This window comes from Aeromonas intestinalis (assembly GCF_054052485.1).
In genome coordinates, this window is record NZ_JBSTYK010000009.1 from 112,793 (window position 1) to 167,707 (window position 54,915).

Sequence of the window (54,915 nt, forward strand, 5' to 3'; positions counted from 1 at the left end):
GCTTGGCAGTGGCTGGGTGCAACAGCTGCGCGGCCTGGATGATGGGCCGGCCCAGGTGTTCATGCACCCCGCGTCACAAGGGGGAGTGGGGCTTATCATGCCCTACAGCAAGGATTTCTGCGCCGGTTGTAACCGGCTGCGGGTCTCCTCAGTCGGCAAGCTGCACCTGTGCCTGTTTGGTGACAACGGGGTGGAGCTGCGGGATCTGCTGCAGGCCGATGATCAGCAAGAGGCATTGCAACGACGGATCCGCGAGGCCCTGGTCGGCAAGGCTGCCAGCCATCGGCTGCACGAGGGCAATGCCGGCATCACCCCCCATCTTGCCTCCATCGGCGGCTGACAGGTTCATCGCCCGTTCAAAATAGCCACTGATTAATAAGCAATCCTCACATAGGGGTAATTTGGTTTGCCCCTCTGCTGCTTTATTGCGCCAAGGTTTTGATCCAGCGCAAGATTCCCCCCTGTTTATCTCCCAGGTGGTATATCCCTCGACTTGTCAGGGTCGCAATATACACCCAATCTTATAATCGGTATTGAAAATGCCTGTCACGCATCTCTCCAGGGAAGAGGAAGCCTTATGCCGGATGGGGTAGATCTGTCACGTCGCAGCCTGTTTCGAGGCAAGCTGAGTGCCCGCACGCCAGACGTACAACTGCCCTGGTCCATTCCCTGGCCCGACTTCGTGGCCGACTGCACTCGTTGCGGTGACTGTCTGGCGGCCTGCCCCGAGCAGATCCTGGTAAACGGAGACGGCGGCTTTCCGATCGTGGATTTCCAGCTGGGGGAGTGCACCTTCTGTACCGAGTGTGTTTCCGCCTGCAAGCAGCCCCTGTTTCGTCCAACCACCGAGGTGGCCTGGGACTATGTGGCCCATATCGAATCCGGTTGTTTGGCTTTGGGCCAGGTGTACTGCCAGCGTTGTCAGGACAGCTGTGAAGCGCGGGCCATCGGTTTTTCTCCCCGCTTGGGACAGGTGCCGACCCCGGTGATCAACAACGATTTGTGCAACGGCTGCGGCGCCTGTGTAGCGGATTGTCCTGTTGGAAGCATAAAAATCAGCATGCCAAGTGGTGAAGTGTCACTTGGGTAGTGTATACGGATGCTATTTTAGTGGCATGACAGCGATGCCGGTGCCACTCATCCAGCACAGACGAACAAGAGAGTAGGGAAGCAGTATGAGCCGAGAAGAGTTTCACGTATCCAGCCTGGTCGTGCTGACACAGCCTTCCCAGCGCCATCAACTCGCCCAGCAGATTGCTACCCTGAATGGGGCCGAGATCCACGCCGTCAGCGACGAGGGCAAGTTGGTGGTCACGCTGGAAGGGATCAGCCAACGTCCTATCATGGATGCTATCGATGCCATTCAGGCCATGCCGGGGGTGCTCTCCGCCGCCCTCATCTACCACCAGTTTGATGAACTCGACCAGCAAGGCGAGGAGTAAGGCAGCAGGGGCGGCCGTCATGGTCGGCCCCGATGCGAACTAGCAAGGAAGTCATGTCAACAGGCTGTGCCAACGGGTTCATCAGGATGGCAGCCATTGACGTGAGACAGGCGATGCCGGGTGTGTTGTTCACCGCCCCGAGCCACTAACAGATCGATACACTCGACAACTTACGCGATAAGCGATGTGAGGATATGCCATGAAGCTGAGTCGACGCGACTTTATGAAGGCCAATGCGGTGGCGGCAGCCGCTGCGGTGGCCGGTGTCAGTGCCCCCACTATGGCGGCGAACCTGATCACCAGCACCGACAAGACCGCCATCACCTGGGACAAGGCCCCCTGCCGTTTCTGCGGGACCGGCTGCTCCGTGCTGGTCGGCTCCCAGGGAGGCCGCGTCGTGGCGACCCAGGGTGATCCCGATGCCCCGGTCAACCGTGGCCTCAACTGCATCAAGGGCTACTTCCTGTCGAAGATCATGTACGGCCAGGACCGTCTGACCCAGCCCATGCTGCGCATGACCAACGGCAAGTTCGACAAGAACGGCAACTTCGCCCCCATCAGCTGGGATCAGGCGTTCGACATCATGGCGGAGAAGTTCAAGGCCACCCTGAAAGAGAAGGGCCCGACCGCGGTCGGCATGTTCGGCTCCGGCCAGTGGACCGTCTGGGAAGGCTATGCCGCCGCCAAGCTGATGAAGGCAGGCCTGCGCACCAACAACCTGGATCCCAACGCCCGTCACTGCATGGCCTCCGCCGTGGTCGGCTTCATGCGTACCTTCGGCATGGATGAACCCATGGGCTGCTACGACGACATCGAGCAGGCCGACGCCTTCGTGCTCTGGGGTTCCAACATGGCCGAGATGCACCCCATCCTCTGGTCGCGCATCTCGGATCGTCGTCTGTCCCACCAGGACGTGCAGGTGCACGTGCTCTCCACCTTCGAGCACCGCAGCTTCGAACTCGCGGACAACGGCATGGTGTTCACGCCCCAGACCGACTTGGCGATCCTCAACTACATCGCCAACTACATCATCCAGAACGACAAGGTGAACTGGGAGTTCGTCAACAAGCACACCCAGTTCCGCAAAGGGGTGACCGACATCGGTTACGGCCTGCGTCCCACCAACCCGCTGCAGCAAAAAGCCAAGAATCCGGACAGCGGCGACTCCACCCCCATGAACTTCGACGATTTCGCGAAATTCGTGGCGGATTACGACGTCGACTCCGTGGCCAAGCTCTCCGGTGTCTCCAAGGACAAACTCGAGAAACTGGCCCAGCTCTATGCCGATCCCAGCAAGAAGGTGGTCTCCTACTGGACCATGGGCTTCAACCAGCACACCCGTGGCGTCTGGGCCAACAACCTCTGCTACAACATCCACCTGCTGACCGGCAAGATCTCCACCCCGGGCAGCGGCCCCTTCTCCCTGACCGGTCAGCCCTCCGCCTGTGGCACCGCCCGGGAAGTGGGCACCTTCGCCCACCGTCTGCCTGCCGACATGGTGGTGACCGATCCCAAGCACCGCGCCACCGCCGAGAAGATCTGGAAGCTGCCGGAAGGCACCATCCCGGACAAGGTGGGCTATCACGCCGTGCTGCAAAACCGCATGCTCAAAGACGGCAAGCTCAACGCCTACTGGGTGATGTGCAACAACAACATGCAGGCCGGCCCCAACATGAACGAGGAGGGGCTGCCCGGTTATCGCAACCCGGCCAACTTCATCGTGGTGTCCGATCCGTACCCGACCGTGACGGCGCAAGCCGCCGACCTCATCCTGCCCACCGCCATGTGGGTGGAGAAAGAGGGGGCCTACGGCAATGCCGAGCGTCGCACCCAGTTCTGGCACCAGCAGGTCAAGGCACCGGAAGGGGCCAAGTCCGACCTGTGGCAGCTGATGGAGTTCTCCAAGCGCTTCACCGTGGAAGAGGTGTGGCCGGCTGAGCTCATCGCCAAGATGCCGGAAGTAAAGGGCAAGACCCTCTACGAGGTGCTCTACAAGAACGGCCAGGTCGATCAGTTCCCGAAAGAGCAGAGCAAGGGTGTCCTGAACGACGAGGCTGAGCACTTTGGTTTCTACGTCCAGAAAGGGCTGTTCGAGGAGTACGCGAGCTTCGGCCGTGGTCACGGTCACGATCTGGCTCCGTTCGATCAGTACCATGAGGCACGCGGTCTGCGCTGGCCCGTGGTGGACGGCAAGGAGACCCTGTGGCGCTACCGCGAAGGGTTCGACCCTTATGTGAAAGCGGGTGAAGGCGTGCGCTTCTACGGCAAGCCGGACGGCAAGGCGGTGATCTTCGCGCTGCCCTACGAACCGGCCGCCGAGGCTCCGGACAGCGAATATGACATGTGGCTCTCCACCGGCCGGGTGCTGGAGCACTGGCACACCGGTACCATGACTCGCCGCGTGCCCGAGCTATATCGCGCCTTCCCGGATGCGGTGCTGTTCATGCACCCGGAAGATGCCAAGGCCCGTGGGGTGCGCCGTGGGGAAGAGGTGATCGTCTCCTCCCGTCGTGGCGAGGTGAAGACCCGCGTCGAGACCCGTGGTCGCAACAAGCCGCCAAAAGGCCTGGTGTTCATGCCCTTCTTCGATGCGAGCCAACTGGTCAACAAGCTGACGCTGGACGCCACGGATCCCCTCTCCAAAGAGACGGATTACAAGAAGTGCGCCGTCAAGGTCGTGAAGGCCTGAGGCGGTTAGGGGATGAGCCGCAGCCGCCGCCAGTTTCTGGCTGACTTTGCCAAGGGGGCCTGCTCAGTGGGCCTGCTTGGGGCCGGGCTTGGCACGGTTGCGCGCCAGCAGGCGCAAGCCGTGCCAGCCCAGGCGCTGCGCCCCCCGGCGGCGCTGGCCGAAGCGGATTTCCTTGGTGCCTGCGTGCGCTGCGGGCTCTGCGTCGAGGCCTGTCCCTATGACACCTTGAAGCTCGCCAGACTGCTGACCCCGGTTACCACGGGCACTCCCTACTTCGAGGCCCGCAGCGTTCCCTGCGAGATGTGTGAAGACATCCCCTGTGTGGTGGCTTGCCCGAGCGGGGCACTGGATCAGGGGATGACCAGCATCGATCAGGCGCGGATGGGGGTGGCGGTGCTCATCGATCACGAGACCTGCCTCAACTTCCTGGGGCTGCGCTGCGACGTCTGCTACCGGGTCTGTCCCCTGATTGATGAGGCCATCACCCTCGAGCTGCAACACAACCCCCGTACCGGCAAGCACGCCATGTTCCTGCCGACCGTGCACAGCGATCTGTGTACCGGCTGTGGCAAGTGCGAGCATGCTTGCGTGCTGGAGGAGGCGGCCATCAAGGTGGTGCCTCGCGGTCTTGCCAAGGGGGAGCTGGGTCATCACTACCGGCTCGGCTGGGAAGAGAAGCAAAAGGCCGGCAAGTCCCTCATCGGTGAGCGACTCACCCTGCCGACCCGCAAACCGGAGGGGCTATGAGTCGTTATCCGGGAGCCGAGGCCAGGGCGAAGCTGGGCTGGTGGCGGTCGCACCGCTTCCTGCTGCTGCGCAGGGTGAGCCAGCTCAGCGTGCTCGGTCTGTTCCTGCTGGGTCCGCTGGCGGGTGTCTGGATCCTCAAGGGGAACCTCTCCAGCTCATTGTTGCTGGAGACGGTGCCGCTCACGGATCCTCTCACCTTGCTGCAAACGGTCGCTGCGGGCCACTGGCCCATGGCAACCCTGTGGCTCGGGGCCGCCCTGGTGCTGGTGGCTTACTGGCTGGTCGGGGGGCGTGTCTTCTGCTCCTGGGTCTGTCCGGTGAACCTCATCACGGATGCGGCCGCCTGGGTTCGGGCCCGGCTCGGCCTCAAGGGCAACGGCCAGTTCAACCGCAACACCCGCTACTGGCTGCTGGCCATGGTGCTGGTGGTGCCCGCCATCGCAGGCGTGCTGGTGTGGGAGCTGGTCAACCCGGTGTCGCTGGCTCTGCGCGGTCTGCTGTTTGGCATGGGGGCGGGTTGGGGGCTGCTGCTGGCGCTCTTTCTGTTCGATCTGTTTGTGGTGGAGCGGGGCTGGTGTGGTCATCTCTGCCCGGTGGGGGCCTTCTACGCCCTGGTGAACCGGGTCGGGTTTATCAAGATTTCAGCCAAAGGGCGTGAGCGTTGCAGCAACTGCATGGATTGTTATGCGGTCTGCCCGGAACGCCCCATACTGCGCGGTCCGGTTCACGGCGCCAGACGCGGTCATGGGCCCTTGATTGTGGCTCAGGAGTGTACAAATTGTGGCCGTTGCATCGATGTCTGCGCGGAACAAGTTTTTGAAATCACTGTAGGTTTTGCCGTCAAGGCAGAGACAATGTCGGAGAACACATAATGAAAAAGCTGATTGGAGCAATGCTGGCCTGCCTGATGGCGGGTTCCTTGATGGCGGCCGTGCCTGAGATCACCAACAGCACGGGGGGGATCAAATCGGAACGGGGCAGTACGGATCTGGCGTCAGAGGCCGAAGCCGCCCCCCTCAAGAACTTCCGCAAGGATGGGGATACCTATGATCGCCAGTATATGCATCAACCGCCACTGATCCCCCACGATATCCGCAACTATGAAGTGGATAACAAGGTCAACAAGTGCCTGGCCTGCCACAGCTTCAAGAATGCCAGCGCCATGAAGGCCCCCAAGATCAGCCCCACGCACTTCGAGACTCGCGATGGCCTGACCCTGGGTGAAGTCTCCCCCCGTCGTTACTTCTGCCTGCAGTGCCACGTGCCGCAAGCGGATGCCAAGCCGCTGGTGGGGAATACCTTCAAGCCGGTCGAAGCCCTGAACTGAGGAGTTCATCGATGAAATTACCTGGTTTTGTGCAGCGACTGTGGGTCACCTTCAAATCTCCCTCCAAGGCGGCCCTCTGGGTGCTGCTGCTGATGGGATTCTTCGGGGGCGTCATCTTCTGGGGTGGTTTCAACACCGCCATGGAAGCGTCCAACACCGAGAAGTTCTGTACCGGCTGTCACGAGATGAAAGACAACGTCTTCATGGAGTACCGTGACACCATCCACTATGCAAACCGCTCAGGGGTGCGCGCGAGCTGCCCGGATTGCCACGTACCCCACGAATGGACCTACAAGATCATTCGCAAGGTGCAGGCCTCCAAGGAGCTGTGGGGCATGCTGACCGGCAAGGTGGATACTCGCGAGAAGTTCGAGGCCCATCGCCGCGAGATGGCGGAGCGGGAGTGGCAACGGATGAAGGACACGGATTCGCGGGAGTGCCGCAACTGCCACAACTTCGAGTACATGGACTTCTCCTTGCAGGGGCGTCGTGCCGCCCAGATGCACTCCACCAACCTGGCGAGCGGGGCCAACACCTGCGTCGACTGTCACAAGGGGATTGCTCACCAGCTGCCTGACATGAAGGGCGTGCCTGGATTCTAAGCCCGTGACCATGGGGCCGGACCCGGCCCCATGGTCTTTGCTTGATCTAATTCATCCCCGTCAACCCGACTTCTTTGTTAGAATCCGCCCTCGGTAACGCTGCCAGCCCGCCTGTGGCCGGTTTTGCCCGCCGGGTGGTGGCCGATTTTCTCTTCTCCCGTGTTACAGGACTCGCTCCATGGCACCTAAAAGCAACGAATTCATTCCCCTCAAGATCGCCGTCCTGACGGTCTCCGACAGCCGCAGTGCCGCCGACGACAGCTCCGGCGACTACCTGGTCTCGGCCCTGACCGAGGCGGGCCACCAACTGGCCGACAGAGCCCTGTGCGCCGACAATCTGTTTCGCATTCGCGCCCAGGTCAGCGACTGGATCGCCGACGAAGGGGTACAGGTGGTCCTGGTCAACGGCGGCACCGGCTTCAACGAGCAGAACCGGGTACCCGAGGCGGTAGGGGTGTTGTTCGAGCGCAAGGTACAGGGCTTTGGCGAGCTGTTCCGCCAGCTCTCCTTTGCCGAGATCAAAGGCTCAGCCATGCAGAGCCGGGCTCTGGCCGGGCTCGCCAATCGCACCCTGATCTGCTGCCTGCCGGGTTCCACCGGCGCCTGCCGACTCGGCTGGGAGCAGCTCATCCGGGATCAGCTTGATGCCCGTACTCGACCGTGCAACTTCGTGACCCATCTGTGATCCCGAGAGTTGCCCCGGATCATCCATCTTATTTCTTGATAGGGGGCTAGATGAACCTGACCCATCTCAACCAGAGCGGTGAGGCCCACATGGTGGACGTCACCGACAAACAGGTGACCGAGCGGGAAGCCCGCGCCGAGGCGTATGTCACCATGGCCCCCGCGACCCTGGCCCTGATCCTCGGTGGTCAGCACCACAAGGGTGACGTGTTCGCCAGCGCTCGCATCGCCGGCATCATGGCGGCCAAGAAGACCGCCGATCTCATCCCCCTCTGCCACCCTCTGGCCCTCACCAAGGTGGAGGTAGAGATAGAACCCCAGCCCGCGCACAATAGGGTGCATATTCGCACCCTCTGCAAGCTCTCCGGCAAGACAGGGGTGGAGATGGAAGCCCTGACGGCCGCTTCGATCGCGGCGCTGACCATCTACGACATGTGCAAGGCGGTGCAAAAGGACATGGTGATCGAGCAGCTCAGACTGGTGGAGAAACGCGGCGGCAAGTCCGGCCACTTCCAGGCCCCGGCCGTGGGCGGTGAACAAGCGCGAGGGGGGGAGCAGGCATGATCAAGGTACTGTTTTTTGCCCAGGTGCGGGAGCTGGTGAGTTGTGACGAGCTGAGTCTGCCTCCTGACTACGACACCGCCGAGGCGCTGCGCGCCGCCCTGTGTGAGCGGGGGGACAAGTGGGCCCTGGCGCTGGAGGCGGGCAAGCTGCTGGTGGCGGTAAACCAGACCCTGGTGCCGTTGGAGACGCCCCTGACCGATGGGGATGAGGTGGCCTTCTTCCCGCCGGTGACCGGAGGCTGATCATGCGCGAGGCAACCACAGTGGATCGCATTCTGGTGCAGCGGGCCGATTTTTCGCTGGCTGAGGAGTACGAGCGACTCGCCACCCGCCACGATACCGGCGCCATCGTCACCTTCGTGGGCAAGGTGCGGGACTTCAATCAGGGGGAGGAGGTGAAAGGGCTGGCCCTCGAGCACTATCCCGGCATGACGGAGAAGGCGCTGGCAGGGATCGTTGCACAGGCGCGAGCCCGCTGGCCGCTGCAGGAGTGCACCCTGATCCATCGCATCGGCGAACTGCTGCTCGGCGATCAAATCGTGCTGGTGGCGGTGAGCAGTGCCCACCGCGAGGCGGCCTTCGAGGCCTGCCATTTCATCATGGACTTTCTGAAAACCCGGGCGCCGTTCTGGAAAAAAGAGCTGACGGCGGCAGGGCAACAACGCTGGGTGGAAGCCAAGGAGAGCGATGACGCTGCCGCGGCCCGCTGGCAACAAGGGGAATGAGTCCGTCAGGGCTTCCCATGACAGAGCCGCCAACAGGCTCAGGCTTAGACAGGAGTAAGGGAATGAAAAAGCTGTTATCCGTGGTGTTGCTGAGTGCTTGCGCCAGCGCCGTGCAGGCCGACGAGGTCAAGGTGGCCGTGGCGGCCAACTTCAAGGGCACCATAGAGCGCATTGGCAAGGATTTCACCGCCAAGACCGGCCATACCGTCACCATCAGCTCGGCGGCCACGGGCGTGCTCTACACCCAGATCACCCACGGCGCCCCCTTCGATCTCTTCCTCTCCGCCGATGTGAAGACCCCTGAGAAGCTGGAACAAGAGGGCAAGGGCAGCGAGCGCTTTACCTACGCCATCGGCCAGCTGGGTCTGTGGAAGAAGGGCGGTCCGGCTCCTGACGAGGCCACCCTGCGCAACTGGAAGGGCAACCTCGCCATCGCCAACCCGAAAACCGCCCCCTATGGCACCGCCGCCATGGCGACCCTCGCGCACCTCAAGATCGATCCCAAGCAGTATCGGGTGCTGACCGGCAACAACATCAGCCAGACCTGGCAGTTCGTGGATACCGGCAACGCCGAGATGGGCTTCGTGGCCTGGGCCAACCTGGTGGAAGCGGGCAAGACCGGTGAAGCTTGGGCCGTGCCGGGGATTTATTACCCCGCCATCGAGCAACAAGCACTGGTACTGAAAAAGGGTGAGGCCGTGGATGCCCTGGTTGCCTGGCTCAAGGGCCCGGGCCAGACGCAGATCAAGGCCGCGGGCTATGCCCTGCCGCAATGACGGCAAGGCACTGACCCCCTGATGACTGGCCGGCCCTGCGCCGGCCAGTTTGTTGAATCAAGGAGGAGAATCATGAACATGCGCATCCCGAGCGGGAGGTGGCGATGAGTGACGGTGATCTGCTGGCGGTCTGGCTCACCCTGAAGCTGGCGGCCAGTACCACGGGCATACTCTTGCTGCTGTCGCCGCCGCTGGCTTGGTGGCTGTCTCGCAGTCAACACAGACTCAGGCCCGTGGTGGAGGCTCTGGTGGCGTTACCTCTGGTGCTGCCACCCACCGTGCTCGGTTTCTACCTGCTGCTCGCCTTCTCCCCCGAATACGGCATCGGCAGCTGGTGGCGAGAGACCTTCGGCACCCCCCTCGCGTTCAGTTTCCTCGGCCTGCTGCTGGCCTCCATCATCTACTCGCTGCCTTTCGTGGTCCAACCCCTCACCTCCGCCTTCGTCAACATGGGTAACAAGGAGCTGGAGGCGGCGGCCACCCTGGGGCTCGGGCCCGTCGAGCGCTTCTTCCAGATCATCTTGCCGATGACGCTGCCAAGCTTCGTGATGGCGGCGGCGCTCGGCTTTGCCCACACCCTGGGGGAGTTTGGGGTGGTGTTGATGATAGGGGGCAACATTCCCGGGGAGACCCAGGTGCTCTCTATCGCCCTGTTCGATCACGTGGAGACCATGGATTATCAGCATGCCCACATCCTGGCGGGCGGCCTGATGGGCTTCTCTCTCATCATGTTGGTACTGGTCTATGGCGTGTTGCAACGCCGGCAACGGAGGCTGTTCGGATGACGCTGGATATCAGGGCAAGACGCCACTTCGGCGGATTCACACTCGATTGCGATCTCAAGCTCCCGCTGGGGGGCATACTCGGCCTCTTTGGCCCCTCCGGCTGTGGCAAGAGCACCCTGCTGCGGGTGCTGGCAGGCCTTGACCGAGAGGTCGGTGACCGCCTCTGCTGGCAGGGGCGGGAGCTGGCGGAGACGCTGCCCGAGGCGCGCCGCATCGGCCTGGTGTTTCAGGATTCGCGCCTGTTCCCGCACATGACGGTGCTGGCCAATCTGCAACTGGCCGCCAAGAAGGGCAAGGGACGCTGGCAGCCGGCCCCCTTGGCGACGCGACTCGGCTTTGCCGAGCTGCTGGACCAACCCGCCCACGGCCTCTCCGGCGGTCAGCGCCAGCGGGTGGCCCTCGGCCGGGCCCTGCTGGCGGAGCCGGACTTGCTGCTGCTCGATGAGCCCTTCTCGGCACTGGACAGGCGCAGCCGCATCCATCAGGCCCACGTGCTCAAGGAGTTGCAGCGGGAGAGCGGCATCCCGATGATCTTCGTCAGCCACGCCATGGAGGAGGTCAGCCTGCTCTGCGACCAGCTGGTGCTGCTGGCCGACGGCAAAGTGGAGGCCCAGGGGCGGCCGAGCGATATCTTCGCCCGTACCGATCTCTCGCTCGCCAGCCGGGACGACGCCGGTGTCATGCTGGCGGCGACCCTGGACAGCTACGATCAACGGGAGCAGATGGCGAGCCTGCGCCTCGGTGAGCAGTTGCTGATGGTCACCATGGAGCATGCCCCCGACGAGCCCGGCCCCTTGCAGATCAAGGTGGCGGGGCGGGATGTGGTGATTGCCACCGCTCCCATCACCGACTCCAGCCTCTCCAACTGCCTGGAGACCCGGCTGCTCAACGCCCACGAGGTACGGCCGGGGCAAACCCTGTTGCAGTTGGCGCTGGGGCAGCAGATACTGCTGGCCCGGATCACCAGCCGCTCCGCCAAGCGGCTCGCCCTCGCGCCGGATCAGCGCCTCTATGCCTACATCAAGGCGGTGAGTCTGGTGGGGGAAGGCTGAGGAGCTGTGCTCAGCCCTCGTGAGTGAGCGGGGGAACCGATGGGATTGAGAGCCGGCATGGGCCGGGAGGGAGAGGCGAAGTGCGTCGTAATCAGGTAATGAAATCCCACGGGCTGGCCCTGCGCAGTGCGGGGGAGGGCCCCTTGCTGGTGCTGCTGCACGGACTCGGCTCCTCCAGCCTCGATTGGCAGGCCCAGCTCGAGCACTTCGCTGATCACTACCGGGTGGTGGCGCTCGACCTGCGCGGTCACGGGCAGAGCCTGCAGGAGGGGCCCTTCGACGTGCTGACCCTGACCCGGGATGTGGCGCGCTGGCTCGATGAGCAGCCAGAGCCCGCCTGGGTGGTGGGCTTGTCGCTCGGGGCCATGGTGGCGCTGGAACTGGCCCTGCAACTACCGGAGAAGGTACGCGGTCTGGTGCTGGTCAACGGCTTCAGTGAATTCTTGCTGGAGACCCCGCAGGAGCAGGCGCGCTTTGCCCTGCGCCTGAAATGGCTGCGCTGGTTTGGCCTGCGCCCGCTCGCTTGGTGGCTCGGGCGCGAACTCTTCCCGGGCCCCGAGCTCGCCCAGGTACGCCACGCCTTCCGGCAGCGTTTCGTGCGCAGCAACAAGAAGAAGACCTATCGGGCGCTGCTGGGGGACTTGCCCGGCTGGTCGGCCCGCTCCCGCCTCGGCCGGATAGAACAGCCGGTCGCCATCATCTCCACCACCCAGGACTATCTGCCGCTCGCCAAACGGGTGGAACAATTCGCTGCCCTGCCCAACGCCAGCATCCATACCCCGCCGGGCCATCACGCCTGGCCAGCGGAAGATCCCGCCGGATTCAATCATTTGCTTCACCGGATTTTAGAAACTCATTAAACTTGTCGCCCCTTAGCCTTATTCACCGTGTATGTATTGGTCCGATCGCCTTGCCAAGGGCATAGGGCAAGGCAATCGGACCCATTTGCTCTCTCAACAGGTATTTCCTCATGTCTGAAATAATAAAAATGGCCATCGATGATGGCTCAACCAATGTCAAGGTGAGCTGGATCGAGAACAAGGTGCTCAAGACCATCATCTCTCCCAACTCCTTTCGCAAAGACTGGAAGAGTGCGGCGTTGCGCAAGGACAAGAAGATCTACAACTACGAGATAGGCAATACCAAGTACACCTATGACGCCACCTCGGACAAATCCCTGGCAACCACCCATGTGGAATACCAGTACGACGATCTGAACCTGCTCTCCGTGCATCATGCCCTGCTGCAGACCGGGGTCACTCCCTGCGATGTGGCCATTACCGTCACCCTGCCCATCACCGAGTTCTACAACCCGGACGATTGCCAGCGCAACGAAGAGAAGATCGAGAAGAAGCGCCGCAATCTGATGCGGGCCATCTCCCTGAACAAGGGGGAGCTGTTCAACATCGTCAGTGTCGAGGTCATGCCGGAGAGCCTGCCTGCTGCTCTCTCCCGTCTGGTGGGATCCGGTTGCAACGAGTTCACCAAGACGCTGGTGATCGATTGTGGCGGCACCACCCTGGACATGGGGATCATCGTCGGCGAGTTCGACGATGTCTCCGATGTCTACGGTAACAACGAGATCGGCGTCTCCATGGTAACTGACGCCACCCGCAAGGCCTTGGCGGCGGCGGACAGCGACTCCAGCTACCTGGTGGCGAACGAGTTCATCAAGCGTCGTCACGACATGAGCTTCGTGCGGGATGTGGTGAACGATGAGAGCCAGATCCCGCGCATCCTCGAGAAGATGCAGAACAAGATCGACGAGCTGGGCTCCCAGGTGGCCCACGAGGCGAAGAAGTTTGCCAAGAACCCGAACCGGGTCTACCTGGTCGGTGGTGGTGCCTCCCTCATCCATGAAGCGATCAAGAGCGCCTACCCGACCCTGGGCGAGCGGGTCGAGCTGCTGGAAGATGCCCAGTCCGCCCTGGCCCGGGAGATCTGCCTCTACACCACGGAAGAGGACGAAGTTTACCGGGAAGCGGCCGTGATGGCCGAGGTGGCGGATGAGTAGTCAACTCAAGCGCATGACCTTCTCCATCTACATGGATCCGGGTGCGCTGGAGTCTGACCGCTATGCGGCCGGTGTACTGCAGAGCTGGTACCAGCGTGCCCGCAAGATCCAGGATGGGGTCGAGGAGTTCGATTTCTCCAAGAGCCGCTTCCACAAGGACATCTACCTCTCCGGTATGTTCATGTACGTGCTGGCTCCCAGCCTGTGCAAGGCGGTGGCCAATGCCTTCGGTCCCGAGCAGGTGAGTCTGGCCACCCTGCGCCATGTCTTCGCCAGCTGCGGCTTCGATCTGGGGCAGGGGAGTGACGCGCCTGTCCTGACTGACACCATGATCGATCAGATCGCGGCCAGGTTGGTACCCCAGTTGGGGTCCGGCAACACGGCTGAGATGATTGAGGAGCTGGTGCAGCGGCTGGGCCAGTCCCAGGCGATGACGGCCCCGGATCAGCTGGTGGACGAGATAGTTAGCCGTCTCGGCGAGCAGCAACCCACGGATCTTTGGGATGAGCTGCGCCAGGGGCTGCCGGGGGTAGTGGATCATGATCAACTGGCAGATGCTATAGCCGGTAAGTTGCCGTCCGCTGGGGCAGAGACGGATCTGGCACCGCTGCAGAGCAGCCTGGCGTTGCTCTCTCGCCAGCTGGAGGAACAATCCAAGCTTATCCGCGAGCAGCACCGTCTGATCCAGCGACTGGCGAGCCAGCGGGGCCGTCAGAGTGGTGGGGATGAATCGGGTGCCGAGCCGCTTATCGAGGATCTCTCGAGCCAGGTGGCCAGCATGAAGAAGGTCAAGGCGAAGGGGATTTTCTGATCCCGTTGAGTGCCTAGTGCAGTAAAAAAGCCGAACCCGGGGGTTCGGCTTTTTTGTGACAACGGCTCAGACTTGGAGTTTTGCCTCAAGCCATCAGGGCTGACCACAGACCGGGCAGTCGGGTCGTTTGGGCAGCTTCAGCTCCCGAAAGCCACCGCCGAGCCCGTCGATCATCAACAGGCGGCCGCCGTAGTTCTTGCCCATGCCGGTCAGCAGCTTGATGGCTTCCAGCGCCTGCAGGCTGCCGACTACTCCCACCATGGGGGCCAGCACACCGGCCTCGACGCAGGTCAGTGGCTGCTCGCCGAACAGGGAGCTCAGGCAGGCGTAGCAGGGTTCACCTTCCTGCCAGGTGAAGCTGCACAGCTGCCCCTCCAGCCGGATGGCGGCGCCGGAGACCAGCGGCACACCATGTTGTCTCGCCTTCTGGTTGAGCAGATTGCGAATGGCCACGTTGTCGGTGCAATCGAGCACCAGCTGATGACTCGGCAACAGGGTATCGAGCTGTGCCTCGTCCGCGAGGGCGGCGTGTGTTTCGACGGTGAGCAAGGGGTTGAGGCCGCGCAGCGTCTCGGCCGCCGAGTCCACCTTGTACTGACCGATGCGCGCGTCGCTGTGCAGCACCTGGCGCTGCAGGTTGGAGAGCTCCACCTTGTCGAAATCCACCAGGGTCAGCTGGCCGACCCCGGCCACCGCCAGATACTGGGCGGCGGCGCAGCCAAGGCCCCCGGCCCCTATCACCAGCACCCTGGCCTGCTTGAGCGCCTCCTGCCCCTCGAAGTCGAAGGATTTGAGGATGATCTGGCGGTTGTAGCGCAGAAGCTCCGCGTCCGAGAGGATCTCGCTCACAGCAGCAGCCCTGCGAAAGGTTCGACGGTGACCGTCTCCCCTGCCGCCACCTTGCCCCGTTCCTGCTCGAGGACGATGTAGCAGTTCGCCTTGGAGAGGGAGCTGAACACCCCCGAATCCTGGGAGCCGGTGCTGCGAACCTCGAGGCCGTTCGGGCCTGCGCTCAATATGCCGCGCTGGAAGTCCATCCGCCCCGGCGCCTTCTTGAGTGGCTCGTTCGCGATGGCACTGAGACGCAGCGCGGGGGAGAGCGTCTGGCCGGCGAGCCTGGCGAGCGCCGGACGCACCAGCTGATCGAAGGTGACCATGGCGGAGACGGGGTTGCCCGGCAGGCCGAAGAACCAGGCGTGGGGCAGCTTGCCGAAGGCGAACGGTTTGCCCGGCTTGATGGCGAGCTTCCAGAAGCCTATCTCGCCTAGCTCTTCCAGCAGCTGCTTGGTGAAGTCCGCCTCGCCGACCGAGACGCCGCCGGTGGTGATGAGGGCGTCGGCTTCCCGATCGGCCTGGAGGAAGGCGGCCCGCAGGGCGGCGGGATCGTCCGGGATGATGCCAAGATCCAGGCACTCACAGCCCAGGCGCGCCAGCATGGCCTTGACCCCGTAGCGGTTGGAGTCGTAGATGTCGCCATGCTCAAGGGGAGTGCCCACCGGTTTGAGCTCATCCCCGGTGCTGAAGATGGCGACCCTGAGGGGACGATGGACCGTCACGGTCGCGATGCCAAGCGATGCCAGCAGCGGCAGCTCGCGGGGGCTCAGGCGCAGGCCCTTCGCCAGCACTGGCGAGCCTTCGGCCATGTCCTCGCCCCGGCGGCGAATGTTCTGGCCGAGCCTGGGCTGGCTGACAAAGCGCACCAGCTCGCCCAGGGCCTCGGTCTCCTCCTGCATGACGACCGCCTCGGTGCCGGCGGGAACGGGGGCCCCGGTCATGATGCGAACGCAGTGGCCGGCGGGCCATTCTCCCTCATAGGGCTGGCCGGCGAAGGCCTTGCCTGCCACCTTGAGCGGGGTGCCAGCGGCGAGATCGGCCAGGCGCACGGCATAGCCGTCCATGGCGGAGTTGTCGAAAGGAGGCACCGAGAGGGGGGAGGCGATATCCTCGGCCAGGATCCGGTCCAGCGCCTGGGGCAGCGGCAATTGCTCGGTGTCGCAGCAGCAGGCCAGTTGGTCCAGCATCCCTTGCAGGGCGTCGCTTAGGGGGAGGAGTGTGCCGGTATCGAATCCCATCATCATGACCTCTTTATTGTGGTGAGGGCGGATTATCCCAAAAAAGTGACCGCTTGGGCAGGCTGGTGTGGGTGGGTGACGATATTGATGGCCGGACACCCCATACGGGCAGGGTGGCACGGGAGTAAAACACGACGGATTGACATAAAGTCAGGTACCGGGCTTGAGTTAGTTCGAATTATGACAATAATCGCCCTGTAAGATTGCGCCACAGTAGAATGCCGCCACAACAGATGGCGACCATCACAGTCCCTGAGCGTGGGAGAGTACGAGAATGACGAATATGAGTCAGGAAGCCCTGTTGGTCAGGGCAGCGCTCGAGGCCGAGGGTCTCGAGACACCACTAGTGGCCAATGCACTGGACAACCAGCAGAAGCGAGAGAAGATCGAAGGCCACATGCGCGCCATCATGGAGACGCTGGGGCTGGATCTGGCGGATGACAGCCTGGCGGAGACGCCGCACCGCATCGCCAAGATGTACGTGAACGAGATCTTCTCCGGCCTCGACTATGCCACCTTCCCCAAGGTGACGGTGATCGAGAACAAGATGAAGGTGGACGAGATGATCATGGTGCGGGACATCAGTCTCACCAGCACCTGCGAGCACCACTTCGTCACCATCGACGGGCTGGCCCACGTGGCCTATATCCCCCGTGGCAAGGTGATCGGGCTGTCGAAGATCAACCGTATCGTCCAGTTCTTCGCTCGTCGTCCCCAGGTGCAGGAGCGCCTCACCCAGCAGATCCTGCTGGCGCTGCAGACCCTGCTCGGCACCCGCGACGTGGCCATCAGCATCCGGGCGACCCACTACTGCGTGAAGGCGCGCGGGGTGATGGACTCCACTTCCTATACCACCACCACCTCCCTCGGTGGGGTATTCAAGACCCAGCCGGACACCCGTGCCGAGTTTCTGGGCGGGCTGAAAGGCTGAGTGGCCAACGGCATGCCCCCGGGCATGCCTCCTCTTTGCTCCTCTTCGCTATTTTCTGCTGATTTTTAACCAAAAAACACCTAAAGCCATGACCCTGTCGGGTCGATATAGCTCTTCATACCGATGGATGGTCGGTGCGGCGCAGACGATGCTCTTGCGATGATCACCCGTATCGACCGGGATCTGCACGTTCGGACCCCTTGGCGCCGCCTCCCTCAAGGCGGCGCACTTGCATGACTGCAATGGATGGCAGCTATCGTGTTTCGTGCCAGGAGGGCACAACTCAGGCGGATGCCAGTAATTCACCCATTGCAGGACAAACCATGAATCCCAGTACCATGACGATCGGCAAGAAACTAACCGCAGGTTTTGCGGTGCTCGGCCTGATGATGGCCTTTATCGGCGGCTTCTCGCTGCTGCAGTTTGGCAATATGAACCGGGCCGCCACCGGTTTCACCGACAGCATTCTGCCTGCCGTGGTGCGTACCAGCGCCCTGGGGGAGACCATCAATGATCTGCGCCGTTATGAACTGGATGTGTTCCTGGTGGCGGATGACCCCCAGCAGAAGGCCCATTACCGCGATGCCAGCGAGCAGAGTCTGCGGGACGTGGAGCGGCAGGTGGCTGCCCATGATGTGACCATCTGGGCGGAGGACGTGGAAGAGCGTCGCACCTTCGACATCGTCAAGGCGGACTGGAGCAAGTACGTGGCGATGCATCAGCGCCTCAAGCAGATGCAGGATAACGGCCAGATGGCGGAGGCCCAGCGCATCTTCATGAGCGAGGGGATCGCCCTCTACAACAGCCTGGCCAAGTCGGTGTCCACACTCATTCAGATCAACCATGGCTACTCCGTCAACTCCCGCGCCGAGGTGGTCGGGGCCTTCGACAGCGCCAGGTTCAGCATCATCATCGCCCTGGTACTGGGCCTTGGCCTGGTCACCGTGCTCTCCGTGGTACTGACTCGCCAGATCCGGGATCCCCTGGTAATGCTGGCCCGCCAGGCCCAGCGCATCGCCAGCGGCGATCTCGGCAAGGGTGAGCTGCAGGAGTGGATCCGCGGCAATCGCTTCAAGCGCGACGAGCTGGGTCAGCTCGGCGGCGCCATCGATCGCATGCAGGGCGCCCTGGCTGACCTCGTGAGCGAGATAGCGGGCTCGGTGAGCCAGCTCAGCAGCGCGGTGGAGGAGGTGAGCGCCATCTCCGAGCAGTCTGCCAAGGGCATGGCCAGCCAGCAGAATGAAGTCTCCCAGGTGGCGACCGCCATGAACGAGATGCAATCCACCGTGCACGAGGTGGCTCGCAACACCACGGATGCCATGAGCGCCGCCAAGGCCGCCTCCCACACCTCGAATGAGGGGCATCAGGTGGTGGGCCGCGCCATCGGCAGCATAGAGCAGGTTTCCTTGCAGATTGAGCAGGCCGGGAGCGTGGTGCAGCAGCTGGAGCAGGACAGCACCAACATCAGCATGGTGCTGGATGTCATTCGCGGCATCGCCGAGCAGACCAACCTGCTGGCGCTCAATGCCGCCATCGAAGCGGCTCGCGCCGGTGAGCAGGGCCGCGGTTTCGCGGTCGTCGCCGACGAGGTGCGCTCCCTGGCCCAGCGTACCCAGAACTCCACCGCCGAGATCAGCAAGATGATCGAGGTGTTGCAGGAGCGCACCGCCGAGGCGGGCAACGCCATGCAGCTGAGCCGTCAGCAGATGCAAAACAGCGTCGGGTTGGCGCGGGAAGCGGGCAACAGCATCGACAGCATCAATGGCGCCGTCACCCAGATCACCGACATGAATACCCTGATCGCTACCGCGACCGAGGAGCAGAATGCGGTGACCGAGGAGCTCAACCGCAGCATAGTGAACATTCACAGTGCCGCAGACGAGAACGCCCTGGGGGCCCAGCAGACCGCCCAGGCCTGCATCGAGCTGAGCAAGCTAGCCAATACGCTGCACCATATGACCCAGCGCTTCACGCTCTAGGCCCTTCAGGGTTATGCCGGATAACAAGAGGCCCCGCCGGTTGGCGGGGCCTCTTTGTCTGTGGCTACGCCTTCATGGCGTGGATCAATCTGCTGTAAAGCTCGGATTTCACCTTGTTTTCTCTCTGCTCATCGCATGCCTTGCCACATCTCATTTGGCACCAATCACAAAACGGTGATTAATTTCGCTGTGGTGAGTTCACGCAACCCCTCTCTCCCCGTATGATGCCTGCTTTTTTGGCCCTGGAGACGCTCCTTCGTCATGTTTCGTTCGATCAAATATCAAGTCATGTTCTTCGCCGGTTGCATCTTGCTGGCGACCGTCCTGAGTGTCGTGGGGTATGGCTACCTCTCCCTGTCCGGCATGCAGGAGAAGATCCAGCGGGAGAGCCATGACAGCGCCCGCCAGCAGTCGGGACAGTGGTTGCAGACTCTGGCGGACGGTCAGGCGAGCGAGGTGGCGCGCTCCTTCGAGCTGGCACTGGATGCGGCCGAAACCCTGGCGGCCCTGCTGGCGGGCAATGTGCATCAACACAAACCCCTGGATCGGGAGGCGGTGACCGCCCTGCTCAAGGATATCGGCGATCGCAACCCGGACTTCCTCAGCATCTACAGCGGCTGGGAGGCTAACCGCTTCGATGGTCTGGACGAGCTCTATCAGGGAGGCAGCGCGCACAGTCAGGCCAGCGGCAACTTCGCCCCCTACTGGAGCCGTGGCGCTGCGGGCTTTGCCCTCAAGCCCCTCGGCGATTTCTACAGCAAGACGCCGAGCGCCACCGGGATCCGTGCCTCCGAATGGTACCTCTGCCCCCAGGAGAGCAAGGCGAGCTGCGCGGTGGATCCGTCCGTCTATCAGGTCAACGGTCAGCCGACCCTGCTGACCTCCTTCGTGGTACCCGTACTGGACGGAGGCAACTATCTCGGCATGGTGGGGGTCGACTACTCCCTGAACTACCTGCAACGCCTCGCCGACAGCATCGGCCAGCGGGTGTTCGACGGTCAGGGGCGGGTGCGCATCATCAGCCCCATGGGGATCATTGCCGCCGACTCCGGTGACGGCGCGCATGTGGGAGAGCGGTTGCAGGATGCAGGACTGCTGTCGCAGCTGCAGCGGGCAGAAGGGGGTATGGAGGAGAGCGACGAGGGGCTGAGAGTGTTTGCTCCCATCCGTCTTAACAAGGTGAGACAGGCCTGGGGCATTGCCATCGAGGTGCCCAATAGCGCCCTCTATGCCCAGTACGATCTGCTGGCCCAGGCCAGGGCCAGCGAGTTTAATCGCGGGATCTGGACTCAGTTGCTGGTGGGCATGCTGGTGGCGGGGGCGGGCCTGGTGGGCCTCGCGCTGGCGGCGGGTTCCATTTCCCGGCCGGTGCAGCAGACGGCCCGCATGGTGACGCGCCTCTCCAGTGCAGGTGGGGATCTGACCCAGCGTCTGGATCAGCAGCGGCGGGATGAGACCGGGGCTCTGGCCAAGGGGATCAACCAGTTTGTCGCTACCGTGCAGGGCATAGTGAGCGATACCGCTACCAGCGTGCACGAGTTGCAGCGGGCGGCGGTGACCTCGGCCCGCCAGGCTCAGCAGGGGTTGGCCAGCAGCCAGCAACAACTGGAGCAGGTGGAGCTGGTGGCCACGGCGGTGCATCAGATGTCCTCGACGGCAGACTCGGTTGCCAGCAGCGCCCAGATCACGGCGCAGGCGGTGGACGAGACCCGCCATGCGGTGCACCAGGGGCAGCAGGTGGTGAGCGCCTCCGCCAACGGCATTCGGCAGCTCAGCCGTCAGGTGAGCGAGGTGTCGGAAAAGATCACTGCCCTGCAGCAGCAAGGGCTGCAGATAGGCAGCATCCTGGATGTGATCCGGACCATCTCGGAGCAGACCAATCTGCTGGCCCTCAATGCGGCCATCGAAGCGGCCCGGGCCGGTGAGCACGGACGCGGTTTTGCGGTGGTGGCGGACGAGGTACGGGCGCTGGCCTCCAAGACCCAGGCCTCGACCCGGGAGATCCAGCAGATGATAGACAGGCTGCGGGACACTACAGGGGAGGCGGTGGAGACCATGGCCGAAGGGCGAAGCCTGAGCCGGCTGGCGCTCAATGATGCCGAGCAGGCGGTGAAGGAACTCACGACCATAGTGCAGGCGGCCGATCGCATCGGCGACATGGCGACCCAGATAGCCAGCGCCGCCGAGCAGCAGTCCAAGGTGAGCGAGGAGATCAACCACAACGTCAGCAACATCCACGAGGCGGCCAGTGCCTCGACCCGGGTCGCCCGGGAGCTGGATGCCCAGAGTCAGCAGATGCACGGCCTGACCGAGGCGGTGATGAGCAAACTGGGGCGTTTCCACTACTGATGTGCCCTTGCCTTCCATAAACAGACCCCGCCAATTGGCGGGGTCTGTTTGTTTGGGGAGGTGGATGCTCAACCCAGTCCCACTGTCTTGCCATCGATCTTGCCATGGCGGTGGTCAGGGACAGGCGGCTGGAACCTAGCTCAGCCCTATGATTTCACCGTCGTCATCGATGTCGATATGCCGGTAGGCAGGCAGGCTGCCAAGTCCCGGCATGGTCATGATGGGACCTGCGAGGGCGTAGACAAAACCGGCCCCTGCGCACAGGCGCACCTCCTCGATGGGCACCTCGAAATCCGTGGGCACGCCTTTGAGGGCGGGGTCGTGGCTGAGCGACAGCGGCGTCTTGGCCATGCAGACCGGCAGATGATCCCAGCCTGCCTTGGAGAGGGCCGCGAGCTGGCCCTTGGCCTTGTCAGAAAGGATGACGCCACGGCCGCCATAGCCGCACTCCACCAGGGTGGCGAGCTTGGCCTCCAGGCTCATGGTATCGGGATAGAGCAGTTGCACCTCGCTCGGCTGTGCGCAGGCGGTCATCACGGCCCTGGCGAGATCTGACGCGCCTACGCCGCCCCGGGTGAAGGCTTCCGACAGGGCCACGCCGCAGGCGCCCGCCTGGCGCGCCTCCTCTTCCAGCAGAGCCAGCTCGGCCGGACTGTCACTTGGGAAGCGGTTGATGGCGACTACCACGGGCACCCCGTAGCGGCGGGCATTCTGGATATGCCAGGCGAGGTTGGCACAGCCCTGGCGCAGGGTCGGCAGATCTTCATCCTGCAGGCTGGCCGGCAGAGGCTGGCCCGGGCGGATGTCGAGCAGGCCGCTGTTGGCCTTGAGGCTGCGCACCGTGGCGACCAGCACCACGCAGGAGGGGGTGATGCCGGACTGGCGATGCTTGATGTTGAAGAACTTCTCCAGTCCCATGTCGGAGCCAAAGCCCGCCTCCGTCACCACGTAGTCGGTGAGCGCCAGCGCCACGCGATCGGCGATGACCGAGGAGTTGCCGTGGGCGATGTTGGCGAAGGGACCGGCGTGCACCAGCACCGGGGTCTGCTCCGTGGTCTGCATCAGGGTGGGCTGCAGGGCCTCCTTGAGCAGCACCGTCATGGCCCCTGCCACTTCCAGTTGCTCGGCGGTGATGGGCTGGCCGCGCAGATCCAGGGCGAGCTGGATGCGGCCGATGCGCCCACGGAGATCCTTGAGATCGCTGGCGAGCGCCAATATGGCCATCAGTTCGGAGGCGGCGGTAATGACGAAGCGATCGGGGCGCTCCACCCCATCGGCCGGGCCACCCTGGCCTATGGTCAGGTGGCGAAGGGCCCTGTCATTCATGTCCAGGGTGCGGGGCCAGAGGATGTTGGCAGGGTCGATATCGAGGCGGGCCAGTCCGGTTCTGGGGGTGAACGCATCCCCCAGTTTCTGCTCGTGGAACAGGCGGGCATCCAGGGCGGCGGCGGCCAGGTTATGGGCGGCGACGAGGGCGTGGAAGTCCCCGGTCAGGTGCAGGTTCATCTCCTCCATGGGCACCACCTGGGCATGACCGCCACCGGCGGCCCCTCCCTTGACGCCGAACACGGGCCCGAGGCTCGGCTGGCGTATGGTGGCCACGCTGGACTGGCCGATGTGATTGAGGCCCATGGAGAGACCGAGGGTGGTCACCGTCTTGCCCTCCCCGAGGGGGGTGGGGGTGATGGCGCTCACCAGCACCAGCTTGCCTTGCCGTTTGGGGGGCTCTTTGAGCAGGGCCAGGCTGAGTTTGGCCTTGTGGTGACCCTGGGGGTTGACCAGATGTGGCGGGATGGCGAGACGCCGGGTCAGTTCGTCGATGTGCAGGCGGGGGGACTGGCGGGAGATCTCGATATCGCTTAGCATCAGCACCTCGTTGGCATGTCGGGTCAAAGATGCGGCGAAGTCTAGAGGAATCAACAAGGTTATCCAATGAGTAATAACATTTTATCCGGTAGTCGTGAGCGACATCTAACCCCCATACTGCTGGATCTCAACGCCCTCTATCATCCCCCCAAGCAGCCGCTCACCGCCCTTGGCATCGTCAGCGCCTTCATCCCGCTGTTCGGCTACGGCTGGCAGGCGATGACCCAGGATCCCGAGACGCACTTTCGCCACGAGCTCGGCAAGCGCATCAACAAGCACAAGACCGATGAGGCCAATCTCACCCTGACGCTGCAACTGGCGGGCATGCTGGACTGCCACTGCCTGCATATCAGCCTGCCTTATGTCCTGGGTGACGATCAGTTTGCCGCCTTGCAGCGCCGCCTGCCGCGCTGGCAGCTTCGTCTGAACGAGCAACTGCTGGTGGCCGAGCTGCCCCTGCCCGCGGACGAGCAACCGACGACGCCGGCCTGATCCCTGCTTACTCCACTCTGTCCCAGTAGTGGGGGGCGAGGTAGCGTTCCTGCACGAACTCGATGAAGCAGCGCACCTTGGCGGAGACGAAGCGGCGGTGAGGGTAGAGGGCATAGAGGCCTATCTGCCCCTTGTCCCACTCGGGCAGGAGTGACACCAGCTCCCCCGAGCGCAGCGCGTCCCCGACGATGAAGGTGGGCTGCCAGATGATCCCCATGTGATTGCAGGCGGCCCGGGTCAACACCACCCCGTTGTTGGCGCGAAGGGGCCCTTGCGGGCGCACGCTGGTCTGCACCCCATCCCGTTTGAACACCCAGTCCGGCTGGGTCAGGGTGTAGATGAGGCAGTCGTGCTGCTTGAGATCCTCGGGGGTCTTGGGGGTGCCGTGCTTGGCCAGATAGGCCGGGCTGGCACACACCTCCAGCTTCATCATGGCGAGCGGCTTGGCCACCAGGGAGGAGTCCGACAGGTTGCCGATGCGCAGCGCCAGATCGAACCCTTCTTCCACCAGTGCCACCCGCCGATCGCTGTACTCAATTTCCAGCTTCAGTTCGGGGAAGCGTTCATGGAAGAGCGGCAGGGTAGGGGAGAGGTGCAGGTAGCCAAAGTCCATGGGTACCGATAGCTTGAGGGTGCCCTGGGGCTGCTGGTTGTTGTGGGTGAGCTGGCTGTGGGTCTCTTCCAGCTCCGCCAGCAGGGCCAGCGAGCGCTGGTAGTAGAACTGGCCCGCTTCGGTCGGGTTGACCTGGCGGGTGGTGCGGGACAGCAGCCGGGTGGAGAGTGACTCCTCGAGCTGCTGCATCAGTTTGGAGGTCATGGCCACCGAGATGCCGAGCTGGTGGGCGGCCTTGGTAAAACTCTGACACTCCACCACCTTGATGAAGGTGCGCATGGCGGCTATCTGATCCATATTCCACTCTCGGTTGATAATTATTTTAATAAATCGGTGATTATCCATTCCTGTTCGGAGGTTAGCATGTCGGGTATCAATGTGAACCCCTAATTGAAGGAACGACTGGAATGAAAATGACCAAGGCCCTGCTGGCTTCCTGCCTGTTTATGACAGCTCCCCTGATGGCGGCCGATTACGATGTGGATGCGGCGCACACCACTGTCCAGTTCAAGGTGGGCCATCTGGGCTTCTCCGATCTGGTTGGCCGTTTCAACACCTTCAGCGGCACCTTCAGCATGGACGAGGCCAATCCGGCTGCGGCCAAGGCGAGCTTCGAGATCGATGCCGCCAGCGTGGACTCCAACCATGAAGCCCGTGACAAGCACCTGCGCAGCCCGGACTTCCTGGACGTGAAGCAGTACCCCAAGATGACCTTCGTCAGCTCCGGCTATGAAGGCACCAAGGACAAGGGCGTGCTCAAGGGCACCCTGACCCTGCACGGGGTCAGCAAAGAGGTGGCCTTCGATCTGGTCCATGTCGGTGAAGGCAAAGACCCTTGGGGCGGCTACCGCAGCGGCTTCAACGCCACCACCACCATCAAGCGCAGCGACTTTGGCGTGAACTACATGCTGCCCGGCATTCCTGACGAGATGGGCATCAACCTGTTCGTCGAAGGCGTGCGCAAGTAATGGGCGCAGCACTCCTGTTGCAAACCCTGGCGGCTCCCTTGGGGGCCGCTTTGCTATCCTGGCGCTGGCCACGGCTCGGCTACTTCTGGGGTGCCCTGGCCATCTGGCTGGTGGGTTGTCTGCTGGGTGGCGCCTACGGCTTGCCGGTCAAGGCGTGGCAATGGCTGCCCCTGACCTTGCTGGTGCCCGCCATCGCGGCTGAGGTTGCGGACAAGCGGGTCGCCCTGCTGCTGTTTGCGGCCCTGGGAGCCCTGGTGTGGTGGCAAGGGCTGGCGACGGTGATCGCCAGCGAGCCGCGCATCTGGCTGGCGCTGTTGCCTGCCATCGCCTGGTTTGGCTGGACGCAGCTGCGTGCCGACAGCCAGGAGGGGCTCGGCTTTGCGCTCGGCTTCGTCTGGCTGGCGCTGGTCATCGGTATCGATGGCAGCCTGCTTATCGCCCAGCTTGCGGGAGCCCTGGCGGCCTTCGCCGGTTTTCGTGCCCTGCTTGGGGTCTTCGCCGGCCTGAACAACGCCCCGGCGGTGCTGGCTCTGGCGCTTGCCTTCGTGCAGATGCTGGCCTGGCAATACGTGGAAGTGCCGCTGGTGGCTCTGTTGCCGGTCTGGCTGCTGCCGCTGCTGGAGTGGGCCCTGCGCGGCAAGCCCTGGCCAGTCCGTTGGGGTCTGCTGATCCTGGTGGCGGGAGTTGGCGCTGGGTTGAGTCTGTGGTGGGTCTGGCCCGAGGCATCACTTTATTGATTTTCGCATGAAAAACAGGCTATTACCCCTTAATTTGCATGAGAGCTCATAGTCTGCATAGATAATGATTGAGCCCCATAGTGGTTTCGGATAAAAAGGATTTTCAATTATCTGGACACACACAGAACCCGGCCTGGCCGGGTTCTGTTTGCCTGCATGCTTGCGGCACACTAAGGAGGCCACAGTTGCGCAGTCAAGGATCTGAGCATCTGTTTTTTCGCCATTTCATCGAGCAGCCGCGCCTCGAGGATCTCTGTATCCTGCTGGTGACGCACCTCTTGCCCGATCGCCCCCATTTCATTCAGGTGCTGGACCGGGTCGGGCGGGTCGGTGCCATCTTGCCCAAACCCAAGTCAGTGCATGGAGCAACCCTGAACTGGGCTCAGCAACACTACCCCGTCTTGCCCCTCAATCGCCACTGGACCTCGGATCCTGGCGAGGTGATCACCCAGATAGCCCCCCTGGTGCAGCCCCATGAGCGGCTCGTCATCCTGGATATCGGCGGCTACTTCGCCAGAACCCAGTCCAGCCTGGCCGAGCACTTCGGCGATCGTTTCATCGGGGTGGTGGAAATGACCGAAAACGGCCATCAGCGCTACGAGCAGGAGCCCCTGGCCGCCCCCGTGGTGTCGGTGGCCCGCAGTCCCTTGAAGCAGGCGGAGGATATCCAGATCGGCCTGAGCGTGGTCTATTCCGCCGAATCCCTGGCCCGTACCTTGAGGCGCACCTTCAACGTCTGCCAGGCCGCGTTGTTCGGTTATGGCAAGGTGGGGCGCAGCATCGCCCGCGAGTTGCGTTGCCGCAACCTGCACCTGGAGCTGGTGGAGACCGATGCCCTGCGCCAGGTGGAGGCGCTCTCCCACGGCTTCAAGCTGGTGAACAAGGCCGAGGCCCTCAGCCGGGCCGAGCTGGTGATCTGCTCCACCGGCAATGGCTCGCTGGACATCGAGGATCTGCTGGCCCTGCGCCCCGGCGCCATGCTGGCCTCGGTCACCTCGGCGGACGACGAATTCGCCTTCTGCCTCTCCCGGCTCTCCTGGCCGAGTGCCGAGGTGTGCCCTCATGTGCTGGCCCTGACCCGTCCGGATGGCAGCACCATCTTCCTGCTCAACCGGGGGGAGGCGGTCAACTTTGTCCATGGCGCCGTGATCGGCGAATATGTCTATCTGGTGTTGGCGGAGATCATCGAAGGGGTGCATCAGCTGGCGCGCCAGATGCCGCCGCCCGGCCTGTTCGAGCTGCCCCAGAGCACCATGAACACCATCGCCTGCCACTGGTTGGCAGATTTTCACGGAGTGACCCAATGACAGAACCCTCAAGCCCCCTCCTCAAGCCCCGCATCGAGATCCGCTACTGCACCCTCTGCCGCTGGATGCTGCGGGCCGCCTGGCTGGCCCAGGAGCTGCTCTCCACCTTCGACAGCGACCTCGGCGAGGTGGCACTGGTACCGGCCAGCAAGGGGGAATTCAAGATCCTGGTCAATGGCGTGCAGGTGTGGGACAGGGTGGTGGACGAGGGTTTCCCCGAGGCCAAGGAGATCAAGCAGCGAGTGCGGGACATCATCGCCCCCGAACGCGACCTCGGCCATGCGGATCGCAAACCGGCTACCGAGTGAACGGCGGTAAAAGGGTAAACAAAAGGGAGGCCATGCCTCCCTTTTTTATGTTGGCAGTCACTTCGGCTGCAGGGTTTATGATTTGTAGTGTTCTCAACTGCTGCCCGACGCTTGTTCGATATAGCGTGCCCGCTTGTGGGCCTTGATGCGGCTCACATCCACCCACACCAGGCCGTCGATGCAGTGGTTGAAGGCCGGGTCGGTGCCAAAATCCATGAACTGGACGCCTCCCGGCTCGCACAGCTCCGAGTACTGCTTGTAGAGGGTGGGGATGGCGCAGCCCAGGTTGTCGAGGCTGGCCTTGAGCACCTTGAGATCGGCGCCGTAATCTTGTCCCTCGAACAGGGGCGGGGTGGCCGGGTAGGGGCGCCTTGAGGGGGCAAGGGCTCCATCGGGGGCGAAGTGCTGGCGGTAGAAGCTCACCAGCAGATCCTTGGCCTGGGGCGGCAGGCTGCCGGAGAGCGACACGGGCCCGAACAGATAACGGTAATGGGGATAGCGTGCCAGGTAGGCGCCGATGCCGAACCAGAGGTAATCGAGCCCCCGTTTGCCCCAGTACGCAGGCTGGATGAAGCTGCGACCGAGTTCGATGGCCTGCTCCAGCCGGGGCAACAACCTATCCTCGAAACCGAACAGGCTGTGGCTGTAGAGGCCGTGGAGGCCCTTGCGCGCCAGTTGCTCGGCCACCGGGATGAAGCGGTAGGCGCCGATTATCTCGAGGCGGGCCGGATCCCAGAGGATGAGGTGGTAGTAGTCATCGTCGAAGGCGTCGAGATCGCGTCGCCGCCCCGACCCTTCCCCCACCGCCCGAAAGGCGATCTCCCGCAGCCGCCCGAGCTCGCGCAGGATCACCGAGTGGCTCAGTTCATGACGCCGGTAGAGCCGGATCTGCTGGCCGTCCGGGGTCTGCCCCAGCGCCTCGCACCCGTCGATGGCCGCTTTCAGCAGGCGCCGCTCCTCCGGCAAGGCGATGGGGGCCTCGGTCAGCAGGCGGCCGGACTTGCCGCTGCCGATGCGGTAGAGGTGGCTGCGCACCAGGCGCGCCGCCGTCTTGGCGGGCAGCTCGCCGAGGCTGGTGGGGGGGATCCGCTCTCCGATGGTGAGGGGGATGCGTTGCCCTTGCTGGCGAAACAGCTGCTTGACCAGCAAGAGTCCCGCCAGGTCCTTGTTGAGCCAGGAGGTGAGATAAAAGCCCGCGCCGTTGCGTCCGCCGAGGTGGATGGGCACCAGGGGGGTCAGGGTTCGTCTGGCGAGCTTGATGAAGCCCCCCTGCCAGGGGCCGTCTTTCACCCCCCTTGGGCCGAGGCGGGAGACCTCCCCGGCGGGGAAGATGATGAGGGCCCCCTCACGGGCCAGGTGCTCCCCCATGGCCAGGATGGCCTGCCGGTCGGTCTTGCCGCCGAGGTTGTCCACCGGCAGCAGCAGGGGGCGCAGGGGAGGCAGCTCGGCCAGCAGCCGGTTGGCCACTATCTTCACGTCCGGCCGGATTCGGCCAATGAGTCGCAGCAGGGCCAGCCCGTCCAGGGAACCGATGGGGTGGTTTGCCACCAGGATGACCCGGCCGCTGGCGGGGATGTTCTCGAGCTCCGCCTCGCTCACCCGGTAGTCAAAATCGAGCTGCGCCAGGGCCTGCTCGATGAAGTCGAGCCCACGCAGGTGGGGATAGTGCTCGGCAAAGCGCTGGAAGGCCTGCTCGTGCAGCAACCAGCCGAGTCCTCGCCTCAGCAAGGGGCGAAAAAGAGGCTGGCTGGTGAGTTGGGGCAGGTGCTGTTGCAGCAGGGTATCGACGTTGAACATGGGGTGGCTCCGCTGATCCTTTGCCCCAGCGTGCGCCCCTTCTGTGCCTGCCTCGTGGCAGTGAGATGACAGTTTGATGGCAGGGCGACGGGCTCGCCCTGCGCGTCAGGCCGGCAGGATCAACCGCGCCAGGCGGCGGTGAGGCGGACCAGTTCCACCAGGGTGGTGACCGCTTTCTCCATGGATTGCAGCGGGATGAACTCGTGCTTGCCATGGAAGTTGTGACCCCCGGTGAAGAGGTTCGGGCAGGGCAGCCCCATGAAGGAGAGGCGGGCACCGTCGGTGCCGCCGCGAATGGGCTTGATCTTGGGTGCCACGTCGGCGGCCTCCATGGCGGCCTTGGCGAGCGCCACTATGTGCATGTGCGGCTCAATCTGGCTGCGCATGTTGCGATAGCTGTCGGTGATGGTGAGCTCGATGCGCGCCTTGGGGTTGTCCAGTTGCAAGGAGGCGACCCGCTCCTTGAGCTGTGCCTTGCGGGCGGCGAAGCTGTCGTCGTCAAAATCGCGAATGATGTAGTGCAGGCGGCTCTCTTCCACTGTGCCGCTCATCTGGGCCAGATGGAAGAAACCCTCGTAGCCTTCCGTGCATTCCGGGGTCTGGGCGGCGGGCATGTCGGCGTGGAAACGGGCGGCCAGGGTCTGGCTGTTGATCATGCCCCCCTTGGCGGTGCCCGGGTGCACGTTGTTGCCGATAAAACGCACCGTGGCGCTGGCGGCGTTGAAATTCTCGTATTCCAGCTCGCCGAGCTCTCCCCCATCCACTGTGTAGGCCCAGCGCGCCGGGAAGCGATCGAGCGGGAACAAGTCGGCCCCCCGGCCTATCTCCTCGTCCGGGGTGAAACCGAGCCAGAGATCGCCGCGGGGGATCTCGGGGTGATTCTGCAGGTGTTCGACGGCGGTGAGGATCTCGGCGATCCCCGCCTTGTCGTCGGCGCCGAGCAGGGTCGTGCCGTCCGTGGTGATGAGATCCTGGCCGAGGTAGTTCTTCAGGAAGCGATATTGGTGGATGGCCAGCACCTCGTCCCCCTTGCCGAGGCAGATATCTCCCCCCTGATAGTTCTCGACGATCTGGGGCACCACGAACTCGGCCTCGTAGTCGGCGGTGTCCATGTGGGCAATCAGTCCGATCGCCGGCGCTGCTGGCTGGTTGCCCGGCAGGCAGGCGGTGAGATAGCCGTTGTCATCCAGGATCACCTGACTCAAGCCGAGCTGCTGCAGCTCTTCTTGCAGGGCGCGGGCGAAGATACGCTGCCCCTCGCTGCTTGGGCAGACGGGATTGGTCGCATCGGAGCGGGTATGGAAAGTCAGATAGCGGAGAAAACGCTCAAGCAGGGTATCCATTGGCAGGCCTCAGACTGATGATGAGGGGACATTGTGGCCAAAGCTGCCCCGCCACTTTTTGCGTCAGCGCAGTTTTTGGCGTATTTGTCGAACGGGATACCGAAATCTCCCCATAGAGGGTAGAGCGCGGGCAAACACTCAGGTTTGCATAAAAATTCCGATTTAAAAACTGAATAAGCAGCCTCGGCATGGCCGGATATGACCGCATCCCAGCACTGGCAAGGCATCGGGAAAAACGGACAAATCACAGGTTATTTTCAGGGCCGACGGGGAAGGGGGTCATGATGCGCTATCCCAGAGCCCGCTTGGTTGACAGCGAGATCAGGCGATGCGGATCAAACGGATTTTTTTAGGCGATTTTTTATTGTCACCGGTCGCGGTAAATGTGTACACTCCGCGCCGATCCGAGGGTAACCCTGCGCAGGCGTGGCCGCCAGCACCCGGAGGATCACGCGCCTATAGGGCGAGGCACGCAGAAACGACAGACACTGCTAGGGCATGGTTTCTTTAATACCGGTTAGGCTCCGGTATCAGGGAGAACAACGGACTCTCATCATTTCGCCGACCGAGTGGGCCACTGGCTCATCATCTTCCCTTGTCATGGGCGGTCGTCGGTGTTGAGCTGGCTGTGGTGGTTGTCGTCTAACAACACGGTTGCGTGCAGATGCCTTCCCTCTCTTCCTGGACACCTCCCTCGTCGTCGTGACGGCTGCCGAATGATGAACAAGCGGCGTGGCTGATGCCCCTTGTCATCAAAGTACCGCGGTATCGCGCTAGCGTGACACCGTATACCGTTGAGCTTGATGTAAAGCCACCAGCCCCACATCAAGACTCGTTACTTCCCCAAGATCCACCAGGCAGCCCTGGCTTGCCGCGATGTGCAGATGGTCTGGATGTGATGGCAGGACCCCTTTGGTCAAGATGGCGAAGATCGCCATTGACGGCGGGCGCCCTGACCGGTTCCAGCAGGCAGCTTAGGTTTGCCGCGATTTGCAATAGATGGTCTGGATGTGATTGAGGGTAACGAAGGCGGCCACCGGCCGCTCATTTGCGAGGCATAGCCCATGACTAACTGGTCCAGCAAGGACTCCTTGAAGGTCTACAACGTTCCCTACTGGGGAGCGGGTTTTTTCAATATCAATGACGCCGGTCATGTGACCGTCTCTCCCGACAAGTCTCGTCCCGAGGCGCAGATCGTGCTGTCCGATGCCATCGAACAGCTGCGCCAGTCCGGGCTGACCACCCCGGTACTGCTGCGCTTCCCCGACATCCTCAAGAGCCGGGTCGATGCGCTGTTCAACGCCTTCGGTCAGGCCATCGAGAAGTCCGCCTATGAAGGGGACTACCTGTGCGTTTACCCCATCAAGGTGAACCAGCAGCGCCGCGTCATCGAGACCATCAGTCAGTCCTACAGCGACAAGCCGAGGCTTGGGCTGGAAGCGGGCTCCAAGCCGGAGCTGTTGGCCGTGCTGTCCCATCACCATGAGCAAGGCTCGGTGATCGTCTGCAACGGCTACAAGGACCGTGAATACATCCGCCACGCCCTTCTGGGCAACCTGATGGGCCACAAGGTCTACATCGTGGTGGAAAAACCCTCCGAGCTGGAAATGGTGCTGGATGAGTCAGCTCGTCTCAACATCAAGCCCAACATCGGGGTGCGCGCCAAGCTGGCTTCCACCGGCTCCGGCATGTGGGAATCGAGCGGCGGCTCCATGTCCAAGTTCGGTCTCTCCGCCTCCCAGATCCTGGCGCTGGTTGAGCGTCTGCGCGGCCTTGGCAAGCTGGACTGCCTGCAACTGCTGCATTTCCATCTGGGTTCCCAGATCGCCAACATCCGCGACATTCAGGGCGGTATCCGCGAGTGTGGCCGTTTCTACGCCGAACTGCGTCGCCTGGGCGTGCCCATCGACGTGGTCGATGTGGGCGGTGGCCTGGGGGTGGACTACGAGGGCACCCGCTCCCAGAGTCACTGCTCCGCGAACTACAGCCTGTCCGAGTACGCCAACAACGTGGTCTGGGGCATCGGCGATGTGTGCCGTGAGTTCGACCTGCCGCACCCGACCATCATCAGCGAGTCCGGCCGCGCCCTGACCGCTCACCACGCCGTGCTGGTCACCGATATCATCGGGGCCGAAGGGGTGGAGGTGAACGACATCAGCGAACCGGGCGACGACGCCCCCACCATTCTGCAGAACATGTGGAAGGGATGGCTGGATCTGCGCACCGAGGATCCCTCCCTGCTCGAGATCTACCACGACTCCGTGGCTGACCTTGGGGACGTGAACGCCCAGTACACCATGGGTCTTCTGAACCTCGAACAGCGTGCCTGGGCCGAGATGCTGCACCAGAACACCTGTCTGGCGCTCAAAGAGCTGCTCAACCCGGTCAACCGCAACCACCGCGCCCTGGCGGACGAGCTGAACGAGAAGCTGGCGGACAAGTGCTTCGCGAACTTCTCCCTGTTCCAGTCCCTGCCCGATGCCTGGGGCATTGGTCAGGTGTTCCCGGTGATGCCCCTTGCCGGCCTCGAGCGTCCGCTCAGCCGTCGCGGCATCCTGATGGACATCACCTGTGACTCCGACGGTCAGGTGGAGCACTACGTCGATGGCCTCGGTGTCGAGAAGACGCTGCCGATGCCGGAGTACGGCGCCAACGAAGTGTGCCACGTCGGCTTCTTCCTGGTGGGGGCCTATCAGGAGATCCTCGGCGATCTGCACAACCTGTTTGGCGATACCCACTGCGCGGAAGTGTGGCTGGACGAAGAGGGCAAGATGGACATCCGCAACGTGGTGCGCGGCGACACCGTCGACCAGCTGCTGCGTTACGTCAACATCGACCCCTCCGTCATCCGTGAGAACTACCAGCGGATCGCCTCCCACCCGGCGCTGGACGATGCGACCCGCAAGGCCCTGCTCGACGAGCTGGAGCTGGGTTTGCAAGGCTACGCCTATCTGGAAGAGGAATAAGCATCGCGCTTGTTCACCCGGGCAGTACAAGACGGGAATAAAAAACGGCGCCTTCGGGCGCCGTTGTTGTATTGGTCCGATACCTGAAATTCCGAGCCTCAGCGGGGCTGCTTGCGCCCGAAGAGAGACTTGGCCAGCACCAGCAGGAGATGGAAAAAGGCATAGATACCGTTGGCGTGGGCATACTCCTGTGCCACATAAGTGAAGCCGGATCGGTACTTCTCGATGGCCTCGGCCGGGGTATTGGCGTAGATGAAGTCATCCTCCACCTCGAATCCCTGGGCCAGCAGGGCATGCTTTTCCTGGATGAAGGTGGGGGAGTCCGCGTCCAGATAGGTGTAGGTCTGCCGTTGGGATGCCGGCAGGGTCAGGAACTGATACTTGGCCATGTTGCCTCGCCTGAGATTGAGACGTAGAAGAGTGATGCAGGTTGGACCTGGTGCCGTGAGCCGCCTGCAGCAACACAGCGTGGGACTCACTGCGAGGAGTCTATCCCGTCAGAGGGTTGCTCCCATCTCCCCATATGAGTGGCCACGCGCCGCGCTCCTGCCACGGTTTTTCGTAACATCGTCCCCCCGGGCTGATATCTGGTATCCTGCCTTCTTTCTATCTCGTTGAGCCCATTGGAGAAATTATGTCTCGCATCATCTATCTGCTGCGCCACGGCCAGACCCGCTACAACGCCGAGCAACGTTTGCAGGGGCGCTGCAACTCGGATCTGACCGTCAAGGGAGAGGCCCAGGCCATCGCCATGGGGGATCGCCTGCGCGAGATTCTGGATGAGCCTGAGCAATGGACGCTCTACGCCAGCCCCCTTGGCCGTGCCCGTCAGACGGCAGAATTCGTCTGCCAGCAGTTGGGGCTGGACAGCGAGCGCATCGTCTGGGACGAGCGGCTGGTGGAGCTCGGCATGGGGGAGTGGGAGAGTTGCCGGGTGCCGGATCTGCTTGAAGATCACCCCACACTGGATATCAGCCAGCCGGACTGGTATCTGCAGGCCCCGGCGGGGGAGAGTGCCGGGAGCATTCAACACCGGGCCCAGAGCTGGTTGATGGACTCAGCCATCGCCGAGCGTGCCATCGTGGTCTCCCACGGCCTGCTCGGCGCCATGCTGCGCGGTGCTTACGCCGATCTCGACTACGCCACCACCTGGTCACAAGAGCTGCCCCAGGATGCATTCTTCAAGCTAAGCGGTGGCCGCATCGAGCGGATCCCGTGCTAAGGCGACGCGCGCTTGCTCATCAATAGGGCAGGGGCCTCTCCCCCAACATGGGCGCTTGCCGGGTCATGCCCGGCAGGAGCGGGACCCACCCGGTTTGGCTGGCTTATCGAAATAGGTGCAGGGCGGCATATTGCAGCAGCATGATGGTCTTGCCATCCCGGATCTTCCCCGTCTCTATCATGGCGAGCGCCGCATCGATATCCACTTCCAGCACGGCGATGTCTTCCCCCTCCGCCTCGTTGCCACCTCCCCGGGAGATCTGATCGCTCTCCCTGTACTCTCCCACGAAGAAGTGCAGCCGCTCTGTCACCGAGCCCGGACTCATAAAGGCATCGAAGATCTGGCGTACCTCCCGTACACGGATGCCGGTCTCCTCTTCGGCCTCGGCACGAATCCGGGTCTCGGGATCGGCCGCATCGAGCAGTCCGGCGGGCGCTTCAATGAGCAAGTCGTCGTGACCATTGACGAAGGCGGGGTAGCGGAACTGGCTGATGAGGATGACGGTGCGCCGCTTGGGCTCATAGAGCAGTATGGTCGCCCCGTTCCCCCTGTCGTAGGTCTCACGGGATTGGCGCTGCCAGCGGCCGTCACTTCGCAGGAAGGAGAAGGTGGTCTTCTTGAGCAGATACCAGTCGTCGGAGAGCACATCGACACTCTCCACCCGCACACGCGTTGCAACACTCATGGATCGTCCTTTATCGGCCAGGGGCCAGCCCAGTGCTGGCCATGGCTACAGTTTTTCATGTAATATCGTGCATTATCAATTGATTTCGTTCATACCGAGGAAAGCATGCTGACATCAGAGCGCAAGGCATTGATCTTGAATGTATTGAAGCGTGATGGACGCGTCATTGCCAAGGCGCTCAGCCAGCAGTTTGATGTCTCTGACGACACCATACGGCGGGATTTGCGGGAACTTGCCGGTGAAGGACTGTTGCTGCGCGTTCATGGGGGGGCCATGCCCGCCTCCTCTGCCATCGTCGATTTCGGGGCCCGTGAACAGCTGGGGTCCGCCGTCAAGGCGAGGCTGGGGAAGGTGGGGGCCGGGCTGGTCCAGCCCGGTCAGATTGTGTTTATCGACGGGGGGACGACCAATGTGCAGTTGGCGCAACAGCTGCCCCATTCATTGAACGCCACCATAGTGACCCATAGCCCCAGCATCGCGGTGGCGCTGGCTCACCATCCCCACATCGAGGTGGAGCTGATTGGCGGGCGTCTGTTCAAACACTCCCTGGTGGCCGTGGGCGCCCTGAGCGCGGCGGCCATCTCGGAGGTGCGCGCAGATCTGTGTTTCATGGGGGCGACCGGCATCCATCCACAGCTTGGGATCACCACGGGGGACAGGGAAGAGGCGACTATCAAGCGTTTGATGGCCGAGCAGTCGGCGGAGGTCATCATGCTGGCCGGGCACGAGAAGCTGGGGGCCGTGTCACCCTATCGGATCATGGCGCTTGCCAATTTGGGGACCCTGATCACCGAGGGGACGCTCGGGGCAGAGCCCCGGGGCTGGCTCGATGAGGCGGGCGTGACCCTGATGGAGGCCTGAGCAGGGCGTATCAAGTGCCCTGCTCACCCCATGACAGCGATGCCACTGCGGCGTTTGTCCGGTTGCCGTTAATGGGCGGCAACTGGGCTGGGGGCCTGGCGCAGGGGAAGGCAGTGGGCCAGCAACTGCTTGGTTGGCATGGGCTTGCCGAGCAGATAGCCTTGCAGGGTATCGCAGCCGAGGTCAGTCAACAGGGCGCGCTGGCGCTCCGTCTCTACCCCTTCTGCCACGATGCGCATCCCCAGCGCCTGGCCCAGGGCGATGATGGCGCTGATGATGGTGGCATCTTCACTGGTCTGCTCCAGGGTGGCGACGAAGCCCTTGTCTATCTTGAGCTCGCAGGCCGGGAAGCGCTTGAGGTAGAGCAGACTGGAGTAGCCGGTGCCGAAGTCATCGATGGAGATACCAATGCCCAGCTGAGCCAGACGGTTGAGGATGACAAGGCTCTCCTCGGCATTCTCCATGGCGGTGGACTCGGTGATCTCCAACGTCAGGTGGCGAGCCTCCAGTCGATGGCGGTGCAGGCAGGCCTCTACCTCCTCCAGCAGGCCAGGGCTGGCGAGCTGAATGGTGGAGAGATTGACCGCCACGCTCCAGTCATGATGGCCCGCATCGCGCCATTGGCTCATCTGGCGGCAGGCTTCGTCGAGCACCCAGTTGCCGATGGCGATGATGAGCCGACTCTTCTCCGCCAGCGGCAGGAAGCTGGCGGGGGAGATGGGGCCATGATGGGGATGGTGCCAGCGCAGCAGCGCCTCGGCCCCGATCACCTTGCCCTCGCGCGCGTCATATTTGGGCTGGTAGAGCAGGGAGAACTCCCCTCGCGCCAGCGCATGGCACAGCTCCTGTTGCAGTAAAAACTGCTGGTGGGCGTTGGCGTTCATGGCGCTGTCGAAGTAGTAGTAGTCGTTGCGCCCCCGCTTCTTGGCATGGTACATGGCGGCGTCGGCGTTGAGGGTCAGCTCATGCAGGCTGGTGCCATCCTGGGGATAGACGGCGATGCCGATGCTGGCGGTGACGCGCAGGCTGTGATGCTCCCACGCATAGGGTTCGGCCAGGCTCGCCAATAACCGCTCGGCAAACTCGGTGCTCTGCGCCAGATCCCCCGGTGCCAGGGTCAGCACAAACTCATCACCGCCGAAGCGGGAGGCGTTATCGTTGGCGCCGAGCAAGGCTTTTATCCGCTGCGCGACCTGCGCCAGTAGTTGATCCCCGATGTGGTGACCATGGGCATCGTTGATGATCTTGAAGCCATCCAGATCGAGAAACAGCAGTGCAAAACTGCGCTGGCTGTGGCGGCACTCCTGAATGCGCTGCTCCAGCCGATCGGCAAACAGCAGGCGGTTGGGGAGCTGGGTCAGACTGTCGTGCAGTGCCAGCTTGAGCAACTCGTCGTGGGCCTGGTGCAGGGAGGCCGAGAGCCGCGCCGCGTGGGCATCCAGCATGGAGAGCACCAGGGCGATGGCAAACACTGCCAGAGTGACGATGATGACCACGGTGGCCAGCCACTGGGTGTTGAGCCCGGTGTAAAGGGCGCCGCACAGGCTGTGCTCTGGAAACTCGGCGGCCGCCATGCCGGTGTAGTGCATGCCGATGATGGCGGATCCCATCACCAGCGAGGCCAGGGCCTTGCGAAAGAAGGCGCGCTGATGGCTGTCGCGCAGGCGGAAGGCTATCCAGAGCGCGGCGCCAGAGGCGAGCACGGCGATGAGGATGGAGAGGATGACGAGGCCCGAGTGGTAATGGATACCGGGCATGATCTTCATGGCTGCCATGCCGATGTAGTGCATGCTGGCGATGCCCGCCCCCATCAAGAGGGCACCGATGGCGATGTGGCGCCAGGGCAACTGGGGCCTGCTCACCAGCCAGAGCGCAAAGGCCGACGAGACGATGGCGGCCACCAAAGAGAGCCCCGTCAGCGTCAGATCGTAACCCAGGGCGATGGGCAGCTCGAAGGCGAGCATGCCGATGAAATGCATGGACCAGATACCGAGCCCCATGGCGAAGGCACCACCGGCCAGCCAGAGCACGGCGGCGCGCCCCTTGCTTTGGCTCACTCGACTCGTCATGTTCAAGGCGGTGTAAGAGGCGAGCACGGCCACCAGAATGGAGAAGAAGACCAGATCCTGGCTGTAAGAGCTGTCGAGCATGGTGTGGGTCGCGGTCACGTTCACTCACTCTGGGATACATCAGGGCCTGAGCCTAGGCCGGGCCTGGGAAATCGAGTGGCAGATTGTATATCAGGCGTCCCTCTTGTGGGCCAGAGATATGTACCAAAAAGGCCCCGGTTCAGAGCGAAAAACTTGCCTTTGCCCTACATTGGTAGCCATCTTGTGCCTAGTGAACCAGCAAGGCACAATTATCTCCTTCCAAAACCGCAGGATTGCGGATCTGATATGGCGTGTAGGAGCAGTGGTAGAGGTGTTGGTGAACTCCCGCATTGTTGTCGCCCTCACGATAGCTGCAGCATATGAGGGGATAGGCCTCGCCATGGACTCCCGTCTGGCCGACTTCCTGACTGATTCCGTGAGTTGGACGCGCTATGTCAGCCCCTCAGCCGGGCACAGCAGACGGCGGAGCGGGTATGCCAGCAGTTTGGATTGGGTAAGAAACGCATCATCTGGGACGGACGGTTGGTGGACCTGGCCATTGTCGAGAGTACCATCGTAGTTTCCTTAAACTTCTTTGGCGCCATGTTGCGCGGCTCTCGGCTACACCACCACGAAAACGACTCGCCCTTGGTGGGTCCTGCTGCGATTGGTCGTTCAGCCAACCGCCAATTTGGCGGCATCTTTCCACATAAAGGGCGGCATCGGGGTTATTAGACGCCATTTAATGTTCATCGGCTGGCTACCGCTATGAGTGACATACTCCACCTCACCAAAATTCACAAAGCCAAGAGTGCGGCCGAATTCATCTTTGCTCTGCTCACGAACGAACAAAAACAAGCGCTTACCTTCTGCTCTGTGCTGAATGTAACTCAGGCCCTTACCCCGCTCAGGGCGGGCGCTGTTTTGGCTCTGCCAATGGAACAGCGACTCGTTGATGGCGTAGTCGTGATAGCGGGTGGTGGGGGAGAAGTGCTGCTCTGTTTTATTCAGGGTTACGAACAGCAATTCGATATTTTGCTCTGCAATGACATATACCCCTTCGCGAGCAGTCGGTTGTTGCGCGAAGGTAGTCGCGCCAAAGCCAACCAGCACCTGCTCTCTGGCATATCGAGCATGCAGTCGCAGTGGAGTGCCGGGAAGATCAGGCATGGTCTGTTGTTCGTGCTGCACCCGGTTGATCAGCATGGGCAACAGATCTGCCAGCTCGGCCCTTAACGCTGGCTGATTGAGTTGTTTCAGGCTGTGTGCCAAGGAGCTAAAGCCTGCATTGGGGCCGCTCTGTTGCCAGAAGTCGTAATGGCACATCAAGGCCATACGCCCATCGTGCTCTGCCGTTAAGGTAAAGGCGTCTGCCACCAAGGTTTGTAAGAATTTCAAGTAATGGAGTGCATCGCAGCCCAATAGCCGGGTTTTGATGGCCCGGGTGTAGAGGGTAGAAAACCTCTCATCGCTCATTTCTGAAATGGTGTGGTTGTGGGCCTGCTTGACCAAGGAGCTCCAATTGCCGCGCTTGTAGATCTCTTCAAGGTTGATATGAGGGTAAAACTTCAAAAAGTTCGCCAGCGTCAGCGGTAAATCACAATCCTGTGTGAAACGGCGGATCAGGCCCATGAGTCGCGAGGTATTGAGGGTCGCCTTCTTGATATTGTTCAGAATTAACTCTTGGGTTTGCTTTGAGAGCTCGATGCGGCAACCCAAGGGGGCGTGAGGGAAGCCCTGCTTGATTTCGTGGCTGATCGCCTTATTGGTTTTGCCCACCAGTGCCCGGAATTTATGGGCAAAATCATACTCCGCACGAGCATTGCCAACAAAATCCAATACGGTGCAGCACTCTTTATCGCTCGCCAGCCGCAAGCCCCGTCCTAATTGTTGCAAGAAGATGGTGAGGCTTTCCGTTGGTCGTAAAAACAGTAAGGTATCGACTTCCGGGATATCGACACCTTCATTGAAAATGTCCACCACGCAAAGAATATTGATAACCCCGGTACGCAAATTTTGTTGTTTGCTATGTCGTTCGTCTCGGTTATCGCTAGTGAGGATGTCAGCCTTGATGCCTTTCAGTAAAAATGCTGTGCGCATAAAATCGGCATGTTCACGGCTCACACAAAATGCCAGCGCTTTGATCCTAGTAATATCGGTGACGATCTCATCGAGGCTCTGGATTATTTTCTGCACCCGCTGCTGATTGTGGGCGTAGATATTTGTGAGCTCACTAATGTCATAACGACCATTTTTCCAAGTGACTTGGCGTAAATCAGTATCATCGTCGATACCAAAATATTGAAATGGGCAGAGATGGCGACGATTGATGGCCTCTGGCAAACGGATTTCAGCTGCGATCACACCAGAAAAGTCCGCGAGAATATCACCGCCATCATGGCGCTCTGGCGTAGCGGTCAATCCCAACAGAATGTGAGGTTTAAAGGCGGCGAGCAAACCACGATAACTGGCCGCCGCAATATGGTGAACCTCATCGATAACGATGTAATCGAAATAGTCTGGGCTAAGACGCAAACTCGCCAGCTGGTTTTTCAAGGATTGCACCGAGGCAAACAGTTGATGGTAGTGGGTTGGCACGGTCCCCCCGACCATGAGTTCCCCAAAATGAGACTGCTTGAGCACACCGCGGTAAGAGGCTAATGCTTGGCGTAAGATCTCCTCTTTGTGGGCGACAAACAGAAACTTGGCGTCGGGCTTGGTTTTCAGAAAACGCGCAAAATCAAAGGCGGAGATCAGGGTTTTTCCCGTACCAGTGGCCGCCACCACCAAGTTACGAAAGCGCTGGTGCAAAGAGCGCTCCATCGCCAATTGCTCAAGGATCTCCTGCTGATGGGGAAACGGTGTGATATCAAAGAAATAGGCAGGACTATTGTTGTCACCATCACCACGGGCCTCTTGTAGCGCATGCTGTAATTTTGTGCGGCTTTCGAGCTTGCCATCAAACAGCTCAAAATCATCGGACTCCCAATAGGTTTCAAAGGTACTCAGGGATTTCTCGATAATATGAGGTATCTCTTGCGAAGTAATTTTAAGGTTCCACTCCAAACCGCTGGTGAGGGCCGAATGGGATAAGTTGGATGAACCTATATAGCCGGTATGAAAGCCCGTATTTCGGCAAAAAAGATAGCTCTTGGCATGCAGCCGTTCACGTTGGGTGTTATAGCTGAGTTTCACTTCGGTATTGGGCAAGCTGGCTAAAAATTCAACCGCTTTAGCGTCAGTTGCCCCCATATAAGAGGTGGTGATGACCTTTAATGGGCGGCCGCTGCGAGTGAATTCTTCCAGCTCATGGCGAAAAATACGAATGCCTGCCCATTTGATAAATGAGACCAGCCAGCAGATGCTATCTGCCGATAATATTTCACGCTTAAGTTCTGACTCCATCGACAAGCCCGCATTGCTGCCGCAGAACAGCTCACTTTGCGTTAGACCTGTCAGAGGAAAAATATCTTCGACATATTGCTTTAAATTGGCGGAGATGGGGTTATCCAACTGGTAGAGCGCAGTTAGAATTTTTCCCTGGCTGTCGATGAGGTTCTCGCCAATAAAATCTGGGTCTTGTGTGCGATCTTTTAGCCAAAGCAATAACTGGTTAGCCAGTTCAATCTGCCGTTGTAGCTGATCCTCTCCAGTAACGGAACCCACTGCATACTCCAAAACCCGGCTCAGAAATCGTGATAACCAGACTGCCGCTTCGGCAGATTCAAGCTGGCGTTCCCCTACGTAAAAGTGCTCACGGTCGAGTCGAGATGTCAGCAGTTGAGTAATGAGTTGTTCATAAATACCACATTGTTGCATCGCACACTGGCCTTGAACTTTGTACATGAGGGGGTGAGAAGAGTATCATTTTTTCCAACCAAATCAGTAATCTGTTGTTGCATGATTCTCGTTTGAGAATCTACCCGATTTTTCGTGATACAGTTCGGCAGTGGCAACCACAAGGAGGTGGTTATGGATCCGGTTTCTTATCTTTTCTCGGCTTATCTCAATCTGGTGCAGCAGCAGGTGACGGATATTTATGGCACAGAGCTAAAAACGCTGGTAGTGCCTTATGAGGGAGAGCAGATCCCCTTCTCTTTCCAACTCTGGCAGATCAAACAGAACAGCGTTTGCCGCCCCTACGAGCAAGATGTGCGGCGCTTCAGTCAGTGCACGGTTAAGGCGCGGGCATTGTTTGGCAAATTGTGCGATGACCTGACACGACAAGACGATAGCAACTGGCAGCTTCCTAAGTACCGCACCATGTACTGTTCGGCGGCTGTCAACTACCGCCCCGTGATTGCGGAAATCACCGACGCTAAGCAAGACCCGGTAACGCTTGCGGAGCGAGCCTGTAATCAGGCCATTCTGGCTGCCATGGGCAGTGAAGACGAAACCCTGCTGGCCCAGCGAGACAAATCATGTGCCGCAGTACGCTGAGGCAATTTTCGAGTGAAAATGAATGGTTAGAAACCTCGCTGTGCCCCATACCACAACTTCCGTTGGGACAGGCGTTTGATGAGGCAGCAATCATCATCACAAGGAGGTGTCATGATCAGCCATATTGACCATCTGGTGTTGACGGTGAGCGACATAGATCGTTCGGTCGCGTTTTACAGTTCAGTGCTGGAAATGGAGGCAGTCACCTTCGGGGCCGGGCGGCGGGCGCTGCGCTTTGGCAATCAGAAGATCAATCTGCAACTGCTGGGTGAGGAGCCGCGCAACCGGGCCCAGGTGGGGGCGGGGGATATCTGCCTTATCACCCATTGGACGCTTGCGCAGGTGATGCATCAGCTCGAAAATCACGGAATCGAGATAGTGGAGGGGCCCGTGACCAAGAGCGGTGCCTGCGGGCCCATCGAATCCGTCTATTTTCTGGATCCGGATCAGCATCTTATCGAGATAAGTCGTTATCTATAAGACGAGTTATGCTGCGTTGTTGGTATTTTTAATATTAAATGCTGTTAATGTTTATAAATTCAGAGTCTTTGACTGCCTTGGCCCTGAGTGGAGGAAATGTCGACCGCAGATTCAGTCTGTCGAGGCCGGCCTTGGTCGGCGCCTCGCCCTGATCACCCCGGCAATGCCGATGCAGGCGCCCGCCAGCAGCAACAGATAGCCCAAGGGGAGCAAGGCGAAAGGCTCATGCAAGCATCCCGCTTCATCCAGGCTGGATCCCATCAGGCTGAATGCCATAAAGCTGGCGACCCCCAGCCCCATCAGAAAAACACCGAATTTGACCATACTATTGCCCTCGCTGCTGCTTAAAGAGCGGGCACTCTGTCACGGCCGGGTGAAGGGAGTGTGAAGCGAGATGCGAAAGGCGAAAGGCGAAAGGCGAAAGGCGAAAGGCGAAAGGCGCAGACATCACGCTGTTGAAAACGCATGTGAAAAGGGCAGCCATGGCTGCCCTTCGTGATCGGTTCGGCGGGTTGCTCCCCGCTATCGCGCCGGGATCAGCAGACCCCTTGCGCCAGCATGGCGTCGGCGACCTTGACGAAACCGGCGATGTTGGCGCCGCTCTCGTAGTTCACATGGTGATCCCCATCCTGGCCGTAGCGCACACAGGTGGTGTGGATGCTGTTCATGATCCCCTTGAGGCGAGCGTCCACCTCCTCCCGGGTCCAGGAGAGGCGCTGGGCGTTCTGGCTCATCTCGAGGCCAGAGGTGGCCACCCCGCCGGCGTTGGCGGCCTTGCCCGGAGCGAACAGGACTTTGGCGGCATGGAACGCCTGGATGGCGGCGGCGCTGGAGGGCATGTTGGCCCCCTCGGCTACCAGCTGCACGCCGCTCGCGATCAGGGCTGCGGCGTCCGATTCATCCAATTCGTTTTGGGTGGCGCAGGGCAGGGCGACCTGGGTCGGCAGGTGCCAGGGGGTACGGCCGGTGAAGAACTCGAGCCCGAGCTCATGGGCATAATCCGCCACCCGCTTGCGCTGCTCGTTCTTGAGTTCCATCAATCGGGCCAGCTTCTCGGGGGTGAAGCCGTCCGGATCGTAGACGGTGCCGCCGGAGTCGGAGGCGGTCACGACCTTGGCGCCGAGGGCCATCGCCTTCTCGATGGCGTATTGCGCCACGTTGCCCGAACCCGACACCGATACCGTCATGCCCGCCAGCGACTGGCCGCGGTGGGCCAGCATGGCCTCCACGAAGTAGAGCAGGCCGTAGCCGGTGGCTTCCGGGCGAATGAGGCTGCCGCCAAAGGAGAGCCCCTTGCCGGTAAAGACACACTCGGCGCTGTTGGTGAGCTTCTTCATCATGCCCGCCATGTAGCTCACCTCGCGCCCGCCGACGCCGATGTCACCGGCCGGCACGTCGGTGTTGGCCCCCAGGTGGCGATAGAGCTCCAGCATCAGCGCCTGGCAGAAGCGCATCACTTCCCCCTCGCTCTTGCCCTTGGGATCGAAATCGCAGCCCCCCTTGCCGCCCCCCATGGGCAAGGTGGTGAGGGCGTTCTTGAAGGTCTGCTCGAAGGCGAGGAATTTCAGTACGGAGAGATCCACCGAGGGGTGGAAGCGCATGCCGCCCTTGAAGGGGCCGATGGCGGAGCTGTGCTGGATGCGATAGCCGCGGTTCACCTGCACCTGGCCTTGGTCATCGACCCAGCTCACCCGAAACTGCACCAGCCGCTCCGGCTCCACCAGGCGCTCCAGCAAACCGTGTTGCAGGTAGCGGGGGTGGCGTTCGATAAAGGGCCAGATGGAGGCGACCACCTCGCTCACCGCCTGGATGAACTCAGGTTGATGGGGGTTGCGCTTGGCCACCTGGGCCAGAAAGTCGGCCTGGGAGAGGGAATGACTCATCTATAACTCCTGTCGTGAATGATGCAATTGGCGTCTTGCCAGAGACGATCATGCCCCGCAGCCAACTCTGCGTTCGATGGCGGGAATGAGCGGTGATCGCAGGGATTGCGATCCTCGCCGAATGGGGCAGTGCTCATGGCGTCTCCCCTTGGCTTCGGCAAGATAATTCGTGCGGACGAAAATCTTTTTATGCATTTTAGATTAATAAATAGCAAGCGATTCCTGTCGGCTTTTCGCGGCGTCGTCAGGGTGGCAAGCGGGGAACAAAGAAGAGCCCCTTGGCCGCCATGGGATACAACAAAAGGTTAACAATGCGTTAAAAGTGAATGAGTAACATGGCGGGCATCGAGGGGGCCGAGTTCGCCAGGCCGGGATCTGTCTCTGGGCGCCATGAGCCAGATGCAAGTATCCGGCGAACGACGGCGGGCAATATGCTACTGTAGCGGCGTTTTTTTGATGATTGTGCAGGCTTTGACCTTTTTGAAGATGCTTTTTGCAGATGGAATGGTATGCAGACTAACTCGATGATGACCTGGCTGACCCAGCCGACAAGCTCCCTCAACCCCATGATCTGGCAGGTGACCCATGCTGGCCGATGAATCCATGCGCCTGAACAAATACATCAGCGAGAGCGGTATCTGCTCGCGCCGCGAGGCGGATCGCTTCATCGAGCAGGGCAACGTCTTCATCAACGGCAAACGCGCCGGCATAGGGGATCAGGTGTTTGCCGGGGATCTGGTCAAGGTCAACGGTCAGGTGATCGAGGCGCGGGAAGCGGACAGCCTGGTGTTCATCGTGCTGAACAAGCCGGTGGGCATCGTTTCCACCACGGAGGCGGGGGAGAAGGACAACATCGTCGACTTCGTCAACCACAGCACCCGCATCTTCCCCATCGGCCGGCTCGACAAGGATTCCCAGGGGCTCATCTTCCTCACCAACCACGGGGATCTGGTGAACAAGATCCTGCGGGCGGGCAACGATCACGAGAAAGAGTACCTGGTGACCGTCGACAAGCCGGTGACCGATGAATTCATCCGCGGCATGGGGGCCGGGGTGCCGATCCTCGGCGCCGTCACCAAGAAGTGCAAGGTGAAGAAGGAAGCCCCCTTCGTGTTTCGCATCACCCTGGTGCAGGGGCTGAACCGCCAGATCCGCCGCATGTGCGAACACTTCGGCTTCGAGGTGACCAAGCTCGAGCGCATCCGCATCATGAACGTCAGCCTCAAGGGGTTGCCGGTGGGGGAGTGGCGCGATCTGACCGACGACGAGCTGATCGAGCTGTTCAAGCTCATCGAAGACTCCTCCTCCGAGGTGAAACCCGCCAAGGGGGCGGCGCCTGCCAGCAAGCCGGTGGCCAAAGCTGCAAGCGGCGCGGCTGGCAAGACGGCGCAGGGCAAGAAGCCCCGCCGGAGCGACGATCACGAGATTGGCGGGCGTCCCAATGTGCCGGGACCCGAGGCGTTCGAGAGCAAAGGCCCCGCCAAGGGCGCGGCTGGCAAAGGCGGTGCTGGCAAACAGGCCGGGGGTAAGGGCGCACCGGCCAAGGGTGGCAAACCCGCCACGGCGGGCAAACCGCGCACGAACCAGGGTGGACGGCAGAAGAAGGGGCGCTAAGAACCGGTTCATGAGCTTGCTGCGAGACCGTGATCAAGGCTCATGTGCTGCTAGGAATCCTCATTTATGTCTATAAACTCCGGTTCCTGCGCTGCTCTGCACCTTGCTGACAGCCTCTCGTGACAGCTCGTGAACAGGTTCTAGGCGCCCCGTCACTCGCTTTTCAATCTTCCCAATACACCGGCCCTAGGCCGGTGTATTGCTTTGGGCGGCCAGGGGCGTGGCCGTCTCGCCAGTCACGGGCAGGCGCATCACGCTCGGGTAGTGCAAGGGGTTGAGCCGCAGCACCAGCAGGCTCATCAGCGCCAACCCGCCGAGTTGCCACTGCCAGGCGCTGGCAAAATCCCCGCTTATATGATGCAGGCACGCCGCCACCCAGGGGCCGGTCGCCGCCAGCATGAAGCCAAATCCCTGCATCAGGGCGCTCAGGCTGCCGGCCCGGCGCGGATCCGGCAAATGATCGAGCGCTATCACCATGATGAGGGAGAAGTTGCCGCCAAGTCCTGCGCCACACAGCAGGCACCAGAGGATGGGAGCCGTTTGCGGGGCCAGCCAGAGGCCGCCAAAGCCCAGCACCTGCAGCGTGATGGCGAGCCCCATCCAGGGGCGTCTGTCCTCCCGGCGTGCCGCCAGCAGCGGTAGCCCCAGACCGCTCAGGGTCTGGGCCAGGGCCAGCCAGGCCACCAGCTCACCCGAGGATTGTGCGCTCCAGCCCTGGGCCATGTAAGCGGGCGCGAGCCAGGCCACGACGATGCCGTAGCCGCTGTTGATGATGCCAAAGCAGGTGATCAGCAACCAGCTGCGGGGCAGGGCGACGAGACGCTGCTCTGTCCGCAACGGAGGCTTCGGCGCCGGGCGCGGCAGCCGCACCCGCCAGAGGAGCCAAGCGAGCGCGAGCAGCACCGGCAGGCTCCAGAGCGCCAACACCCGTGACCAGTCGATGAGGCCCGCGAGCCGTGGGCTCAGCATGGCGCCGAGCGCGCCGCCCCCCATCATGCAGGCGGAGAAGATCCCCATCACCAGTGGCACCCGCTGGGCAAATGCCCCCTTGATGAGGCCGGGCAGCACCCCCTGCACCAGGGCCGAGCCCAGGCCGCAGAGGGCGGCGCTGGCGATAAGCAGGACGCCGCTCGTCAAGTCAAAGCGCAGGGCGCTGCCGAGCGTGAGCAGCAGCAAGGCGGCACCGAGCAAGACGCCGGCGCTGGTGCGCCCGAGCAGCGCCGGGGTGCAGAGCACGCCGACACCGATGAGCAGCAGGGGCAGCAGGGTAACCCAGGCGAGGCTATCCATGCCCATGGCGAGGCGCCCGTCTATCTGCCCCGCCAGCGGGCCGATGGCGGTGAGAAAGGGCCGCAGGTTGAGGGCGATGAGCACCACCAGTACCAGCAGGGCCGGGTTGCCGCCCTTACTCATGCTGACTGCCGTAGAGCGCAGAGGCCGGGATGGGGCTTTTGAGCTTGATGAGCGGCAGGGGCGGCGGGGAGAGAGGGAGCCGCAGCCGGTCGTAGCTGGCGCTGCTGTCAAAACCGAAGGGGGCCGCGTCGGCATTGTCGAAGGCGTAGTAGACCGCTTGAATGCCGTTCATCACCAGGGCGCACAGGCACATGGGGCAGGGGTGGCCGCTGGCGTAGACCACGGCGCCCTTGAGCGACCCCTGCTGGCTCGCTTCTCGCAGCGCCTCCATCTCCGCATGGCGGGTGGGATCCCCGGCTTCCAGCATGCGGTTCACCGCGCTCGCCACCAGTTTTCCCTCTTTCACCAGCAGGGCGGCGAAGGGGCGGCCCCCTTGCTGGCGGTGGGTCAGCGCCAGGTGCAGGGTCTGCTCGAGCCACTCCTGATGGTTGGGGTCGCTGAGGGCGGTGAGGGAGTTGACGAGGCCGGTACCGGACTGGGCGTGGGGCGACATGGGGTTGTCCTGGGCAAAAAGTGGGGGTGGAGGGAGCCTAGCGACTCGCCGGGTCATTTGGAAATTAAATGATAGAATGACAATCAGTGATTTTATAAATGGTAAACGGCCATGCTGGATCCCCAATTACTGCGCAGTTTCGTCGCCATCATCGAGACCGGCAGCTTTACCCGGGCCGGGGATCGGGTCCATCTGACCCAGTCCACCATCAGCCAGCAGATGCGGCGCCTTGAGGAACAACTCGGCTGCCCGCTCCTTGATCGCACGGGCCGCACCGTGACCACCACGGTGGCCGGGGAGAAGCTGCTTGGACTGGCGCGGCGCATTCTGGCGCTGCTGGAGGAGGCCCGGGAGCGGGTGAGCGAGGCGAGCCAGCCCCTGAGGCTCGGGGTGCCGGAGGATTTTGCCGCCGGTGCCATGGCCCCGGTGCTGGGGGCCTTCGCCCGGGACTACCCTGCCGTGCGACTGGAGGTGGCAAGCGGGCTGAGTCACGAGATCTGGCAGCGTTTCGAGGGGGGCGAACTGGATCTGGCGCTCATCAAACAGACGCGGGGGCAGGGGGATCCTGTCGCCCGCTGGCGCGAGCCGCTCGCCTGGGTCGACAGTCGCGACTGGCCGGCGGCAACGCGGGATCCCGTGCCTTTGGTGGTGTTCCCAAGCGAGGGGCTCTATCGGCGGCAGATGACGGATGCGCTGGATGAGCGAGGGCTGCGCTGGCGCATCGCCTATGTCAGCGCCAGCCTCGCCAGCTTGCAGGGGGCGGTGAGCGCCGGCATCGGGGTGAGCCTGTTGCCGAGCCGGTTGGTGCAAGACGATCAGGTCGAACTCACCGACTGGCCCCCCATGCGGGCAGTGGAGCTGGCCCTGCATCGGGGGGAAGAGGGCGGGGAAGCCCTTCGTCGCCTGAGCGAGGCCCTCATCACCCTGTGTGACGAGGTGATGGGGCCGCGCTGATCCCGAGTGCCGGGATCAGGCGATGGCTTGCCTTGGCAGCACGGCGAGCCAGACTTCCACCTCGCCGCTGCCGGTTTGGGCGTCAAACTCGGGGCCGTAGCGCTCGAAATCCGGCTTGTGGGCAGACTCATAGCTGGATTGTGCGAGCCAGGCCAGTGCGGCTTGCCAGGTCTGGGGCAAGGTATCCACATGGCCTTGGTGCAGGAAGACGGCATAGGTCTGGGCAGTGATGCGCATCCGGCCAAGAGTGGGGGGCAGCACCTCCAGGGCGTTCACCTCCACCGCACACAGGTATTCGCAGCCGTGCTCGTCGGCGCCGCAGATGACCCCGTAGGCGTGTTCCCCGAGCTGGCCCGGCAAGGGGCCCAGCGCGCCGAAGTCGTGCCACTGGCCGCCGAAATCCCCCTGTGAAAACAGGTGATGGCGGCGTATTCCCCCCAGCAGCATGGGGCGACCTTGCTCGAATCGGATGGGGGCTGTCATGACGTTTCCTCTCTGCCGGTTGAATACATCAGGCTGGCCAGTGCTTGGCTGCCTGTGGTCTGCTTAGCCAGCACTTTCCCCGCTGTCGGGGTCGGTGCTGGCGGCCTGGGTGTGCGCCGCCTGCTGGATCTTGCGCTCATAGTCTCGTTGCACGATGGCGAGCGCCGCCAGGGCCAGAGCCGGATCGATGTCGTTGGTCTCCAGCAGTTCGATAAGATCCACCGCGAGCTTGATCTCGGGGGGGGCGTTCTCCAGTGACATTCTCTTCTCCGCATCAGTGTCGTGTCGGGGGCCAGTATACAGGGCCGCGCCCGGGTTGGTGCAGGGGTACGCCACTACAGGTGCTGGCGCATCTCCTTGTCTATCTCCTCGCGCAGGGCCATCAGCTTGAGCGCGTATTGTTGCAACTGCAGATCCCCCTCGCTCACCGGTTGCCACTGGGGCACCTTGTCCGGTTTGCCGTGCTCGTCCATGGCGACGAAGATGATGATGCAGTGGGTGGTCTTGTGGCGCTCCCGGCTGGTGGGGTGGCGGCTGTAGACATCCACCGCCAGGTGCATGCTGGTGGTGCCGGTGTGGATCACCTGGGCGTGCACCTCCACCAACTGGCCTATCTGGATGGGGCGCAGGAAGCGGATGCCCCCCACGTAGACGGTGACGGCATAGCCGCCACACCAGCCGGCGGCGCAGGCGTAACCCGCCTGATCGATCCACTTCATCACCATGCCGCCGTGCACCTTGCCGCCGAAGTTCACGTCGGCGGGCTCGGCCAGAAACTGCAGGGTCAGCTCGCGGGGTGGGGTCATGTTCTCTCCTTGCTGCCGGCTCATGGCCGGGTACTCTTGCGATAAGCCTCGGCCTGCTGGCAGGGAGGCAGGGATGACACATAAGGGCGCTCGTTGCCGGTGCGCTGGCCGACGCTGGCGTATTGTTGCTGGCAACGGGTCGCCTTGCCTCCCGCCCTGACGCAGGCATCGATGCGCTGCTGTCTGTCTTGTCCCGTCTGCAACTGGCGGGCGTTGAGGCAGGCTCTGTCCAATCCGTCCTGATGGGTCTGCCTGTCCGGGGTGGCGGCCAGCAGGCCACCGGCGAGGGTGCAGGTGAGCAGCAGTATGACAAGCTTCATCATGATCTGTCTCCTTGCGGGGGGCGCCCCGCGATGACCAGCGCTATCCCCCCGAGGATACCCAGGGAGGAGAGCAACAGCCGCCATGATCCCGACTCATCGAGCAGGATGAGCCCGGCCAGGAGGGCGAGCGGGGGCACCAGCAGCTGGATGCTGGCGGCCAGGGTGCGCCCGAGCTGGGGCAGCACCTGATACCAGAGGGCATAGCCGAGACCGGAGGCGAGCCCCCCTGATGCCAGGGCGTAGCCGATGGCGGTCGGGCTGGCATTGAGCTGCCCCAGCCACAGATAGAGCAGGGCCGCAGGCAGGCTGGCCATCAGGAAGTGGCCCGCGTTGGCGGCGACGGGATCGCTAAAACGCGGCGCGCGCAGGGTATAGCAGGCCCAGGCGATGCCGGCGGCGACCATCAGCACGGCCCCCAGGGGATCCGGCGCGCTGATGCCGGGCAGCAGCAGCAAAATAAGCCCCGCCATGGCAAGCAGCAGGCCGGCCCACTGGAAAGGGGGAAGCCGCTCGCCACGCAGCAGCGGCGGAGCCAGCATGCTGAGCTGGACGGCGGCGAACAGCAGCAGGGCGCCGGTGCCTGTGGTCAGGGTCAGGTAGGCGAAGGAGAAGGCGGCGCCGTAGATGACGAGGCAGAGGGCGCCAGCCCAGTCTCCTTGGCGCGCTGGCGTGGGACGGCGCGCCGAGCAGAGCAGGAACAGCACCAGGGCGCCGCTGGTCAGGCGCAGCAGGGTGAACAGGGCCGGATCCATGCGCTCTTCAAACAGTGCCAGGCGGCAGAGCACCGAGTTGGCGGCAAATGCCACCAGGGTCAGCAGAGTGAGCAGCAACAGGCGGGGTAGCGGCATTTATTCACCTTGAGTTCAGTGGCGGCGAACCAGCATAAAGCAAAATGCAATGAGGAGGGCCTATGAAACAAATACTCGATCAACTGCTCGGCAGCGGCAAGAGCTGGCTCAACGATGGCGGCGACAGCCGCAAGGCCCAGATGAAGGGCATGGCGCAGGGCGGCCTGGCGGCCGGTGCCATGGCTTTGCTGCTCGGCAACAAGAAGATACGCAAATATGGTGGCAAGGTGGCGGCGGTGGGCGGTGCGGCGGCCCTCGGTGGTCTCGCCTACAAGCTCTACCAGGACTGGCAATCCCAGCAGGGCGGGGCGGCGCAACCAGCCCAGCCTCTGGATTCCCTGCAGGGACAGGCGCTTGACGCCCGTGCCACCCTGCTGGTGCGTGCCATGGTGGCGGCGGCCCGGGCCGATGGTCACATCGACGACGCCGAGCGCCAGAAGATCCAGCAGTACCTGACCGAACAGGGGCAGAGCGATGCGGCCCGCTGGATTGACGCCGAGCTGGCCCGCCCGCTGGATCCCCAGGCCCTGGCCCGGGAGGTCACCGACATGGAGCAGGCCACCGAGGTCTACCTCGCCTCCCTGCTCACCGTCGAGGTGGATCACTTCATGGAGCGCGGTTATCTGGACGAGCTGGCCCGTGCCCTCAGGCTCGATGACAACCTCAAAGGCAGCATAGAGAAGCAGGTGGCCCAGCTGGGGTCGCCGAGCTGATCCGCACGTTCGTACTCGATGAAAAGGCCCCGTCATGGGGCCTGTTTGTGTTCGGCCGCGTCCGCCTCAAGGGCTCAACGCAACAAGGGTTTGTCTAACTGCTGCCGGATAAGCTCCGCCAACTGGCCGAGGGCGGCCTCCAGCTCTGGGCTCCAGGGATGGGAGCTGTTTAGGCGCAGGCAGTGGTTGTGCTGACCCTGGCTGGAAAAGAGCGCCCCGGGCGCCAGGGAAAAGCCGCAGGCGAGCGCTCTGGCGTGCAGGGCCCGGCTGTCGAGACGCTCGTCAAATTCCAGCCAGAGGAAGTAGCCGCCATCGGGGGAGGAAATGCGCACATCCAGGGGCAGGAGGCGCAGCAGAGCGGCCCGCATCTGCTGCTGGCGCTGGGCCAGGGTGTGGCGCAGGCGCCGAAAATGGGCATCCACCCCGCCCTGGCGCAGCATGTCGGCAAGCGCCAGCTGGCTCGGCACATTGGTCGACAGGGTCGACATCAGCTGCAGCCGCTGGATGCGCTCGGCATGGGGGCCCGCCACCACCCAGCCGACCCGAAAGCCCGGCGCCAGGCATTTGGAAAACGAGCTGCACAGCAGGCTGTCCCCCCGAGCGTCCCAATGCTTGAGCGGGCGCGGCCGCTCGCGGCCAAAATAGATCTCCGCATAGACGTCGTCCTCCACCAGAGGTACCCGGTGGGCGTTGAGCAACTGCATCAACGCCTCCTTGTGGCCATCCGGCATGGTGTGACCCAGCGGATGCTGGACGTTGCCCATCAGCCAGCACGCCTTGATGGGACGCTGGGCCAGGGCCTGTGCCAGCAAGGCGAGATCGATGCCGACCCCGGGGATCACGGGGATCTCCACCGCCTTGAGCTGCAAACGCTCTATGGCCTGCAGGGCGCCGTAGAAGGTGGGAGACTCCACCACCACCCAGTCTCCCGGCTCGGTCAGCACCTGCAGGCTGAGGGAGAGCGCCTCCATGGCTCCCGTGGTGATGATGATCTCTTGGGGGTCGACCAGCAGGCCATCGTCCGCGTAGCGGCGGGCGATGGCCCGGCGCAACGTCTCGTTGCCGGGGGGCAAATCCGCCACCGTGCTGAAGGGATCGAGCCGGCGCATGCAGCTGCCCAGCGCCCGGCCGAGCTGGGGATGGGGGAAGAGGACGGGATCCGCCACCGCCATGCCGAGCGGCACCAGATCCCGGGACTTGCTCGCCTGCAGCACCTCGAACACCAGATCGTTGATGTCCACCGAGCCGCTGTAGTGCGCCTGCTGGGGGACGCTGATGCGCTGGGGGGAGGCGGCGGCCTTGACGTAGTAACCGGACTGGGGCCGCGCCAGCACCAGGCCGCGGCTCTCCAGCAACTGATAGGCCTGCAGCACAGTCATGGGGCTAAGGTGGTGGGTCTTGCAGCTCTGGCGGATGGAGGGGATACGCTCCCCCGGCCGCCAGACGCCGCTCTCTATCTGCTGCTGCAGTTGATCTGCCAGTTGGCCGTAGCGGGACATGATGGATTTAAACTGTTATAGGTGTATTTCACTATAACTGCATCTGTTATAGGTGTCATGGCACGTGTTGTACTTAACGGGCGAAAACCTGTCTGTTAAATGCAACATAGAGAGTCATGCATGATAAGCCTGGATGATGTGGTCAGCCTCTCCCGAATACAGT

The 54,915-nt window shown here is 62.3% G+C and carries 55 protein-coding genes (2 of these 55 only partly in view); 35 read left to right on the top strand and 20 right to left on the bottom strand.

Annotated features, from left to right (window positions below):
• The 18 genes from moaA to ACW5W7_RS13320 all read left to right on the top strand — a co-directional run.
• Positions 1-340: the end of a GTP 3',8-cyclase MoaA gene (gene moaA / locus ACW5W7_RS13235; protein WP_456502014.1), read on the top strand. It extends 656 nt beyond the left edge of the window; the window shows 340 of its 996 coding nt (coding positions 657-996); the start codon falls outside the window, past its left edge; its stop codon occupies positions 338-340.
• Between the two features lie 237 nt (positions 341-577).
• Complete coding sequence (gene napF / locus ACW5W7_RS13240; protein WP_456502015.1) at positions 578-1,090, top strand: ferredoxin-type protein NapF; 513 nt, start codon at positions 578-580, stop codon at positions 1,088-1,090.
• Positions 1,091-1,175: 85 nt separating this feature from the next.
• Positions 1,176-1,442, top strand: coding sequence for a chaperone NapD (locus ACW5W7_RS13245; RefSeq protein WP_349921641.1), 267 nt, complete (start codon positions 1,176-1,178; stop codon positions 1,440-1,442).
• Between the two features lie 199 nt (positions 1,443-1,641).
• Positions 1,642-4,131, top strand: a complete 2,490-nt coding sequence (napA, locus tag ACW5W7_RS13250; RefSeq protein ID WP_349921642.1) for a nitrate reductase catalytic subunit NapA — start codon at positions 1,642-1,644, stop codon at positions 4,129-4,131.
• A gap of 12 nt (positions 4,132-4,143) precedes the next feature.
• Positions 4,144-4,878 (top strand): ferredoxin-type protein NapG, encoded by a 735-nt coding sequence (gene napG, locus ACW5W7_RS13255; RefSeq protein WP_456502016.1) that lies wholly within the window; start codon positions 4,144-4,146, stop codon positions 4,876-4,878.
• Entirely contained in the window at positions 4,875-5,750 is an 876-nt protein-coding gene (gene napH, locus ACW5W7_RS13260) for a quinol dehydrogenase ferredoxin subunit NapH (protein ID WP_349921644.1), read from the top strand. Before napG ends, napH begins: the two co-directional genes overlap by 4 nt.
• The gene (locus ACW5W7_RS13265) at positions 5,750-6,205 is read left to right on the top strand and encodes a nitrate reductase cytochrome c-type subunit (RefSeq protein WP_349921645.1); all 456 of its coding nucleotides are present in this window, start codon (positions 5,750-5,752) and stop codon (positions 6,203-6,205) included. The genes napH and ACW5W7_RS13265 overlap by 1 nt, the downstream gene beginning before the upstream one ends.
• Before the next feature lie 11 nt (positions 6,206-6,216).
• The gene (locus ACW5W7_RS13270; RefSeq protein WP_349921646.1) at positions 6,217-6,807 is read left to right on the top strand and encodes a cytochrome c3 family protein; all 591 of its coding nucleotides are present in this window, start codon (positions 6,217-6,219) and stop codon (positions 6,805-6,807) included.
• Positions 6,808-6,985: 178 nt separating this feature from the next.
• The gene (gene moaB, locus ACW5W7_RS13275) at positions 6,986-7,492 is read left to right on the top strand and encodes a molybdenum cofactor biosynthesis protein B (RefSeq protein WP_349921647.1); all 507 of its coding nucleotides are present in this window, start codon (positions 6,986-6,988) and stop codon (positions 7,490-7,492) included.
• A 50-nt stretch (positions 7,493-7,542) separates the two neighbouring features.
• A complete protein-coding gene (gene moaC / locus ACW5W7_RS13280; protein WP_456502017.1) occupies positions 7,543-8,055 on the top strand; it encodes a cyclic pyranopterin monophosphate synthase MoaC in 513 nt (170 codons plus the stop codon).
• Positions 8,052-8,297: a molybdopterin synthase sulfur carrier subunit gene (moaD, locus tag ACW5W7_RS13285; RefSeq protein WP_456502018.1), complete on the top strand. Its 246-nt coding sequence runs from the start codon at positions 8,052-8,054 to the stop codon at positions 8,295-8,297. Before moaC ends, moaD begins: the two co-directional genes overlap by 4 nt.
• Positions 8,298-8,299: 2 nt before the next feature.
• Positions 8,300-8,779 (top strand): molybdopterin synthase catalytic subunit MoaE, encoded by a 480-nt coding sequence (moaE, locus tag ACW5W7_RS13290; RefSeq protein WP_456502019.1) that lies wholly within the window; start codon positions 8,300-8,302, stop codon positions 8,777-8,779.
• A 62-nt stretch (positions 8,780-8,841) separates the two neighbouring features.
• Positions 8,842-9,555 (top strand): molybdate ABC transporter substrate-binding protein, encoded by a 714-nt coding sequence (gene modA / locus ACW5W7_RS13295; protein ID WP_456502020.1) that lies wholly within the window; start codon positions 8,842-8,844, stop codon positions 9,553-9,555.
• A 104-nt stretch (positions 9,556-9,659) separates the two neighbouring features.
• The gene (gene modB, locus ACW5W7_RS13300) at positions 9,660-10,340 is read left to right on the top strand and encodes a molybdate ABC transporter permease subunit (protein ID WP_456502021.1); all 681 of its coding nucleotides are present in this window, start codon (positions 9,660-9,662) and stop codon (positions 10,338-10,340) included.
• The gene (modC, locus tag ACW5W7_RS13305) at positions 10,337-11,392 is read left to right on the top strand and encodes a molybdenum ABC transporter ATP-binding protein (RefSeq protein WP_456502022.1); all 1,056 of its coding nucleotides are present in this window, start codon (positions 10,337-10,339) and stop codon (positions 11,390-11,392) included. Before modB ends, modC begins: the two co-directional genes overlap by 4 nt.
• A gap of 80 nt (positions 11,393-11,472) precedes the next feature.
• Entirely contained in the window at positions 11,473-12,252 is a 780-nt protein-coding gene (locus ACW5W7_RS13310) for an alpha/beta fold hydrolase (RefSeq protein WP_456502023.1), read from the top strand.
• A 128-nt stretch (positions 12,253-12,380) separates the two neighbouring features.
• Positions 12,381-13,406, top strand: a complete 1,026-nt coding sequence (gene parM / locus ACW5W7_RS13315) for a plasmid segregation protein ParM domain-containing protein (protein ID WP_456502068.1) — start codon at positions 12,381-12,383, stop codon at positions 13,404-13,406.
• Positions 13,399-14,217 carry a hypothetical protein gene (locus tag ACW5W7_RS13320; RefSeq protein WP_456502024.1) on the top strand — a complete coding sequence of 273 codons (819 nt, stop codon included), beginning with the start codon at positions 13,399-13,401 and terminating at the stop codon, positions 14,215-14,217. The genes parM and ACW5W7_RS13320 overlap by 8 nt, the downstream gene beginning before the upstream one ends.
• 93 nt (positions 14,218-14,310) lie before the next feature.
• Here ACW5W7_RS13320 and moeB read toward each other — a convergent pair whose 3' ends face one another.
• Together moeB and moeA are read right to left on the bottom strand one after the other, a co-directional pair.
• Complete coding sequence (moeB, locus tag ACW5W7_RS13325; RefSeq protein WP_456502025.1) at positions 14,311-15,066, bottom strand: molybdopterin-synthase adenylyltransferase MoeB; 756 nt, start codon at positions 15,064-15,066, stop codon at positions 14,311-14,313.
• On the bottom strand, positions 15,063-16,289 hold the full coding sequence (gene moeA / locus ACW5W7_RS13330; RefSeq protein WP_456502069.1) for a molybdopterin molybdotransferase MoeA: 1,227 nt from the start codon (positions 16,287-16,289) through the stop codon (positions 15,063-15,065). The genes moeB and moeA overlap by 4 nt, the downstream gene beginning before the upstream one ends.
• Positions 16,290-16,563: 274 nt before the next feature.
• On the opposite strand from moeA, the gene folE reads away from it, so the two are divergent.
• The 3 genes from folE to ACW5W7_RS13345 all read left to right on the top strand — a co-directional run bounded on the left by folE (position 16,564) and on the right by ACW5W7_RS13345 (position 21,548).
• Complete coding sequence (folE, locus tag ACW5W7_RS13335; protein WP_456502026.1) at positions 16,564-17,220, top strand: GTP cyclohydrolase I FolE; 657 nt, start codon at positions 16,564-16,566, stop codon at positions 17,218-17,220.
• 323 nt (positions 17,221-17,543) lie between these two features.
• Complete coding sequence (locus ACW5W7_RS13340; RefSeq protein ID WP_456502027.1) at positions 17,544-19,199, top strand: methyl-accepting chemotaxis protein; 1,656 nt, start codon at positions 17,544-17,546, stop codon at positions 19,197-19,199.
• A gap of 261 nt (positions 19,200-19,460) precedes the next feature.
• Complete coding sequence (locus ACW5W7_RS13345; RefSeq protein WP_456502028.1) at positions 19,461-21,548, top strand: methyl-accepting chemotaxis protein; 2,088 nt, start codon at positions 19,461-19,463, stop codon at positions 21,546-21,548.
• Positions 21,549-21,683: 135 nt separating this feature from the next.
• Here ACW5W7_RS13345 and ACW5W7_RS13350 read toward each other — a convergent pair whose 3' ends face one another.
• The gene (locus ACW5W7_RS13350; RefSeq protein ID WP_456502029.1) at positions 21,684-23,414 is read right to left on the bottom strand and encodes a formate--tetrahydrofolate ligase; all 1,731 of its coding nucleotides are present in this window, start codon (positions 23,412-23,414) and stop codon (positions 21,684-21,686) included.
• A gap of 66 nt (positions 23,415-23,480) precedes the next feature.
• Between ACW5W7_RS13350 and ACW5W7_RS13355 the strand changes: the two genes are divergently transcribed.
• On the top strand, positions 23,481-23,906 hold the full coding sequence (locus ACW5W7_RS13355; RefSeq protein ID WP_349921659.1) for a hypothetical protein: 426 nt from the start codon (positions 23,481-23,483) through the stop codon (positions 23,904-23,906).
• A 7-nt stretch (positions 23,907-23,913) separates the two neighbouring features.
• Here the strand turns inward: ACW5W7_RS13355 and ACW5W7_RS13360 are convergent, their stop codons facing one another.
• Positions 23,914-24,816 (bottom strand): LysR family transcriptional regulator, encoded by a 903-nt coding sequence (locus tag ACW5W7_RS13360; RefSeq protein ID WP_456502030.1) that lies wholly within the window; start codon positions 24,814-24,816, stop codon positions 23,914-23,916.
• A 110-nt stretch (positions 24,817-24,926) separates the two neighbouring features.
• On the opposite strand from ACW5W7_RS13360, the gene ACW5W7_RS13365 reads away from it, so the two are divergent.
• The 4 genes from ACW5W7_RS13365 (at position 24,927) to ACW5W7_RS13380 (ending at position 27,839) form a co-directional block, all read left to right on the top strand.
• The gene (locus tag ACW5W7_RS13365) at positions 24,927-25,487 is read left to right on the top strand and encodes a YceI family protein (protein ID WP_349921661.1); all 561 of its coding nucleotides are present in this window, start codon (positions 24,927-24,929) and stop codon (positions 25,485-25,487) included.
• The gene (locus ACW5W7_RS13370; RefSeq protein WP_456502031.1) at positions 25,487-26,224 is read left to right on the top strand and encodes a hypothetical protein; all 738 of its coding nucleotides are present in this window, start codon (positions 25,487-25,489) and stop codon (positions 26,222-26,224) included. The genes ACW5W7_RS13365 and ACW5W7_RS13370 overlap by 1 nt, the downstream gene beginning before the upstream one ends.
• 185 nt (positions 26,225-26,409) lie before the next feature.
• Entirely contained in the window at positions 26,410-27,531 is a 1,122-nt protein-coding gene (locus ACW5W7_RS13375; RefSeq protein WP_349921663.1) for an adenosylhomocysteinase, read from the top strand.
• Positions 27,528-27,839 carry a SelT/SelW/SelH family protein gene (locus tag ACW5W7_RS13380; protein WP_349921664.1) on the top strand — a complete coding sequence of 104 codons (312 nt, stop codon included), beginning with the start codon at positions 27,528-27,530 and terminating at the stop codon, positions 27,837-27,839. The genes ACW5W7_RS13375 and ACW5W7_RS13380 overlap by 4 nt, the downstream gene beginning before the upstream one ends.
• 93 nt (positions 27,840-27,932) lie before the next feature.
• On the opposite strand, the gene ACW5W7_RS13385 is transcribed toward ACW5W7_RS13380, so the two are convergent.
• Both ACW5W7_RS13385 and pepT read right to left on the bottom strand, forming a co-directional pair.
• Positions 27,933-29,636: a GNAT family N-acyltransferase gene (locus tag ACW5W7_RS13385; protein ID WP_456502032.1), complete on the bottom strand. Its 1,704-nt coding sequence runs from the start codon at positions 29,634-29,636 to the stop codon at positions 27,933-27,935.
• A 119-nt stretch (positions 29,637-29,755) separates the two neighbouring features.
• Positions 29,756-30,979: a peptidase T gene (gene pepT / locus ACW5W7_RS13390; protein WP_456502033.1), complete on the bottom strand. Its 1,224-nt coding sequence runs from the start codon at positions 30,977-30,979 to the stop codon at positions 29,756-29,758.
• Between the two features lie 1,064 nt (positions 30,980-32,043).
• On the opposite strand from pepT, the gene speA reads away from it, so the two are divergent.
• A complete protein-coding gene (gene speA, locus ACW5W7_RS13395; RefSeq protein WP_349921667.1) occupies positions 32,044-33,945 on the top strand; it encodes a biosynthetic arginine decarboxylase in 1,902 nt (633 codons plus the stop codon).
• A gap of 98 nt (positions 33,946-34,043) precedes the next feature.
• Here the strand turns inward: speA and ACW5W7_RS13400 are convergent, their stop codons facing one another.
• On the bottom strand, positions 34,044-34,334 hold the full coding sequence (locus ACW5W7_RS13400) for a hypothetical protein (RefSeq protein ID WP_434666946.1): 291 nt from the start codon (positions 34,332-34,334) through the stop codon (positions 34,044-34,046).
• Positions 34,335-34,579: 245 nt separating this feature from the next.
• On the opposite strand from ACW5W7_RS13400, the gene ACW5W7_RS13405 reads away from it, so the two are divergent.
• Positions 34,580-35,167 carry a histidine phosphatase family protein gene (locus tag ACW5W7_RS13405; RefSeq protein ID WP_456502034.1) on the top strand — a complete coding sequence of 196 codons (588 nt, stop codon included), beginning with the start codon at positions 34,580-34,582 and terminating at the stop codon, positions 35,165-35,167.
• 103 nt (positions 35,168-35,270) lie between these two features.
• Here ACW5W7_RS13405 and ACW5W7_RS13410 read toward each other — a convergent pair whose 3' ends face one another.
• The gene (locus tag ACW5W7_RS13410; RefSeq protein ID WP_456502035.1) at positions 35,271-35,852 is read right to left on the bottom strand and encodes an NUDIX domain-containing protein; all 582 of its coding nucleotides are present in this window, start codon (positions 35,850-35,852) and stop codon (positions 35,271-35,273) included.
• A gap of 105 nt (positions 35,853-35,957) precedes the next feature.
• On the opposite strand from ACW5W7_RS13410, the gene ACW5W7_RS13415 reads away from it, so the two are divergent.
• Entirely contained in the window at positions 35,958-36,713 is a 756-nt protein-coding gene (locus tag ACW5W7_RS13415; RefSeq protein ID WP_349921671.1) for a DeoR/GlpR family DNA-binding transcription regulator, read from the top strand.
• A gap of 68 nt (positions 36,714-36,781) precedes the next feature.
• Here ACW5W7_RS13415 and ACW5W7_RS13420 read toward each other — a convergent pair whose 3' ends face one another.
• Together ACW5W7_RS13420 and ACW5W7_RS13425 are read right to left on the bottom strand one after the other, a co-directional pair.
• Positions 36,782-38,881, bottom strand: coding sequence for a putative bifunctional diguanylate cyclase/phosphodiesterase (locus ACW5W7_RS13420; RefSeq protein ID WP_456502036.1), 2,100 nt, complete (start codon positions 38,879-38,881; stop codon positions 36,782-36,784).
• A gap of 597 nt (positions 38,882-39,478) precedes the next feature.
• Entirely contained in the window at positions 39,479-42,622 is a 3,144-nt protein-coding gene (locus ACW5W7_RS13425; RefSeq protein WP_456502037.1) for a DUF3427 domain-containing protein, read from the bottom strand.
• A 153-nt stretch (positions 42,623-42,775) separates the two neighbouring features.
• On the opposite strand from ACW5W7_RS13425, the gene ACW5W7_RS13430 reads away from it, so the two are divergent.
• Positions 42,776-43,243: a hypothetical protein gene (locus tag ACW5W7_RS13430; RefSeq protein WP_456502038.1), complete on the top strand. Its 468-nt coding sequence runs from the start codon at positions 42,776-42,778 to the stop codon at positions 43,241-43,243.
• Between the two features lie 111 nt (positions 43,244-43,354).
• Positions 43,355-43,723, top strand: a complete 369-nt coding sequence (locus ACW5W7_RS13435; protein WP_434666976.1) for a VOC family protein — start codon at positions 43,355-43,357, stop codon at positions 43,721-43,723.
• A 111-nt stretch (positions 43,724-43,834) separates the two neighbouring features.
• Here the strand turns inward: ACW5W7_RS13435 and ACW5W7_RS13440 are convergent, their stop codons facing one another.
• Together ACW5W7_RS13440 and gdhA are read right to left on the bottom strand one after the other, a co-directional pair.
• A complete protein-coding gene (locus ACW5W7_RS13440) occupies positions 43,835-44,047 on the bottom strand; it encodes a DUF3955 domain-containing protein (RefSeq protein WP_349921678.1) in 213 nt (70 codons plus the stop codon).
• Positions 44,048-44,259: 212 nt separating this feature from the next.
• Positions 44,260-45,606, bottom strand: a complete 1,347-nt coding sequence (gene gdhA / locus ACW5W7_RS13445; RefSeq protein WP_456502039.1) for an NADP-specific glutamate dehydrogenase — start codon at positions 45,604-45,606, stop codon at positions 44,260-44,262.
• A gap of 585 nt (positions 45,607-46,191) precedes the next feature.
• Here gdhA and rluF point away from each other — a divergent pair.
• The gene (gene rluF / locus ACW5W7_RS13450) at positions 46,192-47,220 is read left to right on the top strand and encodes a 23S rRNA pseudouridine(2604) synthase RluF (RefSeq protein ID WP_456502040.1); all 1,029 of its coding nucleotides are present in this window, start codon (positions 46,192-46,194) and stop codon (positions 47,218-47,220) included.
• Between the two features lie 186 nt (positions 47,221-47,406).
• Here rluF and ACW5W7_RS13455 read toward each other — a convergent pair whose 3' ends face one another.
• Together ACW5W7_RS13455 and ACW5W7_RS13460 are read right to left on the bottom strand one after the other, a co-directional pair.
• Positions 47,407-48,633 carry an MFS transporter gene (locus tag ACW5W7_RS13455; protein ID WP_456502041.1) on the bottom strand — a complete coding sequence of 409 codons (1,227 nt, stop codon included), beginning with the start codon at positions 48,631-48,633 and terminating at the stop codon, positions 47,407-47,409.
• A complete protein-coding gene (locus ACW5W7_RS13460) occupies positions 48,626-49,126 on the bottom strand; it encodes a nucleoside deaminase (RefSeq protein ID WP_456502042.1) in 501 nt (166 codons plus the stop codon). Before ACW5W7_RS13460 ends, ACW5W7_RS13455 begins: the two co-directional genes overlap by 8 nt.
• A 111-nt stretch (positions 49,127-49,237) precedes the next feature.
• Here ACW5W7_RS13460 and ACW5W7_RS13465 point away from each other — a divergent pair, with 111 nt between their 5' ends.
• On the top strand, positions 49,238-50,080 hold the full coding sequence (locus ACW5W7_RS13465; RefSeq protein WP_456502043.1) for a LysR family transcriptional regulator: 843 nt from the start codon (positions 49,238-49,240) through the stop codon (positions 50,078-50,080).
• A gap of 15 nt (positions 50,081-50,095) precedes the next feature.
• On the opposite strand, the gene ACW5W7_RS13470 is transcribed toward ACW5W7_RS13465, so the two are convergent.
• The 5 genes from ACW5W7_RS13470 to ACW5W7_RS13490 all read right to left on the bottom strand — a co-directional run bounded on the left by ACW5W7_RS13470 (position 50,096) and on the right by ACW5W7_RS13490 (position 52,540).
• Positions 50,096-50,563 (bottom strand): GyrI-like domain-containing protein, encoded by a 468-nt coding sequence (locus ACW5W7_RS13470; RefSeq protein ID WP_456502044.1) that lies wholly within the window; start codon positions 50,561-50,563, stop codon positions 50,096-50,098.
• Between the two features lie 63 nt (positions 50,564-50,626).
• On the bottom strand, positions 50,627-50,824 hold the full coding sequence (rsmS, locus tag ACW5W7_RS13475; protein ID WP_456502045.1) for a pleiotropic regulatory protein RsmS: 198 nt from the start codon (positions 50,822-50,824) through the stop codon (positions 50,627-50,629).
• A 74-nt stretch (positions 50,825-50,898) separates the two neighbouring features.
• Positions 50,899-51,369, bottom strand: a complete 471-nt coding sequence (locus ACW5W7_RS13480) for an acyl-CoA thioesterase (protein ID WP_349921687.1) — start codon at positions 51,367-51,369, stop codon at positions 50,899-50,901.
• Positions 51,370-51,389: 20 nt separating this feature from the next.
• Positions 51,390-51,692: a hypothetical protein gene (locus tag ACW5W7_RS13485; RefSeq protein WP_349921688.1), complete on the bottom strand. Its 303-nt coding sequence runs from the start codon at positions 51,690-51,692 to the stop codon at positions 51,390-51,392.
• On the bottom strand, positions 51,689-52,540 hold the full coding sequence (locus tag ACW5W7_RS13490; RefSeq protein WP_456502046.1) for a DMT family transporter: 852 nt from the start codon (positions 52,538-52,540) through the stop codon (positions 51,689-51,691). Before ACW5W7_RS13490 ends, ACW5W7_RS13485 begins: the two co-directional genes overlap by 4 nt.
• A gap of 62 nt (positions 52,541-52,602) precedes the next feature.
• Here ACW5W7_RS13490 and ACW5W7_RS13495 point away from each other — a divergent pair, with 62 nt between their 5' ends.
• On the top strand, positions 52,603-53,253 hold the full coding sequence (locus tag ACW5W7_RS13495; protein WP_349921690.1) for a tellurite resistance TerB family protein: 651 nt from the start codon (positions 52,603-52,605) through the stop codon (positions 53,251-53,253).
• A gap of 74 nt (positions 53,254-53,327) precedes the next feature.
• Here the strand turns inward: ACW5W7_RS13495 and ACW5W7_RS13500 are convergent, their stop codons facing one another.
• Positions 53,328-54,752, bottom strand: coding sequence for an aminotransferase-like domain-containing protein (locus ACW5W7_RS13500; RefSeq protein ID WP_456502047.1), 1,425 nt, complete (start codon positions 54,750-54,752; stop codon positions 53,328-53,330).
• 120 nt (positions 54,753-54,872) lie between these two features.
• Here ACW5W7_RS13500 and ACW5W7_RS13505 point away from each other — a divergent pair, with 120 nt between their 5' ends.
• Positions 54,873-54,915, top strand: the 5' portion of a protein-coding gene (locus tag ACW5W7_RS13505) for a cytochrome ubiquinol oxidase subunit I (protein WP_456502048.1). Its footprint extends 1,529 nt past the window's final position; the window shows 43 of its 1,572 coding nt (coding positions 1-43); it begins with the start codon at positions 54,873-54,875; its stop codon lies off the right edge, out of view.

What these genes read in the sequence shown, in the direction of transcription:
- napF (WP_456502015.1), top strand. Translation starts at nt 578, where the DNA reads ATGCCGGATGGGGTAGATCTGTCACGTCGCAGCCTGTTTCGAGGCAAG.
- ACW5W7_RS13245 (WP_349921641.1), top strand. Translation starts at nt 1,176, where the DNA reads ATGAGCCGAGAAGAGTTTCACGTATCCAGCCTGGTCGTGCTGACACAG.
- napA (WP_349921642.1), top strand. Translation starts at nt 1,642, where the DNA reads ATGAAGCTGAGTCGACGCGACTTTATGAAGGCCAATGCGGTGGCGGCA.
- napG (WP_456502016.1), top strand. Translation starts at nt 4,144, where the DNA reads ATGAGCCGCAGCCGCCGCCAGTTTCTGGCTGACTTTGCCAAGGGGGCC.
- napH (WP_349921644.1), top strand. Translation starts at nt 4,875, where the DNA reads ATGAGTCGTTATCCGGGAGCCGAGGCCAGGGCGAAGCTGGGCTGGTGG.
- ACW5W7_RS13265 (WP_349921645.1), top strand. Translation starts at nt 5,750, where the DNA reads ATGAAAAAGCTGATTGGAGCAATGCTGGCCTGCCTGATGGCGGGTTCC.
- ACW5W7_RS13270 (WP_349921646.1), top strand. Translation starts at nt 6,217, where the DNA reads ATGAAATTACCTGGTTTTGTGCAGCGACTGTGGGTCACCTTCAAATCT.
- moaB (WP_349921647.1), top strand. Translation starts at nt 6,986, where the DNA reads ATGGCACCTAAAAGCAACGAATTCATTCCCCTCAAGATCGCCGTCCTG.
- moaC (WP_456502017.1), top strand. Translation starts at nt 7,543, where the DNA reads ATGAACCTGACCCATCTCAACCAGAGCGGTGAGGCCCACATGGTGGAC.
- moaD (WP_456502018.1), top strand. Translation starts at nt 8,052, where the DNA reads ATGATCAAGGTACTGTTTTTTGCCCAGGTGCGGGAGCTGGTGAGTTGT.
- moaE (WP_456502019.1), top strand. Translation starts at nt 8,300, where the DNA reads ATGCGCGAGGCAACCACAGTGGATCGCATTCTGGTGCAGCGGGCCGAT.
- modA (WP_456502020.1), top strand. Translation starts at nt 8,842, where the DNA reads ATGAAAAAGCTGTTATCCGTGGTGTTGCTGAGTGCTTGCGCCAGCGCC.
- modB (WP_456502021.1), top strand. Translation starts at nt 9,660, where the DNA reads ATGAGTGACGGTGATCTGCTGGCGGTCTGGCTCACCCTGAAGCTGGCG.
- modC (WP_456502022.1), top strand. Translation starts at nt 10,337, where the DNA reads ATGACGCTGGATATCAGGGCAAGACGCCACTTCGGCGGATTCACACTC.
- parM (WP_456502068.1), top strand. Translation starts at nt 12,381, where the DNA reads ATGGCCATCGATGATGGCTCAACCAATGTCAAGGTGAGCTGGATCGAG.
- ACW5W7_RS13320 (WP_456502024.1), top strand. Translation starts at nt 13,399, where the DNA reads ATGAGTAGTCAACTCAAGCGCATGACCTTCTCCATCTACATGGATCCG.
- moeA (WP_456502069.1), bottom strand. Translation starts at nt 16,289, where the DNA reads ATGGGATTCGATACCGGCACACTCCTCCCCCTAAGCGACGCCCTGCAA.
- folE (WP_456502026.1), top strand. Translation starts at nt 16,564, where the DNA reads ATGACGAATATGAGTCAGGAAGCCCTGTTGGTCAGGGCAGCGCTCGAG.
- ACW5W7_RS13340 (WP_456502027.1), top strand. Translation starts at nt 17,544, where the DNA reads ATGAATCCCAGTACCATGACGATCGGCAAGAAACTAACCGCAGGTTTT.
- ACW5W7_RS13345 (WP_456502028.1), top strand. Translation starts at nt 19,461, where the DNA reads ATGTTTCGTTCGATCAAATATCAAGTCATGTTCTTCGCCGGTTGCATC.
- ACW5W7_RS13350 (WP_456502029.1), bottom strand. Translation starts at nt 23,414, where the DNA reads ATGCTAAGCGATATCGAGATCTCCCGCCAGTCCCCCCGCCTGCACATC.
- ACW5W7_RS13355 (WP_349921659.1), top strand. Translation starts at nt 23,481, where the DNA reads ATGAGTAATAACATTTTATCCGGTAGTCGTGAGCGACATCTAACCCCC.
- ACW5W7_RS13360 (WP_456502030.1), bottom strand. Translation starts at nt 24,816, where the DNA reads ATGGATCAGATAGCCGCCATGCGCACCTTCATCAAGGTGGTGGAGTGT.
- ACW5W7_RS13365 (WP_349921661.1), top strand. Translation starts at nt 24,927, where the DNA reads ATGAAAATGACCAAGGCCCTGCTGGCTTCCTGCCTGTTTATGACAGCT.
- ACW5W7_RS13370 (WP_456502031.1), top strand. Translation starts at nt 25,487, where the DNA reads ATGGGCGCAGCACTCCTGTTGCAAACCCTGGCGGCTCCCTTGGGGGCC.
- ACW5W7_RS13380 (WP_349921664.1), top strand. Translation starts at nt 27,528, where the DNA reads ATGACAGAACCCTCAAGCCCCCTCCTCAAGCCCCGCATCGAGATCCGC.
- ACW5W7_RS13385 (WP_456502032.1), bottom strand. Translation starts at nt 29,636, where the DNA reads ATGTTCAACGTCGATACCCTGCTGCAACAGCACCTGCCCCAACTCACC.
- pepT (WP_456502033.1), bottom strand. Translation starts at nt 30,979, where the DNA reads ATGGATACCCTGCTTGAGCGTTTTCTCCGCTATCTGACTTTCCATACC.
- speA (WP_349921667.1), top strand. Translation starts at nt 32,044, where the DNA reads ATGACTAACTGGTCCAGCAAGGACTCCTTGAAGGTCTACAACGTTCCC.
- ACW5W7_RS13400 (WP_434666946.1), bottom strand. Translation starts at nt 34,334, where the DNA reads ATGGCCAAGTATCAGTTCCTGACCCTGCCGGCATCCCAACGGCAGACC.
- ACW5W7_RS13405 (WP_456502034.1), top strand. Translation starts at nt 34,580, where the DNA reads ATGTCTCGCATCATCTATCTGCTGCGCCACGGCCAGACCCGCTACAAC.
- ACW5W7_RS13410 (WP_456502035.1), bottom strand. Translation starts at nt 35,852, where the DNA reads ATGAGTGTTGCAACGCGTGTGCGGGTGGAGAGTGTCGATGTGCTCTCC.
- ACW5W7_RS13415 (WP_349921671.1), top strand. Translation starts at nt 35,958, where the DNA reads ATGCTGACATCAGAGCGCAAGGCATTGATCTTGAATGTATTGAAGCGT.
- ACW5W7_RS13425 (WP_456502037.1), bottom strand. Translation starts at nt 42,622, where the DNA reads ATGCAACAATGTGGTATTTATGAACAACTCATTACTCAACTGCTGACA.
- ACW5W7_RS13430 (WP_456502038.1), top strand. Translation starts at nt 42,776, where the DNA reads ATGGATCCGGTTTCTTATCTTTTCTCGGCTTATCTCAATCTGGTGCAG.
- ACW5W7_RS13435 (WP_434666976.1), top strand. Translation starts at nt 43,355, where the DNA reads ATGATCAGCCATATTGACCATCTGGTGTTGACGGTGAGCGACATAGAT.
- ACW5W7_RS13440 (WP_349921678.1), bottom strand. Translation starts at nt 44,047, where the DNA reads ATGGTCAAATTCGGTGTTTTTCTGATGGGGCTGGGGGTCGCCAGCTTT.
- gdhA (WP_456502039.1), bottom strand. Translation starts at nt 45,606, where the DNA reads ATGAGTCATTCCCTCTCCCAGGCCGACTTTCTGGCCCAGGTGGCCAAG.
- rluF (WP_456502040.1), top strand. Translation starts at nt 46,192, where the DNA reads ATGCTGGCCGATGAATCCATGCGCCTGAACAAATACATCAGCGAGAGC.
- ACW5W7_RS13455 (WP_456502041.1), bottom strand. Translation starts at nt 48,633, where the DNA reads ATGAGTAAGGGCGGCAACCCGGCCCTGCTGGTACTGGTGGTGCTCATC.
- ACW5W7_RS13460 (WP_456502042.1), bottom strand. Translation starts at nt 49,126, where the DNA reads ATGTCGCCCCACGCCCAGTCCGGTACCGGCCTCGTCAACTCCCTCACC.
- ACW5W7_RS13465 (WP_456502043.1), top strand. Translation starts at nt 49,238, where the DNA reads ATGCTGGATCCCCAATTACTGCGCAGTTTCGTCGCCATCATCGAGACC.
- ACW5W7_RS13470 (WP_456502044.1), bottom strand. Translation starts at nt 50,563, where the DNA reads ATGACAGCCCCCATCCGATTCGAGCAAGGTCGCCCCATGCTGCTGGGG.
- rsmS (WP_456502045.1), bottom strand. Translation starts at nt 50,824, where the DNA reads ATGTCACTGGAGAACGCCCCCCCCGAGATCAAGCTCGCGGTGGATCTT.
- ACW5W7_RS13480 (WP_349921687.1), bottom strand. Translation starts at nt 51,369, where the DNA reads ATGACCCCACCCCGCGAGCTGACCCTGCAGTTTCTGGCCGAGCCCGCC.
- ACW5W7_RS13485 (WP_349921688.1), bottom strand. Translation starts at nt 51,692, where the DNA reads ATGATGAAGCTTGTCATACTGCTGCTCACCTGCACCCTCGCCGGTGGC.
- ACW5W7_RS13490 (WP_456502046.1), bottom strand. Translation starts at nt 52,540, where the DNA reads ATGCCGCTACCCCGCCTGTTGCTGCTCACTCTGCTGACCCTGGTGGCA.
- ACW5W7_RS13495 (WP_349921690.1), top strand. Translation starts at nt 52,603, where the DNA reads ATGAAACAAATACTCGATCAACTGCTCGGCAGCGGCAAGAGCTGGCTC.
- ACW5W7_RS13500 (WP_456502047.1), bottom strand. Translation starts at nt 54,752, where the DNA reads ATGTCCCGCTACGGCCAACTGGCAGATCAACTGCAGCAGCAGATAGAG.